Consider the following 57,671-nt stretch of genomic DNA (forward strand, 5'->3'; position numbering starts at 1 on the left):
AGCTGGAGCTGAATTTGACTGGACTGTATGGACTTCGTCAGTGACGGATGGTTCTAATATAGTTACAGTTGATTTTGATGATGGAGATATAAATTTAAACGAAGATGGTACTTTTTACATTTATTTATGGACTAGATCTACATCATATGGTATCTATACGGATGGCCTTATTGGAACAATATCAGCGGGTTCTGGTAATTTAACTGTTGGCAATCAAGTTGTTGCATCTGTTAGTAGTTCAGGTTCCTCTTCAACAGAAATTAATACAACAAGTGGAGATACAAGTGTGGTTTCCTCTGAGGGGGTTTTAACAATTAGTGCAAGTTCAACAACTGGCGCAATGGCTGATTATACAGCCGATACTATTACTTCTACAGAGTGGTATCAGAATAAGGATTCGATAACATCAATTGTGGTTTCTGAAGGGGTAACTAATATTGGTGCTTATGCCTTTAAAGATTTTTCTAATGTAACAAGTATTTCGCTTCCATCTACTTTAACAGCAATAGAAGAATCTGCTTTTGAAGGTTGCAGTTCTCTTACAAGTATTACAATTCCTTCAAGCGTTACGACTATTGAAGATAATGCTTTTAGTGCTTGTAGCTCCTTAACTAGTATTACTGTACCTGAAAATGTAACAACTATCGGAGCTGGTGCATTTTCACAGGCAAGCTCAGTAACGAATCTAGTTTTTAATGGGGTTCCAACAAGTATTTCAGATACAGCCTTTACTGGAATTGGTAGTTCTAGCCCTGCTAATTTAACATATCCATCTAGCTGGACTTTAACTGACTGGGAAAATAATACAACTAGTTGGTATGGTGGATACTTTAATAGCGAATCTAATAGTTCTTCAAGCTCAAGTTCTTCAAGCTCAAGTTCTTCAAGCTCAAGTTCTTCAAGTTCAAACAGTTCAACTACAGATTCATCAACAACTACAACAAATGTTAATTATGAAGATGTTGAGTCAGAAGTTGGTGTAGTTAATGATATTACCGGTAGCGAGGCAGCAACTGCTGAGACAAATACATTTGAAACAAAGATTGAAAACAATACCGATTTATCTACACTTCTTAGTTTATCTGAGGAGGAGGTAAGCGAAGGCGTTAATGTTTGGCTTGATGTGACTGATATTAGCGAGGCTGTACCAGAAGAAGATAAGAATTTAATTGATAGTTTAGTAGGAACTGTGGATAGTGAAGATGATTCAACAAACTTCCAAATTGGCATGTATATTGATGTTAGTTTGTTTAAAAAAGTGGGCTCAAATGAAGCAACAAAGGTAACGACAACTAATGGAATGCTTGTTGCAAGTGTTATAATTCCGGAATCTATTAGGGCTGATAATAGAGAATATGAGATTATTCGTGTTCATGATGGTGAAGTTAGCATAATTGAGGGAAGCTATGATACAGCTACTAATGTGTTTACATTTGAAACAGACAGATTCTCTACATATGCAATTGCTTATAAGGAATTAAATACATCAGATACTACAGAAAGCTTACCAGATACAGGAGATAATTCAAATGTAGTATTTATGGTTATTTTAATGTTATTTGCCTTAACTAGTCTATCATTAATTAAAGTTGATAAAAAGAATTATTAGTTTTTAAAGATATATTTAGTTTAAGTAACCAAGAGATTTTCAAGCCTAGAGGATAATTCCTCTGGGCTTTCTTTGCATCCATGGATTAGCCAGAGTAGGAAAATGTTGTAAACTCCTCCAGCTAAGAAATAGGACTTATATTCGTCATACTCCTCCTTGTGAAGTTCTAAAAAGACGCGGTCAAACTCATCCTTAATAAGATAGATAAGGCCAGCTTTATAGATTAATTGGCAGATGTTGGCATATTTTTTAAAATGTGAAAAAAGTTTTTGAAAATATTCTTCACTGCTATCTCCTTTGTAACTAATCTTAGTTTCCTCAAGAAATGAGTTTGTAATAGCTTTAATCCAGCTTTTTAAAACATCTTCCTTTGAGGAATAATTTCTATAAAAAGACATTCTTGTAACCCCGGCTTTCTCACATATTTTTGTAATAGAAATGTCCTTGTAGTCCATTTTTTTCATAAGAATTATTAAGGCATCACTTAGATATTCGACCGCTAATTTTTCTCGTGCAATTTTCATGTTACAAAACCCCCTTCACTGTCACATTTAGCATAAAATATATTTTAAAGGTAATTGTTTATGTTACAATTTTAGTAATAATTGTTTTAATTGTTATTTTACTTGTGAAGGCTGCATTTACACCAATGGTGCCAAGTAACTACACTGAAACTGTTGAAACAGGAGGGGAGTTAGAAAGTTACTATTTAAAAAATGGAGAACATGAAGTGGCATATTTTGAAAAGGACATAGATGAGGATTTTAAGAAGTATGAAGTATATTATCCTAAGGATTTGATAAAGGAAGATACAACACTTCCTGTTATTGTGACGGTGAATGGAACAGGGGTTAAGGCCTCTAAGTATAAGACGCAGTTTAAGCATTTTGCCTCTTGGGGATTTATTGTTATTGGAACTGAAGAAGAGGAATCCTGGGACGGGGTGGCAGCAGAGAGCTCTCTTGCCTTTCTTTTAGAGGAAAATGAGAATAGTGAAAGCATTTTCTATGGAAAAATTGATGTAAACAATATAGGAATTATCGGACATTCTCAAGGCGGAGCAGGCGTATTTAATGCAATTACTAATATGGAACATAGCAATTTATATAAGACTGCAATTTCTCTTTCACCAACTAATGAGGAGATGGCTGTTTCTTTAAAATGGTCTTATGACGTAACTAAGATTAATTGCCCAATTATGCTTCTTGCAGGAACTAAGGGCGATTTTGAGATGAATATGGTAATCCCAACAGAGGCTATGTATGAACTTTATAATAAAATTTCAGCGCCAAAGCTAATGGCAAGACGAAAGGGCATGGAGCATGGCCAGATGCTTTATAGCGCTGACGGTTACAATACTGCTTGGTTTATGTGGCATTTGCAAGAAGATGAAAATGCAGCAAAAGCCTTTAAGGATAATGGTGAAATTTATACAAATGAGCTTTATCAGGAGCAAAAATCAGATTCTTTATGATATCATAGATAAGTAGAGGATTGAAGAGATACATTTTACATAATTAAGTAATTATAAAGGAAGGTTCTAAGGGGCTTTCCTTTTTTGTTAAATTAAATAATAAAAATATAGAATTAATCTAGTTAATAATACAAATGTGTGCTATAATTATATTAAATATAGATTTTATTGGTATAATAGACTTTGGTTTTAGGGGCAGAGGGTACACCGATGAAAAGAGTGAAAAATTTTATAAAAAATAATATTTTGCTTGTAACAAATATTATTATCATTGTGATTGGCGCAATATTTGCAATTGTTCTTTCAGTTAATAGCTTGAAATCTATTATAAAGAAAGACATGGAAAATACCACTAGTGCGCTTTTTGATGGGGTTTACACATCAATTAGTGATGTTTTAGAGTATACAGTTAATTATACTAATGGTATGTGTAATGACTATTTTTTACAAGAAATGCTTGATTTAGAAGATGAAATGGATGAGGCCGAGTTTGAGGATATGATGGCCCAATATCTAGAGAGAAATCGAGCAGCAAATAACTGGGAGGGCGCTTATTTAATATCGTGTAAAACAAATAAATATTATACACCAGATGGCGTGGGTAAGATTGTAGATCCTGAAAATAACGAGTATGACGTTTGGTATAAAAACTTCATAGAATCGGGCATGGAGTACGGTTCTGACTTAACTTATGATGAGTTTAATGATCAGGAATACGTTATATTTACAGATAGAGTTATGAGAATAAATGGTGAAGTGCGCGCTGTTCTTGGCTGCGCAATTTATCTTACAGATATAACTGATGATATGAAGCATTGCGCTGATGAGTACAATGTCGATGTATGTTTAACAGATGTTGATGGAAATACAACTCTAGACATTAATGGTATCAACCTAGTAGAGTCTTATTATTGTAGATACTACACTAATGACATGGTGGAAATAGACCAGATATATACGGATGATGGTTACATTATAAGAAGATATATTCCTGATTTGGGAATGTATTTAGTAGTTAGAAATAATCACTACAGTTTATCTGAAAAATTCATAAAGATTTATAGAGGTGCAGTTATTTATGCCTGTGTTATGATTTTGATTTTGACATGCTTAAACTTCTATAGATTTAGAGGTGAAAAGGCTGTACTTAAAAGCAATATCTACACGGATTTCCTAACACAAATTTCTAATGTTAAGGGCTTACAAACCAACATAAAGACCTTTATTAGCGGCGGTAATAGTAAGGAAATTGGCGGGTCTATGTTCATTTTAGATATTGATAATTTCAAACAGATAAATGATAACTTTGGACATAGAAAAGGTGATGAGGTGCTTCATATGTTTGCCAATGAGCTTTCAAAAGCTTTTAGAGCTGGTGATATTGTGGGCCGACTTGGGGGCGATGAATTTATGGTGTTTTCTCCAACTCTTAACGATTATAAGCACATTGAAAAAAAGGCACAAGAGCTTAAAGAACTGTTTCAGTGGACAATTTCAGAATCTGGAAAAGCTGTTAATATATCAGTAAGTATTGGAGTTGCAATCTATCCAAAGGATGGGGCAACTTATGAAGAACTTTATAAGACTGCAGATAAAGCCCTATATTATGTAAAAAAACATAAAAAGGATGGATATTGCATATATGGAAAAATTAGCTGATTACTTTTAATACGTTATGTTCACATATTCATAGTATATTTGCTTTTATATAATTTTTATGCTAGTCTTTTTTTGCTTTATTATTTGGTAGAAAAAATTTTATATTAGGAGCTTTATTATGAAATTGACAATGCTTGGAACAGGTAATGCATTAGTATCAGATTGCTATAATACTTGTTTTATTTTAGAAGATAACAATGAATTGTTTATGGTTGATGCAGGTGGCGGAAACCAGGTACTTAGTCAGATTAAAAAGGCTGGATATGACTGGAAAAATATTCGTCACATTTTCTTAACTCATAAGCATATAGATCACCTTCTTGGCGCTGTTTGGATGACTAGAATGATTTGTCAGAATATTAGACAGGGTCAATATGAAGGAGATGCATATATTTATTCACATAAGGAAGTTTTAGACTTACTTAGAGATATGGCTAATAAGCTTATTCAGAAAAAAGATACTGCTTTTATTGATAAGAGATTACATTTCGTAGAAGTTAAGGATGGGGAAAGTCTTGAAATAATCGGACATAAGGTTGAATTCTTTGACATTTTATCAACTAAGGCTAAACAGTTTGGTTTCTGTCTTGAAATGGCTGATGGAAAGAAGTTTACATGTTGTGGTGACGAACCATTAAATGAGCAACTAGAAAGTTATGCTAAAGATGCTAAATGGTTATTACACGAGGCATTTTGTCTTTATTCACAGGCAGATATTTTTAAACCATACGAAAAACATCATTCAACAGTAAAGGATGCTAGCGAATTAGCAGCAAAGCTTTCAGTTGAAAATGTATTGCTATATCATACTGAAGAAAAGAACCTTGCAAATAGAAAAGAGTTATACACTAAGGAAGCTAGAGAATACTACAATGGTAATATCTTTGTGCCAGATGATTTAGAAGTTATAGAGTTATAGAGATTTAAAGCCTAGTGAATTATTTTACTAGGCTTTTTGCTATATGTAGGAAATATAAATGGGACTTATGTTATATTAGTATGACATAAGTCCCCTACACAAACAGCTTGTGGAATTGGAAAAAATAGTGATAATAAGCAAGTTACACAAGATAGCCTTGCATCTAATTAAAATCTTAAATCGACACATTTTCAAATCTGTGTTTTATCACCACTTTTTTTGGGCTCGTATATTTGTTCGATTAGCTATTGAAATTTTTATTAGGTCTTGTTATAATCATAATAGAACAGGTGTTCTATAACTGTGAAATGGTGATTATAATTTTAGAAGGTGGATGACATGTATAAGAGAAAGCCTGTAGATGTAATATTGCAGAACAATATAGATGGTACAATTATCCCTTTAAAGCTTAGAATTAAGGGAGAAGATGGAGAACAATACGAGTGTAAGGTAATAGGTTATATAGACCTATCAGGCCAGGGAGCAAGGACCTTTGCCGATGGAGTCTATGTCTCTAATAGAAATTTAGTTTATAAGTGTAAGCTACAAGTGGAGGATAAGGAGAAGGTGGTGAATTTATATCATATACCAAGTATAAGTGCTTGGTTTATAACGGTTTGATTTTATTTGACAAAGAAAGTTTATTAATATTGGTTCTTTTAATTATTTTTGTAAAAAAAGAAAAGAAAAAGAACTAATCCAATGCTTAAAATCTATACTTCATTCCCTAAAATTTCTTTCTTTACAAGATTATAATTTCTATGCTATCATTAATTTTAAATAAGGGAATGAAGTTCTCCCTAAGTATTTTTACTTAAACCGCTATTATAAGCTGATGACTTCTGCGATTAAATTTTACGCAGAAGCTGTCGGCTTTTTTGCGTATATAGGAGGAATTTATGTTATTAAGTATTTCTTTAATTTTCATTATGGGAATGTGTCTAGGCTTCATATGTAAGAAGTTACATTTGCCAAGCCTAATAGGCATGCTAATTACAGGCATTGTGCTTGGACCTTTCGTATTTGACTTAATTGATCCAAGTATTCTTAACATTTCATCTGAGTTAAGAAAAATTGCCCTAATCATTATTCTTACAAGAGCAGGCCTAGGTCTTGATATTTCAGGCCTTAAAAAGATTGGTAGACCGGCGATTTTAATGTGCTTTCTACCAGCGACTTGTGAACTTCTTGCCATGTTTATATTTGGACCAAAGCTATTAGGTCTTAGTCTACTTGAGGCAGCTATTACAGGTGCTGTACTTGCAGCAGTTTCTCCTGCTGTAGTTGTGCCAAGAATGGTAAAGCTTATGGATGAAGGCTATGGGGTTAAGGAAGGTGTGCCACAGTTAATTCTAGCCGGAGCATCTGTTGATGATGTCTATGTAATCGTGTTATTTACTACTTTTGTTAACATGATGCAAGGCGAAGGGGTATCAGTTATTAGTTTTGTAAATATACCTATCTCCATACTTTTAGGAGTTGTAATTGGACTTTTAATCGGATTTTTAATGTCCATTTATTTCAAAAAAATCCACATTAGAGATACCAGCAAGGTAATCATTATTCTTTGCGTTTCTTTCTTACTTGTGGCTTTAGAAGATAGCTTAAAGACTAGCATTACATTTTCAGCATTAATCGCCATCATGTTTATAGGTGTTGGCCTTCAAAAGAATAGAAAAGAAGTGGCAGTCAGACTTTCAAAGAAATATGAGAAGTTGTGGGTGGCAGCAGAGGTTCTACTCTTTGTATTAGTGGGTGCTGCAATCAACATCGACTACATCACAAAGGTGGGAGTTAAGGCAGTAATCTTAATATTTGCAGCCTTAATCTTTAGAATGCTTGGTGTCTTCTTATGTCTCATTTTTTCAAAATTAAACAAGAAGGAAAGACTCTTTACAATGATGGCCTACACTCCAAAAGCTACAGTTCAGGCGGCCATTGGAGGTATGCCACTAGCTCTAGGCTTTGCTTGTGGCGACACAGTTTTAACAGTGGCAGTTCTTGCAATCGTAATAACTGCGCCTATTGGAGCCTTTGCTATTGATAGTAGCTATAAGCATTTGCTAAAGAAAAGTTGATAATAAAGAAAATGATACAAATCCAATGGGGAGCCAAAAGGAGAGCAAGTTACTGCTTTCCATGGCTCTACCCATTGTAATTTCCATGCTTGTAATATAGGAATCTGTCCGGGGAATTTAATCCCTATAGTGCAAAAAGCTTTCATAAGGATTATCTTTTTTCGGGATTTACATCAACAATTTTGGATAACACCACCGAGAGTGATAAAGCAAGTTGGGAATTTAATCCCTATAGTGCGAAAAAATCGATTTAGTCCTACAATTTCCACTTTTAAAAAGAGCCATTTTTGAAATCTTGACCTAATCCCGAAAAAATCTTCTATAAGGATTATAAAAGCAAGTTAAAAGTTGCTTTAAAATTAGGGTTTAGGACTAACGGGAAAAAATATCTTAATTAGGATTAAAACTAGAAGTGTGATTCCAGGAAATCATTGACCCAACAGGGGGAAAACAAAGCTCCTGGGTCAACGATTCAAAAAAGAAGCGACCAAGAAGCTTCTAAGAGCCTCCCGGCAGCTCCAAACCACCGTTAGACCCACACTCCCCGGCAGCTCCAAGCCACCGTTAGTCCCACACTCCCCGGCAGCCTTCCCACCCCTTAATCCCCGAAAATTTTAAAGTGTTCTTTTTCCACAATTTATGCTAAATTAAAACTCGAGGAAAATACCTAGATTCTTCGTTGTATTGTAAAGTCACACTGAGAAAGATCTTGCAATGCCGTAAAGCGGACATTCGGAATCCGCTTCGCTACTTCCTCATGAACGCAGTGGCACTTTGTGCCACCTGTCAGAAGGGGCTTTAACCCCTTCTGACACTAGTAAGCTTTATACCCCCGCTTAAAGCTTACGCTTTTGAAGCGGGGGATTGCTTACACTGCGTTCAAAACACAGACAAAGAATCTAGTAAAAAGTAGGAAGAAGGAAAAGATATGGAATTTAATAATATTACTTTGATTGGTATGCCAACTTCGGGTAAGAGTACAATTGGTGTAATTGTGGCTAAGATACTTGGTATGGATTTTGTGGATGCAGATATTGTTATTCAGAATCGTGAGGGCAAGAAGCTAAGCGAAATCATAGAAGAGAAGGGGATTGATGGTTTTGTAAAGTGTGAAGGAGATGCAATCCTTTCAATAGAAGTTAACAACACAGTTATTGCCACAGGTGGTAGTGCAGTTTATAGCGCCAATGCTATGGAGAAGCTAGCTAAGAATTCTTTGATAGTGTATTTGAAACTAGAAAAGGAAGAACTATTTAGAAGACTTAAAAATGCTAAGGAGCGTGGAGTTGTGCTTCGTGAAGGTGAAAGCCTAGAAGATATGTATAATGCAAGGGCTAAACTTTATGAAAAATATGCTCATTTAACAGTTGAAGAAAAGAATTGCACAATGGAAGAAACAGTTGCTAAGCTTGTGGAATTAATTAGAAACGAACAAGCAGTAAGGGAATAATAATGATTAACGAAGAATTAATAATTGAAGTATGTAAATTTGACCAGGGAGATCCTAAAAGAATTCAGCATTTTATAAAGGTTTACGAATATGCTCATTTAATAGGCTTAAAGGAAAATCTTAATAGTGAAAGCTTAAGGATTCTTGATATTGCTGCTATTTTACATGATATTGGTATCCATCCTGCCATTGAAAAGTATGGAAGCTGTAATGGTAAATTGCAGGAAAAAGAAGGTCCGATTTATGCAAAAAAACTAATGGATAAATTTGAAGAAATAAGACAAGATGAAAAGGATAGAGTTTGTTATTTAATAGCTCATCATCACACATATAATAATGTGGATGGCCTTGATTTACGTATTCTTTTAGAAGCGGATTTTTTAGTAAATGCATACGAAGATCAATTATCTAAAAAGGCTATAAAAGAGTTTAGAGATAAGGTTTTTAGAACAAAAACAGGAATAGAATTAATAAATATAATTTATGACCTATAAAGGTTATAAAAAAGGAGTATATGCAAGTTAAAGGAAAAAATAAATTGTTGATAGCCTGGGCTATTTATTCTTCTTATATTGTTTTAGGATTTAGTTTAGTAGCTATTATTTATATGAATGATTTAGCCTTAAGAGATTGGCTTAAAGACTTTATGACAATTCTTTTAGTTGGAGGATTCTTTTTACTAGTTCTTGCAAGTTTAATAAAGGCAAGAAAGAAATTAAAAATCTATGTAGTAGCTATTTTAGGTCTTGTACTTACATTTTCTTTTGTAATTACGGTGCTTGTTTTGCTTTTTATTAGAGCTTTATTTTACACACCAGAGCATACTACTGTTTTAAATAATAAAAAATATACTGTTGAGGTTGATAATTTTTTAGAATTAAGAGTGGATTATTATGATTACATGGGCCCTTTTATAAGAGGAAATAAGAGAAAGGTTATTGCTGAATTTAATAATGGAGGGCCAGATCCATTTGAAAAATCCTATGAAGGAGAAGTGACTTACAGATTTTTTGACGATAATGGTAATGAAAATAGTAAGGAAAAAGCTTATTTTAAGGCAGATTAGAAGTAACTTTTAAAAGATTTCAATTAGGTAAAATACGCAAAAAAGCCGGCTTTATGCTGGCTTTTTATTATCTTTTATAAATAATTTTGTCACCAAGTGAAATTATTGTAAAAAAAATAGGAAAATGTTATAATATCGTAGTCAGTTTTATAAAGGAGGTTTTGTCATGAAACATATTAAGACAATTACAAACCGTGTATTAAAGGACACAATGAAAAACGGTGGATGTGGCGAATGCCAGACATCATGTCAGTCAGCTTGCAAGACATCTTGTACAGTTGGAAATCAGAGCTGCGAGAACAAGAATAATTAATTATTTTTGAAAGAGAGTGTTAAAGCATTTCGACACTCTCTTATTTTTGCGGATTTCTTTTGGTTAATAAAAATGAAAAAGTAAGTTTGGAAGTGTATTAATAGGATGCACAAGTTAGAAGAGGTAATTTAATAATGGTACATCAGTATAAGAATAATGGATATAACATCGTATTAGATGTTAACAGTGGTTCTGTTCATGTAGTTGATGATATGGTATACGATATTATAGCTGCTTATGAAGGACACACAGTAGAAGAAGTAGTCTGTCAGTTTGATGGCAAATATTCTAAGGAAGACGTAGAAGAATGCTATGCTGAAATAACAGAACTAAAGGAAGCAGGACAGTTATTTACAGAGGATATTTATGAGCCATATATTGACTCATTTGCAGATAGACCTACAGTTGTAAAGGCACTTTGTCTTCACATTGCACATGATTGTAACTTAGGTTGTAAGTATTGCTTCGCCGATGAAGGTGAATATCATGGTAGAAGAGCTATGATGAGCTTTGAAGTTGGTAAGAAGGCACTTGATTTCTTAGTTGCTAACTCAGGCAGCAGAAGAAACTTAGAGGTTGACTTTTTTGGTGGCGAACCTACAATGAATTTTGAAGTAGTTAAGCAGCTTGTTGCTTATGGCCGTTCTCTTGAAGAGGCTAACAACAAGAAGTTTAGATTTACATTAACAACTAATGGTATCTTACTTAACGACGAGATTATGGAATTTGCTAATAAGGAAATGAGTAATGTCGTATTAAGTTGTGATGGACGTAAGGAAATCAACGATATGATGAGACCTGTTCGTTCAAGCGGAAGAAGCTCATACGATATCATTATGCCTAAGTTTAAGAAGCTTGCAGAAAGCAGAAATCAGATGAATTACTACATTCGTGGTACATTTACTCATTTCAATCTTGACTTCTCAAAGGATGTTTTACATTTTGCAGATGAAGGATTCGAGCAGATTTCTGTTGAGCCAGTAGTTGCTCAGCCAACAGATGACTATGCAATTAGAGAAGAGGATCTTGATACTCTTAAAGAACAATATGATATTTTAGCTGCAGAGATCGTTAAGAGAAAGAAGGCAGGAAAAGGCTTTAACTTCTTCCACTTCATGATCGATTTACAGGGCGGTCCTTGTGTAGCTAAGAGACTTTCTGGATGTGGTTCAGGATGTGAATATTTAGCAGTAACACCTTGGGGTGATTTATATCCTTGTCATCAGTTCGTAGGTAATGAAGATTTCATTATGGGTAACGTTGACGAAGGTATTACAAAGCCTGAAATTAGAAAGATGTTTAAGGCTAGCAACGTTTACACTAAGGAAAAGTGTAAGAATTGTTTCGCTAGATTCTATTGCAGTGGCGGTTGTGCTGCCAATTCATATAACTTCCACGGTAACATCAATGATGCTTACGATGTTGGATGTGAACTCGAAAGAAAGAGAGTTGAGTGCGCGATTATGATTCGTGCAGCAATGGCAGATGAGAACAATTAATCATCACCATTTTGGCTAGAGATTTTAATCTTTAGCATATTTCACTTTATTTCTTATAAATGTTTCACCGCGAATTTGGGACATTTTTTGTAATAAGAAATTATTTATGTTGAAGGGAGAGAATGTAACATGAAATACGGATTAGCTAAAAAGATATGTTACAGTGCTATCGTACTAGTATTGCTTGTAGGTTTAATTTTAACAGCAATATTTGGTATGAACGGAAAAGGCTACGGAAGCGTAGAAGATATCAGTCTAGGTCTTGACCTTGCTGGTGGTGTTAGTATCACATACGAGATACAGGATGAGGATTATACAACTCAGGATGTAGAAGATACTATTTATAAGTTACAGCAGAGAGCAGAAAGCTACTCTACAGAATCTAATGTTTATCGTGAAGGCGATGACAGAGTAACAGTTGAAATTCCAACAGGTGAGAACTCTGAAGAGGATGCAAATGAAATTCTTGCAGCACTTGGTACTCCAGGTTCATTGGAATTCTTAGACTCAGATAACTACTCATTATTTACACAGGGTAGTGAATATGAGACATTACTTACAGGTAATGATGTTGAGAATGCTCAGGCATACACAGATACAACAGATACAGATTCATCTACACCTTATGGTGTTCAGTTAACATTTACAGATGAAGGTGCTGAAAAGTTCTATAATGCAACTTCTGAAAATGTTGGCAGCTACATTTACATCTTATTCGATGGCGAAGTTGTTTCAGCTCCAACAGTTAGCTCAGCAATCTCAGGTGGAACTGCAGTAATTAATGGTATTGAAAGCTATGATACAGCAGAAAACTTAGCAACTTATATTAGAGTTGGTTCAGTTCCTGTAACTCTTGAAGAAGTTTCATCTTCAATTGTTAGCCCACAGCTTGGTGCAAGTGCAATTAAGTCAAGTATGGTAGCAGCAGTAATCGGTTTAGTTATACTTTGTATCTTCATGATCGTAATCTATAGATTACCAGGTGTTGTTGCAACACTTACACTTTCAATTTATACAACATTAGTATTATTCTTATTAAGCGTTTACGACTTAACACTTACATTACCAGGTATTGCCGGTATCATCTTAGGTATTGGTATGGCCGTTGATGGTAACGTAATTATTTATACACGTATTAGAGAAGAAATCGCAGCAGGTAAGTCTGTTGAGAATTCAATTCTTTCAGGTTATAGCAAGGCTGCTTCAGCTATCATTGATGGTAACGTTACAACATTAATTGCTGGTATCGTTCTTTACATCTTTGGTACAGGTTCAGTTAAGGGCTTCGCTACAACACTTATGATTTCTAATATCGTTTCAGTATTTACATCACTTGTAATTACTAAGGTTATTATGAAGCTTCTTTACAACTTCGGTTGCAAGAGCCCAGTATTATATGGTAAGACAGTTCATAAGAAGACAGTTAACTTCTTAGGCTTTAGAGTTAAGGCTTTCATCATTGCTATAGTAGTAATCGTTGCAGGCTTTGTATGCATGGGTGTTCGTTCAGGAATGGGCGATGGTGCTTTCAACTACTCATTAGAGTTCGTTGGTGGTACTACAACAACATTTGAATTTGCACAGGAATACGACACAGAAACAATTGAGTCAGATATTATTCCAGTAATTAAGGATGCAACAGGAGTTACAGAAGTTCAGCAGCAGAAGACACAGGATTCTACAGCAGTTGCCTTCAAGACAACAGCTCTTACTCAGGAACAGAGAGAAGCTATGGAAGAAGCAGTAGTTGCTAGCTTCCCAATTGAAGATGGTTCAACAGTTGAATCTAATTCAATTACAGGTTCAGTAAGTTCTACAATGAGAAGAAATGCTATTCTTTCAGTTGTACTTGCTACAGTATTTATGTTAATTTACATTTTCATCAGATTTAAGGATCTTAAGTTTGCTCTTGCAGCTGTTATTGCCTTAGTTCATGATGTATTAGTAGTTTTAGCATTCTATGCATTCACAAGAATTACAGTAGGTACAACATTTATTGCTTGTATGCTTACAATCGTTGGTTACTCAATCAACGGTACTATCATTATCTTTGATAGAATTAGAGAACAATTAAAGACAGCTAATTCAAAGACAGATATTACAGAGCTTGTAAATTCATCAATTACATATACATTTACAAGAACATTAAATACAACAATTACAACACTTATTATGTTAGTTTGCTTAGCAATTTTAGGTGTTTCATCAGTTAAGGAATTCGCAATGCCACTTATCGCTGGTATCTTAGCTGGTACATTCTCATCTGTTCTTATCACATCAGCTCTTTGGTATATCATGGGTGGTAAGAAGAGAGGCGTTGTTAACGAAGTTAAGAAAGAAGACAAGAAGAAGGTCTTTGAAGACGGCGCTCAGGTTTAACTTAGATAGAGCAAATCATTAAATTAAACAACAATGAGATATAAATAAAATAAAGGCTTATGAAAATCTTAGATTTTCATAAGCCTTTTAAATTTCTTACTTTACGCATTCGCTAATTACACATGCGAAATTAATAATCTATTTTAATAATCTATTTCATTTACAATAAACTGTAAACTCTTATTTCCTCTAAATTCATTGATATCCGGGTAGTAAATAATCTTAATAACACTTCCGATGGCAGGAAGTTCATCTTCTTCCACCTTAAATTTAATAGCTTCAATGATTTTTCCGTAGGCAGACTGAAGCTGCATCTTAAGTACATTTTTATTCTTACCAATAAGATTAGCTCTAATTACCTTTAGGTTTCTGTCTGCAAATACAGGCTTTTCATTGCCTTTACCAAAGGGCTCTAGAATCTCAAATTCTTTTACAAGCTCCATAGTTACATAGTCCACAGGCATGGCAACATCAATCCAAATCTTAGGAGTTAAATCATCCTGGGTTAGTGTCTGTTCTCTATTTAAGGCAGCTCTAAATTCCTCTAGATTTTCCTCTTTTAAGGAAAGACCTGCAGCCATTGGATGACCACCAAATTTAGTAAGAAGTGACTTTACCTTAGATATCTCTTCAAACATGTTATAGCCCTCAATTGAGCGGCCAGAACCCTTTAAGCCGTCTTCTGATTTAGTGATGACGATAGATGGCTTATAGTAGCGCTCACGCACTCTACCGGCAATAATACCTGCAATGGATTCGTGGCAATTTTCAAGATAAACGACTAAAACCTTATCGTCCTTTAAACTTGTATTATCCACCATCTCAAAGGCCTTAGAAGCCTCTGAATCAGTTAAATCCTTACGTTCATCATTAAGAGACTTAAGCTCTTTTGCAAGTTCCTTAGCTTCGTTTTCGCTTGTGGAGAGTAACATTTTTATAGCAAGCTCTGCACTCTCTAAGCGGCCGGAAGCGTTAAGACAAGGGCCAATAACAAAGCCTATGTGATAAGAACTAATGTGAGACTTATCTAGCTCGCAAAGCTCTATAAGGGCAGATAAGCCAAGATTTGGCGTATTTGCTATGTGGGCAAGGCCGTATTTAACTATAACTCTGTTCTCGTTAATTAAATCCATAACATCCCCCACGGTTGCAATAGCAGCAAACTCTAGGAAATCGTCCAAATCACGGCTATAAAGGGCTTTATATTTACCTTTATCTATTGCGTTAATTTTAGCGTAAAGCACCTGTATGAGCTTATATGCCACTACAGCGCCGCACAAACCCTTAAAGGGATAAGGACAATCTGCCTGCTTTGGATTAACGCAGGCATCCGCCTCAGGAATTGTATAGATTTTCTCTTCACCCTGCATCTCAAAAGGAATGTCGTGGTGATCTGTAATAATTATTGTCATACCAAGGCTTTTAGCGTGCTTAACTTGCTCGAGGGCAGCAATACCGTTATCACAAGTAATGATAGTGTCAATGCCATCTTCGTAAGCCTCATCAATAAGCCTCTCATTAATTCCGTAACCATCATGAATTCTATGAGGCACTACGTAATCCACAATCGCCCCTGCTCTTTTAAGACCCTTATAAAGAATAGTAATAGAGCAGATGCCGTCGATATCGTAGTCGCCAATGATTCGAATAGACTTTTTATTATCAATTTTATCCAAAAGGATATCGCAAGCCTTAGTTATATCCTTCATGGAAAATGGATCGTGTAATCTAGATAAATCAGGACGTAGATACATGTTAAAATCCTCGTCACTAATCATGTTTCGATTCCTGATAATTCTAGCGGTAACCTGATCAATGCTATATTTATTAGCTATTTCATTAAAGTTGGCTTTCTTTCCAAAAACCCTCCAAATGCTCATATTTTAACCTCGATTTCTGAAGTTTGTTCAACTTAATTCGACAAAATTTAATTTAGTTAGTGTGTATTCTTATTTACAAACTCAGTTTTATACTTTGAATACATAATCTTCTGTGTGCTATAAAGACTGTAATAGCCTGAAAGCAAGTAGCTAAAGGCAATACAAAGAATACAATACTTCATAGAGCCAGCACCAAACATCTCGATTGCAAGAATAAGAGATGTAATAGGGCAGTTAGTTACACCACAGAATACTGAAACCATGCCACAAGCTGCGCAAAGTGCCACTGGAAGCCCAAAGAGTGGAGCAAGGAAACTACCAAGAGTAGCACCAACAAATAAAGTAGGCACGATTTCACCACCCTTAAAGCCACCGCCAAGAGTTACGGCTGTGAAAAGAATTTTCAAAAGGAAAACGTACCAAGCGGCCGAATCTACAAAGCTGTTAGCAATAACGTCTGCGCCAGCGCCAAGAAAGCTAGTTGTATTGAAAATGTATCTAAGGGCGATAACAAGTAAACCTGCCACAAAGACACGAATATACTGGTTTGGAATGTATTTGCTATAAAGTTTATTAGCCCCGTGTAAGCACAAGCATAAAAGAATACTTGCTAGAGCAAAGCATATAGCTAAAATAACGAATTTAGTGCCGTTTAAGGCATTAAAAGAAACAAGCTCATCTACGGTAAAGGCAGTACCTGCAATTTTAAATAGTGAGGCAATTTTTTGAGCAATAAGTGCTGCAACTACGCATGGCACAAGGGCTGCATAGTACATAATACCTACACTAATAACTTCCATGGAAAATATTGCAGAGGCAATAGGTGTACCAAAAAGAGCTGAGAAACATGCGCTCATGCCACACATAATCATGATACGTCTATCTTTATCATCAAATTTAAAAGCCTTTCCAAGGAAATTTCCAAGAGAAGCGCCGACCTGAAGGGCAGCCCCCTCTCTACCTGCAGAACCACCAAATAGGTGAGTGATTAAAGTTGAAATAATAATTAGGGGAGCAACCTTTGCAGGCACCTCCTCGTTTGACTGAATGGCAGTAATAACAAGGTTTGTACCCTTATTTCCGCCCTCGCCAACGATTCTATATAAGAAAATGATAACTAAACCACCAATTGGTAGCAAAAATAAAAGATTAGGATTTGCTATTCTAATATTAGTGACCTTTCCTAAAAGAAGGTTGAAAACCGATCCAATAAAACCAATGGTTATACCGCTAAAGCTGGCACAAAGTAGCCATTTAATAAGCGTAAGTGTTGCATTTTTAAACCTTTGCATGGTCTCTTGAATTGATTCTCGTGATAAGTCCATTTTACTCTCCCTTATAAACTAACATTAATTAATTTCTTAATATCTTTTTCTGTCATAACACTCATGCGGCTGTTATGATAGTTCTTATCATTAGTGACGTCTTTAATAAACCAATCTGGAGCAGTATAGGAGTTGCATTCCTCTAAATTAGGAAATTCCACTTCTGCTAAAACTACGCCGTCAAATTTACCCTCAAATATATCAAGCTCAATAGTATAACCCTTTCCATCAGGGATTTCATAGCGCTTCTTAGTAATAATGTTACCATCAGCCTTCTTAATTAGATTCTTATAAGCTTCTTCATTTAAGGGAAGGTTATATTCTTCTCTATTCATCTTACCCTTGCCCTTGTAGGTTAGGTAAAATTCATCATTATCCTGTCGTACACGAACAACGGGGTTAGTATTTAAATAGCCCTGTTCAATCTGTCGACACTTGTATTTAGTTAGATTCTCAGGAATTCCTGATACTAAAAATTTACGTTCAATTTCTACACCCATATTACACCTCGAATTTTTGTATACAATACATCTTAATTTAACATATATACAGGGATTTTTCAAATTTAGGGCAAAAAAAGAAGAACCCGTCGGGGTTCTACTTTTTACATTTATAAAAAAATTTAATGAGGGAGGGGATCACACATTAGGGAAATGTAATCCGCCAGACTAACCTCGTAATGGGAGGAAGGTTAGCCGTTAATTTATGAAAAAGATTTTGAGTTAAGTTATGCATAAGAAGTTAATGTATTAGGGAGAGTTATTAACTTCTTCCTTAACTCTGAAAATATAATATCGTGATTTTGTGAACGTGATTTGACAAAGAGCTGAAGAAAGTATGAAAGAGTATAAACTAAATATAAATTCTAGAAAGAAAATGGAAACTAAAAAGTACTAAAAAATAGCAAAAAAAAGACTACATTCGCAATGAATGTAGTCTTTTCCTTACATTGTTCGTAAACAATTAGTGTCTGCAAAAGGTGAATTACTTCTTCTTCTTGCCAGCGTTAACTGTTTCCTTTAAGCCCTTACCAGCCTTGAACTTAGGTGCCTTAGAAGCAGGAATCTTAATAGACTTACCTGTCTGAGGATTCTTACCTGTTCTAGCAGCTCTTTCAACAACTTCGAAAGTACCGAAACCAACTAACTGGATCTTCTCACCCTTCTTAAGTTCTTCAGATACTGTTTCAACAAAAGCCTTAAGAGCCTTCTCTGAATCCTTCTTTGAAAGTTCAGCCTTTTCTGCGATAGCAGCAACTAATTCTGTCTTGTTCATAAAAACTATTTCCTCCTTAAGATTATTAAGTTTTAATAATTATAAATCATTTATACTACGATTTTTTTATCTTGTCAACATTTTTAACTTGAAAAATGCCGATTTTATGGGATTTATTGAGAATTATATACTCTCAGAAAGGGTTTCCCACTTTTCATAGAGGTCGTTCAAATCCGCTTCAACACTGGATTTCTCCTTATGTATCTCCATCAATCTAGCAGTGTTACTTGCAATGCTAGGATCTGCGTACTCTTCGTCTAATTTTTTTATTTTTTCCTCTAATTCTTCGATTTTTGCCTCCACTTTTTTGAGCTCATTCTTAGCTTTTTTAAGACGATTTTGCTCTTCTCTTGAAAGTTTCCATTCTTCCTTAGAATTAGTGTTTGAATTACTAGTGGATGCAGTAACTGTCGCTTGTTTAGGGCTATCTAGAAGACTAGGGTCATTTTTTAAGGCCTCATCCACTGCGGCAGCTGTTAAAATGTCCTTCTTTTCTAGGTAATAATCGTAATTACCAATGTAATTAACGGTAGTTTTATTAGTAAGTTCCACGATTCTTGTAGCAGTAGTATTTATAAAATATCTATCATGAGAAACGTAGAGGACTGTTCCAGTGTAGCTATTTAGGGCATTTTCAAGGATCTCCTTAGATACAATGTCCAAATGGTTAGTAGGCTCATCAAGGATAAGTAGGTTAGCATTTGAAAGCATAAGCTTTGCAAGGGAAACTCGTCCTCTCTCACCACCAGATAAGTCACGAATATACTTAAATACGTCGTCTCCTGTAAAGAGGAAAGCAGCAAGGGTGTTACGAATCTTAGTGTTATTAAGGTCCGGATAAGCATCACTAATTTCTTCAAAAAGTGTCTTATCAGGGTCAAGGACGTGGTGTTCCTGATCGTAATAACCAATTTCTACCTTTGAACCAAGCATGATTGTGCCTGAATCTGCCGGTATAAGGCCATTTATAAGACGAAGAATAGTAGTCTTACCAGTACCGTTGTTACCAATAAGTGCCACGCGCTCGCCTCTCTTAATCTCTAAGTTAAGGTCTTTAAATAAAGTTACATCATCAAAAGACTTAGTTAGGCCTTCAATTGTAAGTACGTCATTACCACTAATAACCTCAGGCTCTAGCTTAATCTTCATCTTGTCATCGATTTCTGTTGGTTTATCGATGACCTCCATTTTATCAAGCATTTTCTCACGAGATTCCGCTCTCTTAATGGATTTCTCACGGTTAAACTGCTTAAGCTTAGTAATAACCGCCTCTTGATGCTTGATGTCACGCTGCTGATTTAGGTATTCCTTTAACTTCATGTTACGAAGGACCGCCTTTTTTGCTGCGTAATCTGTATAGTTTCCTGAAAATGTAGTCACATTTCCCTGGTCTATCTCAATAACCTTAGATACAATCTTATCAAGGAAATATCTATCATGAGAAACTAAAACTACAGCACCATTGTAGTTAAGTAGGTAATTTTCAAGCCATGCAATAGACTCCATATCCAAGTGGTTAGTAGGCTCATCAAGTAAGATAATATCTGGACTTGAAAGAAGAATTTTACCAAGGGCAACTCTAGTTTTTTGACCACCGGATAGAGTATTTACATTTAAACTAAAGTCTTCTTCACTAAAACCTAAACCCTTTAAAACACCCACGATTTCTGACTTGTAGGCATAACCATTGGCCATTTCAAACTTCTGATTTAAGCTATTATATTTATTAAGTAGGGCGTCAAGTTCCTCGCCCTTAGTGCTTCCCATTCTTGATTCAATGTCACGAAGCTCAGTTTCCATATCAATGACATACTGCTTAACCTCAAGTAATTCATCATATATACTTTTACCCGAATTAAGTTCCTGCTGCTGAGCAAGGTAAGCAAGTGTCTTGCCCTTTGATAGAGTAACTAAACCACTATCAAGAGGCTCCTCGCCAACGATCATCTTAAGTAAAGTAGACTTACCAGCACCATTAATACCAATGATGGCAGCCTTCTCATGATCCTCTATATTAAAAGTACAGTCCTTTATAATCACATCTGTAGCAAAAGACTTGCTTAGATTGTTCACTGAAAGTATCATCAAAACCTCCAAAATATCCTAATAAAAAATTCTTATAATCGTTTATATTTACTTGACGATTATAAATAGAAAAAAGTAAAATTGCAATTGGTGTTGTAATCGCACGGCGATTACAATGTAGCCGCGCGCTGATTCGCGAAGCGAATTCTAATGCGCGACGGTTCCCCAAGTGTGCGCAATCTATGATTGCGTTTCAACTTTAAACATATTCGCAAAGCGAATACTACTTACAATTTCGTAAAGAAATTATCTAAACAAATTATGAGGATAAACTATGAAAAACATAATCTTAGATAAAATCGACAAATCCGAAGCCCTCCGCTACCTTGGCTACCGTAACACCAAGATAGACGACACGCTTCTTGCTATGATTGATGAGTGCGAGGAAGAGGTTAGAAAGCTAGCAAGTCCCAGATATATCTATAAAGTCTTTGACTTTAGTGAAACTAGCGAGGGCATTACATTTTCAAATACAAACCTTACCCTAAAGGGTAATTCTATAAAAAATCACCTTGCAAACTGCGAAAAGGCTGTAGCCATGGCAGTTACCATAGGTGAGGGCATTGATAGAAACATAAGAATTCTATCCCACACAAATCTGGCTAAATCAGTGGTTTTTGACGCATTTTCAAGCGCCGCCATTGAGCAGGTTTGTAATAAGGTTGAGGATATTATTAGGGAAGAATTTAAGGAATATAAGATGACCTTTAGATTTGGCATAGGTTATGGCGACTTGCCTCTAAGTCATCAAAAAGATTTCGTGAAGGTTCTTGATGCCACAAAAAAGATAGGAATAACTGTTGGGAATTCCCACATGATGATTCCTACAAAGTCAGTAACCGCAATTATTGGCCTTAGCAAAGAGGAAATTAAAAAGGCTAATAGAAACTGCGCAGATTGCAATTTGATGGGAAATTGTAACATTTTAAAATCAGGAAATCACTGCTATTAGGCAGTATTCTTAAAACAAGTAATAAAGTAAATGTGTATTGTAAAAAATGAGGAGTAAAAAATGACTAAGAAGGAAAAGTTTAAGGAACTCTTAAAAAAGGACTATGTGCTACTTGATGGCGCCATGGGAACTATGCTTCAGGCAGCAGGCATGAAGGTGGGGGAAACACCGGAAATGCTTAATATCACTAATCCTGAATTAATAGAGTCAATTCATGAAAAATATTTTTTTGCCGGTTCAGATATTGTCTATGCCAATACATTTGGTGGAAATGAATATAAGCTCGAGGAGTGCGGCCATTCCGTGGAAGAGCTTGTAACTGCAGGTATTAAGCTTGCAATTAAGGCAAGAGATAAGGTAAAACCAGAGGGTTTAGTTGCCCTTGATTTAGGCCCAATAGGAATCCTGCTTGAGCCAACAGGGGTGCTTTCCTTTGAGGCAGCTTATGACATGTATGCTAGATGCGTAAAGGCAGGGGCTGCAGCAGGGGCAGATTTGGTGGTATTTGAGACCATGACAGATTTGCTTGACCTTAAGGCAGCGGTGCTTGCAGCAAGGGAAAACTCAGATTTGCCAATTCTTACAACCATGACTTTTGAACAAAATTTACGTACCTTTACAGGTTGTAGCATTTCAGCTTTTGGCCTTACAATTTCAGGCCTTGATGTGGATGCCCTTGGAATTAACTGCTCCCTTGGTCCAAAGGAATTAGAGCCAGTTATTAAGGAACTTAGAAAATGGACTAACGCTCCGCTAGTTTTAAAGCCTAATGCAGGCCTTCCAGACCCAAAGACAAACCTTTATAATGTTACAGCTAAGGATTTTGCCCTTCTTATGAAAGATTTAAGAAAGTATGGCATTAAGATTTATGGAGGCTGTTGCGGAACTAATCCTGAATTTATAGAAGAACTTAGTAAGATGCTTAAGGAAAATGGCAACATTAAGGCAGAGCCTGTTGAGGTTCCTGCAGCTATTTGTTCAGCCACTAAGACTTGCGTGGTAAATGAGCCAAGAGCCGTAGGTGAGCGAATTAACCCTACAGGTAAGAAGAAGTTCCAGCAGGCCCTTAAAGATAGAGATATGGACTACATTTTAGGTCAAGCTCTAGAGCAAACTAGCGCCGGTGCTGACATTTTAGATGTAAATGTTGGCGTGCCAGGTATTGATGAAGTGGAGATGATGGTGGACACAATTAAAGCTCTACAGTCAGTGGTTGATGTGCCTCTCCAGATTGATTCCACAGATCCTTTAGTTTTAGAGGCTGCCCTTCGAGTTTACAACGGTAGAGCCCTAGTAAACTCTGTCAATGGTGAAGAGGAGTCCTTAAAAAATATATTGCCAATCTGTAAGAAATACGGTGCCGCAGTAATTGGTCTAGCCCTTGATGAAGATGGAATTCCAAAGAAGGGCGAGGATAGAGTAAAGATTGCAAAAAAGATTTTAGATAGAGCTACAAGCATTGGAATTGATAAGAAGGATATTTACATTGATTGCCTTACTTTAACAGTTTCAGCAGAACAGGAAGGGGCAAGAGAAACTCTTAAAGCCCTACAAACAGTTAAGAATGAGCTAGGACTTAAGACAATTCTTGGTGTTTCTAATATTTCCTTTGGTTTGCCAAATCGTGTATTAGTTAATCACATTTTCTTAACCATGGCTCTTCAGGCAGGTCTAGATTTATGTATTATTAATCCAAACCTTCCTGAGATGATGGGAGCAATTAGAGCCTTTAAGGTACTTGCTTGCTTTGATGAGAACTCAGTAGATTATGTGGCAGCCTATGCAAATATGCCTCAAACCAAGATAGTTCCTGTATCAGAAGCAAAGACAGCAGGAAATAATCCAAGCGCAAGCACTAATATTAACCTTCAGGAAAAGAAGGGAAATTACGAGCTTTCAGATTTAGCTTATGCTGTAAAGAAGGGTCTTAAAAGTGAAGGCGCCGCAGTAACAAGAGAGTTACTAACTAAGATGGATTCCATGGACATTGTAAATAAGTCCTTAATACCAGCCCTTGATGAGATTGGTGTGGAATTTGAAAAAGGAACTCTTTTCCTTCCACAGTTAATTATGGCAGCTTCAGTAGCATCTGAGGCCTTTGATGTAATTAAGGAAACCCTTAATAAAGATAGTGATGAGACAGTTTCAAAGGGAAAGATTGTCATTGCTACAGTTAAGGGCGATGTTCATGATATTGGAAAAAATATTGTTAAGGTCTTACTTGAAAACTATGGCTACGAGGTTATTGATTTAGGTAAGGATGTGCCATACGAGGATGTTGTTAACGCCATTAGAGATAATGATGTTCACCTTTGCGGTCTATCAGCGCTTATGACTACAACCCTTGTTTCTATGAAGGAAACAATTCAGCTTATTCGTGAAAATAATCTTGATTGTAAGGTCATGGTAGGTGGTGCTGTATTGACCTCAGAATATGCAAAAGAAATAGATGCAGATTTTTATGCAGCCGATGCTAAGGAGTCTGTGGATATTGCTAAAAGAGTGCTCGGTTAAATTGTGATAAATGTATTTTGACATTTTTTTAACATTAGTATATAATGCAAGGAGCACAAATACATCGCAAGTTTAGTACTTGATGATTTATATAGAAGTAAGAATGGAGTAAGGATATGGAAGAGAAAGAAGAAAAGAAGATATCGGCGGTTGTTATTAGAAGACTGCCAAGGTATTATAGATATCTTGGTGAGCTGGTTGAGAATGATGTACAGCGCATTTCTTCTAAAGAATTAAGTGAGAAGATGAAGGTAACAGCTTCTCAGATTCGACAAGATCTTAATAATTTTGGTGGCTTTGGCCAGCAGGGATACGGTTATAATGTTAAGTATCTTTATGACAAGATTGGTAAGATTTTAGGCGTAGACGAACCACATAACATGATTGTAGTTGGTGCTGGTAATATTGGTCGCGCTATTTGTAATTATTCAGACTTTTCTAAGCGTGGATTTGTAATCAAGGGCTTATTTGATAATAACCCTGAAGTTGCTGGAAAAGAAGTTGCAGGAGTTAAGGTTTATAACTCTGAGGGAATTGCCCAGTTTATTAAGGACAACAATATTGAAATCGTAGCTCTTACACTACCTAAGGTAGCTGCTAAGGAAGTTGCTAATATCGTTGTTGAGGCGGGAATTAAGGCAATTTGGAACTTTGCACCAGTGGATTTAAATCTTCCAAAGGACGTTATTGTTGAGAACGTTCATTTATCAGAAAGTTTAATGAGACTTTCTTATGCAATAGCTAATCAAGAGAAACACTAAGAGCTATTAATTAAAGAGAAACTATTAAGAACCTAGAGCTAGGACAGGCTTTTAAAAGCCAAAACTATAATCTAGGTTCTTTTTATTTTATATTAATTTCCTTGTTTTCTTTTTTAGAATGTAAGATAATTAAAATATAAATAATCTTAGTTATTTTTGGGGGGATATGAATGACAAATTTTTCGTATGAGAAGATCAAGGATTTAGAGGGAATTGCAGGAGTTCCCATCCTTACTTTAGATGAGAGATGGTACAAATTAATACCTGCAAAATATAAAACAGACGAGATTAATTACTGGGAAAAAGAAGTTAATGAATTATTAAAGCAACAAGGACAAGCTCACAATGATATAAAAGAGGTCAAAAAGATTAAAAATCAGCTAATCCAGGAAGTGGTTGAGGCCATGGAGGATGATGATAATAGTGAGGCCAAGAAAAAGAAGATGGAGCAAAATCAGCGTCTAATTCAAGAGGCAAAGGATAAGATTGCTAAGCTTGAAGATGAGACCCTAGATTTTCCAAAGGAGCTTGCCAATGCTAACAAGCACTTAATTGCGGAAACGCTAAAGGTGGTCTATGAAAGGCTTAATAACAACGCAGAGGATATTGAGCTTTTGTCTAAACTAATAGATCAAACAAGAATCAAGTTAAAGAAAAACATCGTTATAAGACAGGATAAGGAAGAGGCTAATGAGAAAATGTATACCTATATGCACGATATCTTTGGCCCGGACTTTAGTAACGAACTAGATAAGTTAAATGGCGACTTTAAAATAATGGGAGACAGGAAAAATGAAGATTGAACTAATTGATAGTAATCAGGCAGCAGCTATCGATAAATATACGATAGATATTTTAAAGGTCCCTTCTCTTTTGCTTATGGAAGAGGCAGCAAAAACAGCCTTTAATGAAATAATAAAGGACTTTAAGGAAAAGGATAAATTCTTTATTACTGCCGCTGCAGGAAATAACGGGGCAGATGCCCTAGCAGTAGCTAGAATGCTTTATTTGGCAGGTTACACGAATTTAGATATCCTTTTGCTTGGCAGCAAATTTACTAAGCAAAATGAGACACAGCAGGAAATGTTAAAGGCCCTAGGCCTTACAATCTATAAAGATTTAGAGGAAATCAAGAACTTAAATAAGAATTATGACTGTATTATTGATGGCCTCTTTGGAGTGGGCTTAAAAAGAGATATTGAGGGCAAATATAAGGAATTAATTGACTATATCAATTCATTATCTGAGCCTAAGCCATATGTCATAGCCCTTGACCTTCCATCTGGCCTTGATGCCTCAACTTCCAAAATTTATGGCACTTGCATAAAAGCAGATAAGACCATTTGCTTTGGCTATGAGAAAATCGGTCTTTATTGTGGCAAGGGCCCAAGTTATGCAGGAGAGATAGTTTCCACACCTATTGGCCTTAATGATAGCCAGAAACTAAAGAGAATTGGTGGGGCAAAAGAGGGCCAAAGCTTGGAAAACGCCAAAACACCGGCAATCAACGAATTTAGCTGTCTTCAGACAATCGGCAATATCAAAGCGGTTTTTGGAAATATTCTTAAAGATAGGGATTCTGAATCAGAGGAAATTAGAAAGACACTAGATAGTAGAGTGAAAGCTGGCAATAAGGGCAGCTATGGCAAGGCCACAATTATTGCAGGCTCTAGTGGAATTGGTGGGGCGGTTATTCTTTCAGCTAAGACAGCGGCTAGAATGGGACTTGGTATGGTAAAGGCTTTGACACATTTTTCCAATCGCGAAGCCCTACTTACAAGCCTTCCAGAGTGCCTAATTGATGTTTATGAAAATGAATGCCCTATAGATACTTTAAAAGCTGCCCTAGACTTTGCAGATATAGTGGTTTTAGGACCAGGTTTATCTATGAATGAGGCAGCAACAAAGCTTTGCAAGGACACCCTAGAGCTAATTAATAAGCCAATAATAATTGATGCAGATGCGCTAAATATTATTGCTAGGGATAATTTATTTGATTGCTTAAGGGCAGCAGCTGACAGGCTAGAGGGCAGAATAGTCCTAACTCCACATTTAAAAGAGATGGAGAGACTAACAGGAATAGCTGTTAAAGACATTAAGGCTGACCCTGTTGGAGTGGCTATGGAATTTAGTAGCAAATATCATGTGATTTGTTGCCTAAAGGATGCAAAAACTGTAGTAACTGATGCTAAAAGAGCCTATATTAATCAGGCAGGTAATGATGGCATGGCAACAGCGGGTTCAGGAGATGTGTTAACAGGCGTTCTTGCTGGCATTTTCTCTTATAAATTTAGGGACCCCCTACTTGCTGTAATTACAGGGGTAAATATTCACGCTGTGGCAGGAGATATGGCAGCTAAAAATTTATCTGAAGAAATGATGCTATCTGGTGATATAATTAAATATGTAGACGAGGCCTTAAAGGAAAGATAGCTAGAGTTTGCTTTACATTGGATTGGAATGTATGGTATATTTTAATTTATATATATAATATATAAAAATTTAGCTATATGCTAAGCACAATGAAAGGAATATGAGAATATGAATGATGTACACCCCTCGGATGTAAACGAAGGTTTTTTGATGGGTTTATTAAGAAAAATTACTAGAAAAGACAGACAAGAAGATATTTCAGAAGAAATTATGGATATGGTTAATGAAAGCCATGAACAAGGTGTAATTAAGGAAAGCGAAGCTGAGATGATTGGCAACATCTTCGAATTTGGGGAAAAAGAAGCAGAAGATGTAATGATCCACAGAAAGAATATAGTTGCAATTGATGGCAGCTTTACAGTGGAGCAAGCTTTCAACTTTGTTATGGAGGAAAATTTTTCAAGATATCCAGTTTATGATGAAGATATAGATAATGTAATTGGTATTCTGCATATTAGAGATTTATTAAAAGCGTATGTCTTAGAAGAGAATAAGGGGAAGACATTACATGAACTTGGAGATGACTTAATGTTTGAAGCTTATTGTATCCCTGAGACACGTAATATTAGCGCACTTTTTAAAGAGATGAAAGCTAAGAAGTCACACATGGCTATAGTCGTTGATGAGTATGGCCAGACAACAGGTATTATCACAATGGAGGATATACTAGAGGAAATTGTTGGTAATATTTTTGATGAATATGACGACGAAGAAGAACAGATAGTCCTTAAGGAAGATGGCTCCTTTATAATGGATGGTCAGACAACCTTAGAGGATGTAGAAGATAAACTTGAAATTGAGTTTTTATGTGAAGATGTAGATACACTAAACGGTTTTTTAATTCTTGAACTTGGTAAGATTCCAACTAAGGAAGATGAAGGCTTTAGTGCAAAATGCGGGAATTACAATTTCACAATACACAATGTCAATAACAAGATGGTTGACAAGGTGCTAGTAACTCAAGTAAAAGACGAGGAAGATTAAACAAGAAACTAGAAAAAGAAGCTAAATTTAAGTTTAATTGCCGCAATATAAACTCGAGTTAGTTTTTCGGGGAAATTAGGGATTTTTGGTTGGGAGTTTTATTATGAGACCAGAGGAAGAGAATATTGTAGAGAAAAGTGATTACAATGTAGTCGCAGAGGCAGAATTTACTCTAGATGGATTGAATTACATCATTACTGGAGATGAAAGATTTTATCGAATGATAGGAGAATTTTCATTCTTTAGCTTTGATAAGATAGTTCATGACGATGATAGGGCAAATTTTCTAGAATTTGTTAAGCATGATAATGAAGAGAAAGACATTTTTATAAGATGTAAGATAAGAGATAGGGGCTATCGTTTACTCCATCTAATTAAGTTAGAAACTAGAAGAGTTGGCGATGACACCCTTAACTGTTTTAGATTACAAGACGTTATATTAGTATGTCAGAAATATAGAAAGTACTTCGATATTGTAAAGAAATATAGAAGCTTTATGGATATACTACCTAATAAGTTCTTTGATTTAAATCTAAAGACAGGAATTTTTACACTTTATTATTATAATAACCACAAGGCTCAGCCTATTGTTAGAACACATTTTGATGAATGGAAGAAGTATGTTGTAGAGAAAAAGCAGATAGATGAGAAGAGTATGAAGAATTTCAATATGCTTTGTGAGTGTATTGAAAATGAAATGGAAAATTTTAGTATTACTCTTAACTGCTCTATTTTGACTAATGGAGTTAGAATGGAGCATATATCTATTAAGGGCCAGACTTTAAAGGAATCTGTAGAAGATCCTTTAGTGCTTGGAGTTATAACACAGGAAAGAGCTAATAATAACAACAGCTTTATTATTAGTCAGACGGATAATCCAGAGGCAGGAAGAGATTCAGGCACAGGCTTGCTTAATAAGAAAACTGTTACAGATAAGATTATAGAAAGATTTAACCAGCTAAAGGAAGAGAAGATAGGACAGGGAAGAAATGTTTACTTGCTTGTTTTAGATATTGATAACTTTAAGCAGGTCAATGATAATTACGGTCACTATTTTGGAGACGAGGTTATTAAGCATTTTGCAAAGCGCCTTAGTTATATGGCAGAGGGTAAGGGCTTAGTAGGTCGTATTGGTGGCGATGAATTTATAGTATATCTTGATAATATTAAGGATGAAGAAGAACTTCGAATCATGTTAAAGAGCATGAGACTTAGATTAAAACTAGAGTTAAAGGAAAAGAATCCTGATTACCTTTTCTCAACATCTATTGGTATTTCAAGATATGGCGTAGATGGCACAGATTTTGAGACATTATTTAAGATAAGTGATGCCTGTCTTTATATTGCTAAGGATAAGGGCAAGGATAGATTTATTATTTATGATATTGCAAAACATGGCAATTTACTTAAAAATGACACAATAAAGGTGGCAAGAGGCAATGACTTCTTAAAGCCAATAGATAAATACGAATTAGCTACAAAGCTTGTTATGAAGGCCTGTAAAGAAGGCACAAGTTGCATGGTGGATATTATAAAGGAGCTTGGAGATAAGCTTAATCTACACGGAATCAGAGTCTTTGTAGGAGATGACTTAAAGAGGGTTTACTCTTCAGGTCACTATATTAAAGATTTAGATGAAGCAAGCTATATTAATAGCCCTGAGTATAGTGTACATTTTGATGAGCACGATATGTATGTGGTTAATAATGTAGCGGCTATTTATATGATTCATCCAGAATTAGCAAGCAAGTTTAAAGATGATAACATTTGCTCCTTTATTCAGGCTAAGGTAAGAGATGATAAGGGAAAATGTGTTGCTATGATGCAGTTTGATATCTTTGGCGAGAATAGAAGAAAATGGAGTAATGCAGATATTTGCACATTACGAATGTTAGTCCTTGGACTAACTAATATTGCAGGGGAATATGACTGCAAGAAATAAGCATGTAATTGACAACAATTATTGTGATTGTTACAATTATTTATAAATTTATAATAATAGGAGATGTGCGTTATGAGGAAAGCAGTAATTTCTATTTTAGTTGGTAACTCTGCAGGTGTACTTAGTCGTGTGGCTGGACTATTTAGCCGTAGAGGTTACAATATTGATAGTTTGACAGTAGGAGAAACTCTTAACCCAGAGCTTTCAAGAATGACTATTGTTGCAACTGGTGATGATGATGTTTTAGAGCAGATCGAAAAGCAGTTAACTAAGATAGTAGATGTTAAGAAAATCACAGTTCTTCCACTTGATGATTCAGTTTGCAGAGAACTTGTATTAATCAAGGTTTTAGTTTCACCTGAAAAGCGTCAGGAAATCGCTACTATAGCTGATATCTATAGAGCTAATATTGTTGATGTTTCTAAGGAATCGGTAATCGTTTCCCTTACAGGTAGTCAAAGTAAGATAAATGCATTTATAGAATTGTTAGATGGCTTTACAATTGTAGAAATTGCAAGAACTGGTATTACAGGCCTTGAAAGAGGTCCAAAAGGCTTATAATTAGTATGTTTAAGGAGAAGGAGAAGGAGAAATCCTTCTCTTTTTTATTCTATATTGATATTTTATAAGAATTATTATATAATTATCCATATACGAAACGTGGAAACTAAATATGAAATGAAAGCGAGGAATTTATTTATGGCTAATGATAGTGGGAGAAAGGATTCAAAAATTCCTTTTCTAAAAACGGTTGCTGGTATGAGTTTGATTAGTTACGTAATACTCTTATGTGTATTTGTGTTTACCATTACGTCTGTAGTTAATAAAACTCAGAAAATTTCGAATTCAGCAAGATCAGTAACTGAGGATTTAGAATCTTTATTAACAGATTTAAGAGTATTTGAGGTTGATATGAGAATCCTTGATAATGATGGATTTGCGCTTGCTGCAATGTATGATACTCTTTTAAATTTAAAGAATGATAGTGGACAATCTCAGGTAGAAACTAAAATAGATGAAATGAATACTTGCCTTACAGAAATGTCTGATGCAGTTTCTGGTTTGGAAACTGTAATTAATGATTATAAAGGTAGTGCAGAAACAGTTGCAACGGCTAAAGAAGCAACGAAAGTATTAAAGGATGCTTATGCAGATTATAAAAAAGAATATGAAAGCGTAGTTTCTGCTGCTAAGACAGGAGATACATTAACTATTGTAGGTGTTGTATACGGAGATGCTTCTACATTACTTGCAACTATGAAAGGACAGCTTGAGATTTTAAATGAAGAAAGCGGTAAGCTTGCAGATAAGATGAAAGAACATATTGAAAGAACTTCTGATTCTGCTTTTGTTATTATAAATACTATGATGGTTGTTTATCTTATTGTAATAATTCTTTGCTTAATCTTTAATCATAATATGATTGGTAAGAAAGTTAAAGAAATAAGTAATGAGATTAATGATATTATCCAGAATATTAAGAAGAATAAGGGTGACCTTACAGCTAGAGTTCAAACAAAGACAAGCTCAGAACTTATTCATATTAAGGATGGCTTCAACGATTTTATTGAAACTCTTCAGGTTATTCTTGGTGAAGTTAAAAATGGTACAGAGTCCCTTAAAGATTCTTCTGAGAATATGACAAATCAGATTGCCCTTGCAAGAGACAATATTACCAATACTAGTGCAGCCCTTGAAGAGCTTTCAGCTAGTATGGAAACTGTATCACAGACAGCTTCTATTATTGATAACAGATTATCTGATGTTAATAGAGCAACAGGCAATATTAATAGTCAGATTGAAAGTGGTACTAGCAAGACTAAAGAAATTCAGTCAGAAGCTAATAATATTAAGAATGATGCTCAGCAAAAGAAGAATAACACAGGCAATAAGATGAAGACTCTTTCTAGTGTCCTTGAAGAATCAGTTAAGGATAGTGAGAAGGTTAAGCAGATTAATGAATTGACAAATGTTATCTTAGATATTGCAAGTCAGACTAACTTACTTGCTCTTAATGCTTCTATTGAAGCTGCTAGAGCTGGTGAAGCAGGACGAGGCTTTGCAGTAGTTGCTGAAGAAATCAGTACACTTGCTGATAATTCAAGAGAGACAGCTGGTAATATCCAGAATATCAGTAACGAAGTAACAACAGCCGTTAATTCCCTCGCAGATAATGCTATGCAGGTACTTGATTTCATTAATACAACAGTACTTGCAGATTATGATGGATACGTTGGTATTGGTGAGAAATACGAAGAGACAGCTAGCTATATTAATGAGATGCTATCTGACATCGATGGTCAGGTACAAGACCTTAATACAGCAATGCATGAAATGTCTAGCTCTGTTGAAAATATTACAAAATCCGTTCAGGAATCATCAGAGGCAATTTCTCAGTCTGCTGAGAACTCACAGGATATTGTTTACGAAATCAACGATATCAGCTCAGCAATGGATACTAACAATGAGGTTACAAGAACTCTCGATAAGACAACTCAAAAGTTTGAGAAGTATTAAAATGTGCTACTAAGGTAAAATTTAAATATAAATACCGAAGAATTGAAAATACCAAGGAAAAGAGGGCAGGATGAAAATCCTGCCCTTAGTTTTGTCCTTAATTTTATTATTATTTTTATTTTATGTCGTTTTCTTTTTTATATTTTAAAACTCTTCTATCATATTCTTTCTTATGTCTTTTTGCCTGTCCCATAATAACAAGTAAAATGATTATAAGAGCCACTAATGTAACAACTAACTGCTTTACTGAAATGCTAGGACTAGTTTTATATTCCTTTAATTCCTCTTTAAAGCTCTTAACACTTTCTACAATAGAGTTTGAGTATTCATTTGCATTATTGATAGCCGCCTCGTCTGCAGCTACCTTCTCCTCGTAGGCAATAGTTTCATAGGTCTTTACATTTTCTAAAATATCATTGCCAGTATCTGTGCCCACTAAAGTTCTGTAAAGTCCAAATCTTGATGGGCTATATTCATATTCATCATCCACATAAAACCACCAGCCTTGCTGGGAAACATGTCTTGTATAGGCAGTCTTTAGGGCATCTAGGGCAGTTCTATTATTAAGAGTTTCAAGCTCTTCCCTTAAATTAAGAGTAATAGTGTTCTCACCATACAAATGAATATAGGTCTTAGGAACATCATAGCTGCCGTATTTACTAGCAGATTCTGGATGGTAGTTGGCATCGTTTGAGTTATTAACTGAGTCTGCCACTGCATTTGCCAAAAGAATATGGGCGCCGTGGCCGTATTCTCCATTAAAATCTTGTGTTACCACAATTAGTGGCTGGAAACGTCTGATGCATTCAGTGGTGTAGGCACAAACACTGTCGTAGTCGTAGTTTTGAAGGGCGGCATCATAGTCACCGCAGTAGTAGTCATAAAATTCTCCCTTTACAGGATAGATATTAAGACCAAGTTCCCACAAACCATCTAATTCTTCGTGTTCTCTATAAGGTTCTGACTTGTAAAAGTCACACATATAGGCAACTTGAACAGATACGTCATCTCTTGAACCGTAAAGGGCTAAGATGCCACCAAGGAAGAGAATCTCATCATCTGCATGTGTTGAAAATACAAGTATGTCAGGTCTAGTAGCTGTTGGATTCCAAACTTGAACACTATCTGGTAAATCACCTTTAGATAAAACTGCTATTTCACAGATTCGCATATCTTCAGTTAAGTTGATATTTAGTGACTTTGTAGCTATATCAAGTGGAATATATTCATGTAAAAATCCATCTTCCCCGCAAGTTAGTGTCACATCCCCATAGCTAATAGTGTAGCTAGTTTGTGGATTGTGATACCATTTTATATAAAGACCATACATGTCTTCTTCACAGTCTATGGAAATACTAGTGTTAGCACTATATTTTACGGAACTTTTGTAGGTATCATCTCGCACAAGAGAAGTGTCCGCCGAAGATTTATTAAGTGTGAAATCTAGGAAACTAGCAGTTTGGGATTCTGCATTTGTTTCTTCTGCCTTGCAAGGCTTTGAATTAAAGATAAGTAAGCCTGTGATAATAAGAATTAGGCTTAGAAAAAATTTAGAAAATTTAAGTCTCATTTTATAAGTCCTCCCCCTTAAATCGTGTATTATAAAAATAACATTTTTATATTTTAAGCACAAGTGATATGATATAAATATAGACAGAAATATAAGAGTAGAAGTTAGAAAAGTAAAAGAGTAGGGAAAAAGAGGGATTTATTATGAGGAGAGATTTTGCTTACATTAGGGTAGGAGTGTATGCAAGTACACTTTCTATCAGACTTGGAGAACAGGTAGTTAAAAAACTACAAAGAGTTAACAGGGATAAATATATTGAACTTGTTAGAATCAAGCCAGTGACTCGTAAAAAAGGCGAGGAATTTGAGCTTTTAGCAAATGCCCTACAGGGCGATAAAATTGATATGGCAGCCATTTTCTTAGACAAGCTCTATCAAAGCGAGGACGACAAAATAGAGAGGATTCTTAAAAAAAGAGGCTTGAGTTTAGCCACTGTAATGCCTAGAGAATCTGAGGAGACAGTGCTTGTAAAGAAGAGGTTTCAAAGCCAGAAGGAGGACAAATTAAGCATTTGCACTGATAGCAGCGAGCGATTAATCCAGATTGAGGATAGATTTCCTGAAAGCAGTACAGAAGTTTTTGAAGGAGTTAATAGCTGCCTTAGAGAGCTTTCAAGAGGAAATGTATCTTGTGCTATACTTCCAATGTATGCCATAAAGGTTATGAGCAAGGATAAGTATAGAGGCTTTGAATATTTAAATTACGATAGAAAAAGATTTATACCAAGCATGGGCCAGGGAATTCCTTTGCTTATAGAGCGAGACGGGGAAGGCCTTGAATTATCTAGTAAGAGATTACTTGATGGGGACGCGGCTTATGAAGTATTTATGGAAAGAGAAATTTATGATAAAATAAAGGAGCTTGATAAGGAAAACAGGCTAGATTATTTAACTATTAATGCAAAGGCTAGTTTGAATAAGCTAGACATTAATGTATTTTTAGATATCGAAGGATGTGCCTTTAGAATAAACAAGAAAGGCGATAAATTAGACAAGAATGTAATTACATCTAAGATTTTAGAGGAAGTTAATGACATGCTTATAGGTTTGTAATAAATGGAAGTTAGGAAGGAATATTTATGGAGTTTAGAAAAATTGATGATACTAAGTTTCAGTGCAGATTGTTAGAGGAAGATTTAGAGAATAACAACATCTCACTAGACGACTTTTTTAGAAATGACACAGTCAAGATTCATGGCTTACTTGACGCTGTAATGGAAGAAGCTAAGGAAAGTATTGGTGTTGATTTAGATGGTGGAGTTATGTCACTACAGCTTGCACCACAGCCAGATCACTCAATCTTACTTACAATTTCAACAGGTAAGGAAGATTTTAACTCAATGCTTAAGCAGGCCGGTTCTGATTTATCTCAGAGCTTTGCTAAGGATTTGCAAAAAAATGTATTCAAGAACGTAACGGATGCTAAAAACCCAGACTTTAAGAGCTTTGATAAGATTTCAGAGATCTTTAAGAACATGGAAGAAGACTCAGAAGAAAAGGAAGATGAGGCTTCTAAGATTGAAAAGCTTGAGGGTGAAATAGGAAAGCCAGATCAGACAACAGCAAGTAAGGAAGATGCCCTTACAGAAGAGAAGGCTAAGAAGACTAGAAAGCCTAAGGATAATACTAGATTCCTTGTAGGTGTGTTCGTATTTAACAGCTTAGAGGAATTTGAAGAGATGTGTAGTAAGGCTGCTAAGACATGGCGCGTTACTAACAGCTTATGGAAGAATGATGATAAATACTATCTTGTAATTAATAGAGGTAGTTGCAGTAAGGAGAAATATATCCAGTTACTTAATACTGTAGTTGAGTATGGTAAGTTTGACTGGGCAGGTGAAGAGAGAGTTTCTTATGTTAAGGAACACTTCACACCAGTAATTAAGAATAATGCAATTAATACTGTAAAGAGGTACTTATAATGCGCTATCCACAATTTTTAAAAAATAACGGGACTATAGGTTTTGTTGCACCATCCTTTGGATGTGCAACAGAGCCTTATTTTACTGCCTTTAAAATGGCACAGGATAAGTTTAAAGACATGGGCTACAAGCTAGACCTAGGCCCTAATGTATATAAGGCAGAGGGTATTGGAATAAGCAATAAACCTGAACTTTGCGCCAAGGAATTAATGGATATGTATCAGTCAAAGGATAATGATGTGTTAATTTCTTGTGGCGGTGGTGAGCTTATGTGTGAAATCCTAGATTTTATAGATTGGGACTTATTAAAAGGGTCAGATCCTAAGTTTTATCTAGGATATTCAGATAATACTAATTTTACCTTCCTTTCAAATATCCTTATGGATACAGCAAGTATTTATGGCCCTTGTGCTGCAAGCTTTGCTATGCCAAAATGGCACAAGGCCCTAGAGGATACCTTTGAGGTCTTAACAGGAAAAGACTACGAAAATGAGGGCCAATACATTTTCAAAAAGATTAGTTCTTACGACAGCTTTGAAATAGAGTCTTTAAAGACAGAAACTAATCCAGCACCAGAATATAACCTTACTATGAAAAAGGAGCTTAAACTCTTTAAGGGTGATAAGTTAGTAAGTGATGGCGCTAACCTTGAGGGGGTGGCAGTTAATGAGGCTGGCCTTGAGTTTGAGGGACGTTTAATTGGTGGTTGCCTTGATTGCCTTGCCAATATTCTTGGCACTAAGTTTGATAAGGTAGAGGAATTTGTTGAGAAATATAAGGACGATAAGATTGTATGGTTTTTGGAGAGCTGTGACTTAAATGTATTTGATATAAGAAGGGCTCTTTGGAGAATGGATAATGCCGGCTGGTTTAAGAATGCCGCTGGTTTTATCATAGGTAGACCAATGCATTATAATGAGCCAATTATGAATTTGGACCAGTATAGTGCAGTTACGGGGATAGTTGGGAAGTATAATCTACCAATAATTATGGATGCTGATTTTGGACATCTTCCACCTAGCATGCCAATAATTTCCGGTAGTTATGCAAGGCTTAAAGCTAAAGAGAATAATATTGATATTTTCTATTATTTACGATAGAATAAGACAATACATGTCAGACAAATTTATGGCATTGTCTGACATATGGATTTCGTAGTGGCTTTCGAAATTAGATTCTATTTAGCTTAATGAGGATTAAGCCTAGAAAAAGAAAATTGGAGGAATGATTTTATGGGAATGACTATGACACAAAAAATTCTTGCCGCTCATGCAGGACTTCCTGAAGTTAAGGCAGGACAGTTAATTGAAGCTGATCTTGACTTAGTTCTTGGTAATGATATTACATCTCCTGTAGCTATTCATGAGATGGATAAGATGAAGTTAAAGAGCGTGTTTAATAAGGATAAGATTGCACTTGTACCTGACCACTTTGTTCCTAATAAGGATATTAAGTCAGCAGAACATTGCAAATGTGTTCGCGAGTTTGCAGCTAGACATGAGATTACAAACTATTTCGAAGTAGGTGAGATGGGTATTGAACATGCACTTCTTCCTGAATCAGGTTTAACTGTAGCAGGTGATGTTATTATTGGTGCAGATTCACATACATGTACTTACGGAGCCCTAGGTGCCTTTTCAACAGGTGTTGGCTCAACAGATATGGCAGCAGGTATGGCAACTGGTAAGGCTTGGTTTAAGGTGCCATCAGCAATTAAGTTTAACTTAACAGGAAAGCTTAAGCCTTGGGTATCAGGTAAGGATGTTATCTTACATATCATTGGTATGATTGGTGTTGATGGAGCTCTTTATAGATCTATGGAATTTAGCGGAGAAGGCGTTTCTTCTTTAACTATGGATGATAGATTTACAATCGCTAATATGGCTATTGAAGCAGGTGGAAAGAATGGTATCTTCCCTGTGGATGATTTAGCTAGAGCATATATGAAGGAGCATTCAAAGAGAGATTTTGTGGAATATAGCGCAGACCCTGATGCTGAGTATGATGAGGTTATTGATATTGACCTTTCAAGCTTAGAGTCAACTGTAAGTTTCCCACATCTTCCTGAGAATACTCACGTAGTTGGTACATTTGATGATATTGCAATTGACCAGGTTGTAATTGGCTCATGTACTAATGGTAGAATTGATGACCTTAGATGTGCTGCTAAGATTTTAGAAGGCAGACATGTTAAGAAGGGAATTAGAGTTATTATTATTCCAGCTACTCAAAAGATTTACATGCAGGCTATTAAGGAAGGCTTAATTGAGACCTTTATTAAGGCTGGTGCAGTTGTATCTACACCAACTTGTGGCCCATGTCTTGGTGGTTATATGGGAATTTTAGCATCTGGTGAAAAATGTGTCTCAACAACAAACCGTAACTTCGTTGGACGTATGGGTGCTATCGATTCTGAGATTTATCTTGCAAGTCCTGCAGTTGCTGCAAGTTCAGCAATCACAGGTAAGATAAGCAAGCCAAGTGATTTAGGATTATAAGAAAGGGAGTGGCAGTGATATGAAGGCAGAAGGAAAAGTTTTTAAATTCGGTGATAATGTAGATACAGACGTAATTATTCCAGCAAGATACTTAAACTCATCTGATCCAGCTGAGCTTGCTAAGCATTGTATGGAAGATATTGATAAGGACTTTGTTTCAAAGGTTTCAAAGGGAGATATTATTGTGGCTAATAAAAACTTTGGTTGTGGTTCTTCAAGAGAACATGCACCAATAGCTATTAAGGCAGCAGGTGTATCTTGTGTTATTGCAGAAACCTTTGCAAGAATTTTTTATAGAAATTCTATTAATATTGGTTTACCAATCATTGAGTGTCCAGCTGCTGCAAAGGAAATTAATGCAGGAGATGACATTGAAGTAGATTTTAATACAGGTATTATCTTAGATAAGACAACAGGTAAATCCTATGAAGGACAGGCCTTCCCAGAGTTTATGCAGAAGCTTATTAACGCTGGTGGACTTATCAATTATATAAATGAAAAGTAAAGATTTCGTAATATTTGTATTGCATTTGTAACAAAATTATAGTATTATTGGAAGCATCTGATAAGTTAGGCACATATTTTTACTATTTAGGAGAATTTAAAATGAAAACAATTTTAAAGTCTCTTGCAGGCTTCATGGCTTTTGTGTTCATCTTTAGTTTACTTTCAGTTAAAAGTTTTGCTTCTACTAAGGAAGTGGATTTGTATTCCGAATACTATAATTCCGGCAATATATTTGCACAGATAGGCTATTATGGTCAGTGTACTTGGTATGCCTATGGTAGAGCTTGTGAAGTAAACGGATGCTACTATCCTTTTAAGTGGGATGCAGCAAAGTGGTACTATTACGCAAAAGACAGTGGCGAATTTGAAGTCGGTGACGAAGCAAGAGCAAACTCAATCGCTGTATGGTCTTACTATGGTAGCGGCCATGTGGCATATGTGGAAAGCGTTAGTGGTGACGAGGTAACTATAACTGAGGCTAACAATGATCACTCAATTAGTTATAAAAGCTATAGTCTTTCTACAGGAATTAAGCAGTATGATGGTTACAAGACTTATTCAAGCCAAGGGATGAAGACAAGATATTCTAAGGGCGTTTTACTTGGATATATCTATTTATCCTCTGAATCAGAGCTTGTATTATCTGATTCCTCAGAAGTTCTAACAGACATTACTGGAGCAAACGCTGGCATAGAGGCAGCTAGTGAAGCTCTAGCACAGCAAAAGAACGCTAATTCCAATTCTCTAGTGCTTTATAATAACAACGGTTATTATAGTAACTATAAGCTAGAGGAAGAATTAATTGATTATGACAAGGCAGTCATAATGAGAAATGAAAACTAAATATCTAATACATTCCAATTTAGAGACTACAGTTTTTCAACGTAGTCTCTAAAATTTTTTTTCAGACGAATTGAATTATAAATCGCAGCGTATTCTACATTTGAAAGCCCTTCGATATAATTCTTACTGTAATTTTTATCCAATTTATTTTCTAATAAACTAACGGCCTTATTATAGGCAAGGGCAGCCTCCGCCTCAGTATTATATATCCCTACAATAAAGTCCCCATTAATATGAATCTTAGTTTTATAAAAAATGCGTCCATTTTTTTCAAACTGACTTACCCCATTATATTTATTAATCACCTGAAGATTTTCATATCTAAAGTCTAGTTCGTCTCCATTTTTGAAAATGTAGTCTTTACCTTTAATAGAGTGCCCCTTAACCCCATATCTTGAAAGTATGCTAGTTTGAAGGCCGTAATCCGCTACAAAAAAGTAGCCCCCTCTTGCCTGAATAGTGTGATTGCTATAGTAAAATAGGTCATCAATGGAAAAGGTTAGAATTACATTTTCAGATAAAAAATAAATAAAGGAGTTCTTGGCTAGATAAATTGGGGTTTTTATATAGATGCCATTATCTCTAAAATTCGCCAAACTAATATACTTTGCAAGAGAAATGTGCATAAGCTTATAACCAGATGTTTTCTTATCTGGGTTTACAAAATATTTCTTTGGATATCTTAGAATTCTTGTGGCTTCTTTATAGATGGCTTTTGCAGTCTCTAAATCCTCAGAGCTTCCAAGACTTATATGCTTATTTTTGTAAGTAATAGACACTCTGTAGTAGGGACTTTTATCCTTCTTAAAAGCCTTATAAATTCCCGTTGCCATAGGACCTCCTATTATTTTTACATTTTTTAATTGTCACGACATATATTAATAATATTGTATCATTTTTAATACAAGTTATCAAATATTTATATATTATGTCCATGAGCTAGAAACAAATGTGCACCACAGAAAAACTTTTTGTTGTAATTACTATATTAGATGTTGTATAATATTACCTAACTTATCTTGATTTATGAAGGAAGGAAAAAGATAAGAGCTTTAGGAAAATGGTAGACTAAGAGGTCTACAATGGAGGTAGTTATGAGTATTTTATACAGCAGCACAAGAGATGCTTCAGTTAAGGTTAAAGCATCCGAGGCAATTTTAAAGGGATTAGCAGCAGATGGTGGCTTATTTGTTCCTGATTCTCTTCCAAAGTTTGATAAGACATTAGAAGAATTCTCTAAGATGTCTTACAGAGAAGTTGCTTACGAAGTAATGAAGTTATTATTAGATGATTTTACTGAGGATGAGTTAAAGCATTGTATTAACAGCGCTTACGATTCTAAGTTTGATACAGACAAGATGGCTCCACTTGTTAAGGCAGATGGCGCATATTTCCTTGAGTTATTCCATGGTAAGACAATCGCATTTAAGGATATGGCCCTTTCAATCTTACCTCACCTTTTAACAACTGCAGCAAAGAAGAACAATGTTAAGAATGATATCGTAATCCTTACAGCTACATCAGGTGATACAGGAAAGGCTGCTCTTGCAGGTTTTGCTGATGTACCAGGTACTAAGATTATTGTATTCTATCCTAAGGATGGTGTTTCACCAATTCAGGAAAAGCAGATGGTTACACAAAAGGGTAACAACACATATGTAGTTGCTATTAAGGGTAACTTTGATGATGCACAGACTGGTGTTAAGAAGATTTTTGCAGATAAGGAATTAGAAAAAAGAATGGATGCAGCTGGTTTCCAATTCTCATCAGCTAACTCAATTAATATTGGTAGATTAGTTCCACAGATCGTTTACTATGTATATGCTTACGCTCAGTTATTAGCTAATGGAGAAATTAAGGCCGGGAGTAAGATCAATGCCGTTGTTCCAACTGGTAACTTTGGTAACATTTTAGCAGCTTACTATGCTAAGAACATGGGTCTTCCAATTAACAAGCTTATTTGTGCTTCTAATGAGAACAAGGTATTATTCGACTTCTTTAAGACAGGCGAATATGACAAGAATAGAGATTTCATTCTTACAACATCTCCATCTATGGATATCTTAATTTCAAGTAACCTTGAAAGACTTATCTATAGAATCGCTGGTAATGATGCAGCTAAGAATGCTAACCTTATGAAGGAATTAAGAGAGACTGGTAAGTATACAATTACTGAAGATATGAAAAATGAGCTTAAGGACTTCTATGGCAACTATGCTTCTGAGAATGAAGATGCAGCTACTATTAAAAAGATTTATGAAGAAACTGGATATGTAATTGATACTCATACAGCAGTTGCAGCAACAGTTTATGAGAAGTATAAGAAGGAAACAGGGGATGAAACTAAGTCTGTTATTGCTTCAACAGCTTCTCCATATAAGTTCACAAGATCAGTAATGAATGCTATTGATAAGAAGTATGATGCTTTATCAGATTTCGAATTAGTAGATGAATTAGAAAAGATTAGTAAGGTAAAGGTTCCACAGGCTATTGAAGAAATTAGAACTGCACCAGTAGTTCATGACACAGTATGTGAAGTTAATGAAATGAGCGCTACTGTTCAGAATATCCTTTCATTAAACTAATTTTTTAAAGAAAAATTTTAGGAATCCTTTTAGAAAAAAATGGACATCTATTTGCCTAAGAAATATTTGTTCATTTATATAGTTTTATAATAATTTGCTATTGCATTGGTATAATTGTCGTGTTACAATATTTTTAGATATTTCAGTAACAATTAAACCATGCAATAGCAATTTTGTATTCTGGGGTGAGATATGGGCGTAGATACAATAACAGGGTTATATGATTTTAATGAGTTTTTAAACAGAGCGAAAGCTCATATATCAAAATATGCTAGCCAATACGCTATTATTATTAATGATGTCAGCAACTTTAAATACATCAATAAGTTTTACAGCAAACAAACAGGTGATGTCTTCATTGATGATATGGCTAGATATTATTTAGTGGGAAATCCAAGAAGCGTTTGTGCTTGTAGAATAGATGCAGAACAATTTGCAACAGTTTTAGATTTAGGGGATATTCATATTGATAATGAATTAAAGCGAATTGTTTGGATGAATGAAGAATTTGAGAAGGTAATGAACAATAAGTTCCCAGATATTTACATTCACGTATATACAGGAATTTATTTCTTCTCAGATACTAAGGTAGATTTAAGAGAAGCCTTTGATAAAGCTAAGATGGCAAAGGCAAGCATTAAGGGTAAGCTAGATATTCCTTATAAGGTTTATGACCCTAATGAATTTATTAATAAAGAAAATGAGATGGAGGCCTCTAATTTATTTAGAAAGGCACATCAAGAAGATAGAGTCGTTGCATTTTTACAGCCACAGTTTTCTTTTAAGGATAAGAAGGTAGTGGGTGCAGAATTACTTTCTCGAATCATTGATGAAGAGGGAGATATAGTGGAGCCAAGATATTATATTTCTACTCTTGAACAGACAGGTATTATTAGTGCACTAGATAAGTTAATGACAGAGAAAGCATTTGCAATACTAAGAAGATGGGAAGATGAGGGCAGAGACCTTATGCCTATCTCTGTAAATGTAGCAAGACAAGAATATGTTAAACCTGACTTTGTAAAGCGAATGAAGGACTTACAGAGAATGTTTAATGTAGCACCAAAATATATTGAGTTTGAGATTTTAGAATCTAGCTTTTTGGAAAATAGTGACTTGATTTTAAAGACTACAAATGAATTAAGAGAATTTGGTTTCCAGGTCAGCGTAGATGATTTTGGCTCTGGTTATTCTTCTTTAAATCAGATTGCTACAATTCCAGCAGATACAATTAAGCTTGATAAGAAGTTTGCTAGCAAGTCCCTAAAGACAGAGAAGGGCAAGGTAGTTGTAAAGTCTCTTATTAGAATGCTTAAGGATATCGACTATAAGATTGTATTTGAGGGTATTGAAACTGAGGTGCAATATGAACTTGCAAGAGACTATGAATGTGATTTAATTCAAGGATATATTATAGACAAACCTATTCCAGTTAGTAAGTTTGAGGAACGCTATAATAAACAACATAGACAAAGAGATTAGATATAATTTTCCTTTTAATATATTCCTTTCTTATAAGAGAAGGACTATGCGATTGCATAGTCCTTCTTTTATTTGTATTTGCATGTTAATTTGTAGGCTTTGTTTTACATAGACTTCATAAGGCTTTTCTTTTTATAGTAGATCACACAGATTATAAGTAGGGCCCATATAAAAAGTATTAAAGAAACAACAAGGTAAATGTTTAGACTAGCCCTTAAATATCTAGCAAGCATTTTACTAAAATAGACAGGTCTTACATTTAATTGCTGATATTTTTTTGAAATTAAAAGACCTAATGGCAGGATGCTTGTCATAATAGTTGCAGCTAGTAGGGAGTAGGAAACAAATCTTAAACTCCTATGTAACCATTTATTAGATCTTAGAATTACAAGTAGGCAGGCAATGGATAAAAGTGCTAGGGCAGGTAGCCCATAAACAATTAACTGTCTAAATATGGCCTTTAGAGAGTTGTAATAATAAAGAAAAGACACTGAAAGGTTTTTTGAATAAATCAGACATATATGGTCTATTAAATTATTAATGCCTTCCCTATCAATATTCTCCTCAGGAATGTTATTAGACTGAATATAAGTTTCAATATTACTTGTTAGAGTATCTCTTACATAGTCTGTGTTAATGCTATAGCTATCACCATTTAAAACTGCAAGGAGGTAATTCTTTCCCTGATTGTAGGTATTTTTAATAGTGAATACATTTTCTAAAACAGATTCATCTAAATTAGAAGGGTAGAGATAATCAAGGGCTTCTGTGTAACAGTACTTATTAACCGATTCATAATAAGTAGACTTATTCATGGCATCAATTACCAAGGTCTTATTAAAAAGTCCAAAGTAGGTGCCAATTAAATAGCCCATAACCGTAAGAAGAATAGACAGTATAAAAGAAGCTATTCCTGGAACTATATATTCTTTTATTTTCTTTTTCCTAGTTGCCTCCATATAATCTCCCCTTTAGTGCTTAACTTAAGCCTCGATTAATAAATAATATCTGCGCCAGAAATCTTGTTGGCATAGACAAATAATCTGTTGACCTTATGACCAATTAGATTAAAAGGATAGCAGGTGTAAAGGATTAGCTGTTCTTCATCTTTGGATAAATCAAAAGCCGAACCATCTGTCATATGATGGACCTCCACGGCGCTAACCTGATATTCATAAAGACCATAGTTTGTACTTATGCTAATTATGTCCCCCTCAGTAATATACTGTAATGGCAGACAGTAGGTGGTGTTGTGACCACAAGCAAGGATAGGCTTTCCAAAACCCGGCATGCTACTACCTAGGTATTGTCCAATGCCTTTGCGTAAAATGTTGGCATCATCACCAAGATAGAGCGGAGCAGAAAGGCCTATGCGCTCACAGCTTATATAGCCATATTGTGTTGAGTTTGCAGGCACTGTAACATCCGCTAGTGGGATTTCTTCTATATTATCGGCTTCAAGAACAGCCTCTGCTTCACTTGCAACATTTTCATCATAAATAACAGAACTAATCTCTGTAGCATTATTATTGGGGCTTGTAACAACGCTTCCTATAGTAAAGATAGTTCTTAGAACTGGAAAGCTAATTAAAATGATTAAGCCCACACCAAGTAAACTAAAAAATAATGGCATAGTTACATATGCCATTATTATCTTAAATGATTTTGATTTCATATTTATTGCCTTTCAGTTGGGTCTTTTTTAAAGGTAAAGTAAGAACAAACAGCAAGGACAATAACTAAAACAAATATGACTGAATATGTAATAGTAAGATCTATACCGGTTTGTTTAATAACTGCTGACTGACTTGTGCTTCCTGAAGAAGAGGAGCTAGAGCCTGTAGTTGTGTAGTTGTTAGTAGTGTTACCTGAGTTGTCGCTTGAGTTGTTGTAATTATTTGTGGTGTAATAATTATTAACATTAGTAGTTGCTAGTGTGCCATCTGAATAATCAGCAACTGCAACTGTGTTTCCACTGCTATCTGTAATAACGATAATATCGCTTGTGGAATCTACTGAAACGCTAAGGCCTAAAACACTACAAGCGGCAGTTAAATCATCAAGTAATGCAGACTTTTGTGCGCTTGTTAGTTCTGAAACCTTTGTGGCACTGCCAGCTACCGAAACCGCGTTATTGATATAATTAATTACAGTAGTTGCATCACTTGAACTTACATCCACATCATCTCTTAGAAAATAATTTGTTACCTGAGTTGTATAACCTGCCGAAATGCTATTATTTGCAAGGGCACTAATAATGGCCTGTTCATCTGCTGTTAAGCTTGCTGCCTTTACGCTTACTATTAAACTTAAGCTAAATATGGCAGTGGCCAAAATAGCTCCTAATTTCTTTAGAAACATAGTATATCCTCCTTAAGATATTTGGTTGTTAATTCACGAATTATTTACTTTAATAATATCATATTATTAGAAAATGTCAATAATTTAAGTATCATTAAAGCCCCATAGTGAGCAATTTTCTTAATATTTAGTTTATAAATTGTTTATGGAAAAAAACGGTAGAAATGTTGACATTAAGTTTCTAGAGTGATATTTTAATTATGTTGATATTAGCACTCCAATCAAATGAGTGCTAACAAGTAGAATAGACTAGTAGAAAGGGGTGTGGCCATGGATTTAGATGAACGTAAGGTAAAGATACTTAAGGCTATTATTAAGAATTATCTTGAGACTGGTGAGCCAGTTGGTTCAAGAACAATTTCTAAGCTTGAAGGTGTTAATTTAAGTTCAGCAACAATTCGTAATGAAATGGCTGACCTTGAAGAATTAGGCTATATAGTTCAGCCTCATACATCAGCTGGTAGAATTCCTTCAGATAAGGGATACAGATTCTATGTTGATGACATGATGAAGCAGAGAGAATCAAGCGTTTCAAAGAGAGAAGCAAAAGTTTCTATTAAAGAAGCAGAGCTTGATAACATGAAGGAAAGCCTAGACGAACAGGTTGATAAAGTAGAAGAACTTTTACAGAATGTTGCTAAGGTATTAGCAAATCAAACTAATTACGCAACAATGGTTTCAACACCAAAGTTTAAGGGTAATAAGTTAAAGTTCATTCAGCTATCAAGTCTTGAGTCTAACAAGATTTTAGCAGTCTTAGTAATGGAAGGTAACCTAATTAGAAATAAGGTTATTAAGATAAGCGAAGATATCTCACAAGAGAATCTATTAAAGCTTAACATTTTACTAAATACTAGCTTAACAGGCTTAACCTTAGAAGAGATGAATCTTAGTATTATCTCTAAGATGGAATCTCAAGCAGCTGAACATTATAACCTGATTAAAGAAGTGCTTGCAGCAATCGTAGAGACAATTAGTAAAGCAGATAGTCTTAAGATTTACACTTCTGGTGCGACTAACATTTTCAAATATCCAGAGTTAAGCGATTCAGAGAAGGCAAGCGAACTAATATATGCCCTTGAAGAGAAGAATGATTTATCAAGTTTAGTACTTGATTCGGTAGAGGTTGTCGGAGATGAGAATCATGAAGATACAGGAATTCAGGTATATATTGGTGATGAAACCCCAGTACAATCTATGAAGGATTGCAGCGTTGTTACAGCAACCTACGAACTTTCAGATGGTTTAAAGGGTACCATAGGAATTATTGGTCCAAAGCGAATGGATTATGAGAAGGTGGTTGAGAATCTTCAGAACATAAGAAGTCAGCTGGACAATGTATTTAAAAAGACGTGATGAAAGGTTGGTTAATAAATGTCTAAGAAGGAAATAAAGTCTAAGGCAGAAGAGGTAAAGAAGACAGAAGAAACTAGTGAGGCTAGCACAGATACAGCAGCTAAGACAGAGGAAGCAGTCGAGGAAACAAAAGAAGCTAGTAAGGCTGAGGAAACAAAGACTGAGGAAGCTAGTGATTCTAAGGAAGCTAAGAAAGATCCTAAGGATTTAAAGATTGCTGAGCTTACAGATAGAGTTCAAAGACAGATGGCTGAATTTGATAATTTCAGAAAGCGTACTGAGAAAGAAAAGTCAGCAATGTTTGAGATGGGAGCTTCAGATATTATTAAGAAGTTACTTCCTGTTATAGATAATTTTGAAAGAGGTTTTAAGTCAGTTTCTGATGAGGAACTTGAAACACCATTCGCGAAGGGAATGGACATGGTTTACAAGCAGTTTTTAAAGCTACTTGAAGATGCAGATGTTAAGCCAATTGAAGCTGTTGGTAATGAATTCAATCCTGATTTACACAACGCAGTAATGCATGTAGATGATGAATCAGTAGGTGAGAACATTATCGTAGAGGAGTTTGAAAAGGGCTATACATATAGAGATTCAGTAATTAGACACAGCATGGTTAAGGTGGCTAACTAAGAGTCTTAAGATATAAGTTTATAAGTAATATTTGAATATGAAATTTTTAGGCTAAGGCCGGAAAGGAATTATATCATGGGTAAAATTATTGGTATTGATTTAGGAACAACTAATTCATGTGTTGCAGTTATGGAAGGTGGTAAGCCAGTTGTTATCACAAACCAGGAAGGTGTTAGAACAACTCCATCTATCGTTGCATTCACAAAGACAGGTGAAAGATTAGTAGGTGATCCTGCTAAGCGTCAGGCAGTAACTAATGCTGACAAGACAATTTCATCTATTAAGAGACATATGGGTACAGACTATAAGGCTACAATTGATGATAAGAAGTATACACCACAGGAAATTTCAGCAATGATCTTACAGAAGTTAAAGGCAGATGCTGAAAACTACTTAGGTGAGAAGGTTACAGAAGCTGTTATTACAGTTCCTGCTTACTTCAACGATGCTCAGCGTCAGGCTACAAAGGATGCTGGTAAGATTGCTGGTCTTGATGTTAAGAGAATCATCAACGAACCAACAGCTGCTGCATTAGCTTACGGTCTTGATAACGAGAACGAGCAGAAGATCATGGTTTACGATTTAGGTGGTGGTACATTTGATGTATCTATTATCGAAATCGGTGATGGTGTTATTGAAGTACTTGCTACAGCTGGTAACAACAGACTTGGTGGTGATGATTTCGATAACGCAATTACACAGTATATGTTAGATGACTTCAAGGCTAAGGAAGGCGTTGATTTATCATCAGATACAATGGCACTTCAGAGATTAAAGGTTGCTGCTGAGCAGGCTAAGAAGGAATTATCTTCAGCTACAACAACTAACATCAACCTTCCATATATTACAGCTACAGCTGAAGGCCCTAAGCATTTCGATATGACTCTTACAAGAGCTAAGTTCGATGAATTAACACACGACTTAGTTGAGAAGACAGCAGAGCCAGTTAGAAACGCATTATCAGATGCTGGTTTAACAGCTTCTGAATTATCAAAGGTATTATTAGTTGGTGGTTCTACAAGAATTCCAGCTGTTCAGGATAAGGTAAAGCAGTTAACAGGACATGAACCAAACAAGTCACTTAACCCAGATGAGTGTGTAGCTATTGGTGCTTCTATTCAGGGTGGTAAGCTTGCTGGTGATGCAGGTGCTGGTGAAATCCTTCTTCTTGATGTAACTCCACTTTCACTTTCTATCGAAACAATGGGTGGTATTGCTACAAGACTTATCGAGAGAAATACAACTATTCCTACAAAGAAGAGCCAGGTATTCTCTACAGCTGCTGATAATCAGACAGCCGTCGATATTAACGTAGTACAGGGTGAAAGACAGTTCGCTAGAGATAACAAGTCTCTTGGTCAGTTCCGTCTTGATGGTATCCCTCCAGCAAAGAGAGGTGTTCCACAGATCGAAGTTACATTCGATATCGATGCTAATGGTATTGTAAATGTATCTGCTAAGGACCTAGGAACAGGTAAGGAACAGCACATCACAATTACAGCTGGTTCTAACATGTCTGATGAAGATATCGATAAGGCTGTTAAGGAAGCTGCTGAATTCGAAGCTCAGGATAAGAAGAGAAAGGAAGCTATCGATACAAGAAACGAAGCTGACTCAATCGTATTCCAGACACAGAAGGCTATTGATGAAGCTGGTGACAAGGTTGATGCTAATGAGAAGGCTACAGTTCAGGCTGACTTAGATGCATTAAAGAAGCTTGTTGAAGAATCAGATCCAGAGAATATGACAGATGCTCAGGTTGATGAAATTAAGGCTGCTAAGGAAAAGTTAATGACAAGTGCTCAGAATCTTTTCGCTAAGCTTTATGAATCACAGCAGGCAGGTGCAGCTGGTGCAGGCGCTGGTGCAGAAGGATTTGGAGCTAATGCAGGTGCAGATGCTAATGCAGGTTCTTCAAACTATGGCGATGATGTAGTTGATGGAGATTACAAGGAAGTCTAGGAAAATTAATCTAGGAACTGCATAGCAGTTGTTACACTAGATAGCATAAATTATTTTGGGAGCCGATTTATCGGCTCCCTTAAGTGCTAAATAACATGTGCACAATAAACGAGTATAGATTATAAGTTTGAGGAAATTTAAATGGCAGATAAACGAGATTATTATGAAGTCCTTGGCGTTTCTAGAGACGCTAGCGAGGCAGAATTAAAAAAAGCATATAGACAGCTTGCTAAGAAATATCATCCAGATATGCATCCAGGTGATGCCGAAGCAGAAGCTAAATTTAAAGAAGCCTCAGAGGCTTACGGCGTATTATCTGATGCTGACAAGAGAAGACAATATGATCAATTTGGTCATGCTGCCTTTGAAAATGGCGGCGCTGGTGCAGCAGGCGGATTTGATTTCGACTTTAGCGACTTCGGTGACATTTTCGGAGATATCTTTGGCGGCATGTTTGGCGGCGGCGGTGGAAGTAGACGTAACAGCAATGGTCCACGTCGTGGCGCAGATGTAAGAATGGGAACAAGAATTACATTTGCAGAAGCAGTTAAAGGAACTAAGAAGCAGATTGAAGTTAATATTAAAGAGACATGTAGCTCATGTAACGGAACTGGTGCTAAGAAGGGTACAAGTCCTGAGACATGTAAGAAGTGTAACGGCCGTGGTCAGGTAACATACCAGCAGCAGTCACTCTTTGGTATGGTTCAGTCAGTAAGACCTTGTCCAGATTGTGGTGGAACAGGTAAGGTTATTAAGGAAAAGTGTCCAGACTGTAAGGGTACTGGTTACATTAATACTAAGAAGACTATCGAAGTTACAATTCCAGCAGGTATTGATGACGGACAGGCTATTAGAATTTCTGGAAAGGGCGAGCCAGGTGTTAACGGCGGCCCAAGAGGAGATTTATTAGTTGTTGTTTCAGTATCTAAGGATCCTAACTTCATTAGAGATGGCTACGATGTTTTATCAGAAGTTAAGATTAGCTATCCTACAGCTGTTCTTGGTGGTGAAATCAAGGTTAAGACAGTTGATGGTGAAGTTCTATATGAGGTTAAGCCAGGAACTGCATCAGGCACTAGAGTTAGACTTCGTGGTAAGGGTATGCCAACTCTTCGTAATGAAAATGTACGTGGTGACGCATATATCGACCTAGTAGTTAATATCCCTACTCATTTAACTAAGGAGCAAAAAGATGCCCTTCTTGAATATGACAAGGCATTGACTGGCGAAGAACGTCCAACAAAGAAGAAAGGCTTATTTAAGTAAGCTTTATAATTTATATATGAAATCTATTAATCTCTCTAGCTAAATTTAGCTAGAGAGATTTTTTTATGTGTATTTTATTTGTATAGTAAGAGAAAAGATTATATAATAATTTTAGATGAAAATAAAATTGTTTGAACGCAGTGCCACTGCGTTCATGAGGAAGTAGCGAAGCGGATTCCGAATGTCCGCTTTACTTATGTGAGGACTCAAACTTAAATAAAATATTAGGGGGTTACTAACTATGTGGGCTTATGAAAGTGTATTTTATCAGATTTTCCCCATAGGAATGCTTGGTGCACCAAGGGAAAATGATGATGTAGAAGCAGATTTTAAGGTAACTAATAGATTAGCAAAGATCGATGAGGATTGGCTTGATCATTTTGAAAAACTAGGGATCAATGCTATTTATTTTTCACCAATTTTTGAATCCGATTCACATGGCTATAATACAAGGGATTATCGCCTTATAGACAGAAGACTAGGTACTAATAAGGATTTTACCGACTTAGTTAAAAGACTTCATGATAGAGGAATTAAGGTGGTTATAGACGGGGTCTTTAATCATGTAGGCAGAGGTTTCTTTGCCTTCCGTGATGTCATAAAAAATAGGGAGAATTCTAAATACAAGGATTGGTTTAACATAAATTTTGGAGGAAATTCAGAGTTTAACGACGGTTTGTGGTATGAAGGCTGGGAAGGTTGTTATGACTTGGTAAAGCTTAATCTCTCAAACGAAGAGGTTATAAACTATCTTCTAGAATCGGTAAAAATCTGGGTGGAGGATTTTGATATTGATGGAATTAGACTTGACGTGGCTTATTTACTTGATAGAAATTTTTTAAAGAGACTTAGAAGTTATACAGATGGTTTAAAGGCTGATTTCTTCTTATTAGGGGAGATTTTAGGTGGAGACTATAAAACTATAATGGCAGATGATATGTGCCACTCTGCAACTAATTACGAGTGTTATAAGGGTATTCATTCAAGTTTAAATAGCATGAATCTCTTTGAAATCATGCATTCCCTAAAAAGACAGTTTGGTCCGGAGGATTGGACTCTTTATAAGGGAAGACATTTGCTAAGCTTTATAGACAATCACGATGTTACAAGGGCGGCCTCAATTATTCAAAGACCAGAGCATTTAAAGCTTATGTTTGCCTTTATCTTTACAATGCCTGGCATTCCTTGTATCTACTATGGAAGCGAGTGGGGCGCTAAGGGAGAGAAAAACTACGGGGATTACGAATTAAGAGCGGCCTTTGATAAGCCGGAATTTAATGAGCTTACAGAATATATAGCAGAACTTGCTAAGTTTAAAACTAAGAGCAAAGCCCTAAACTACGGGGATTTCACTGATTTAATGATTACAAATAGGCAGTGTGCCTTTAAGAGAAGCTATGAAGGGGAGAGCGTTTTCATTTTCATAAATGCAGATGAAAATCCATACGAGTTTAACGTAGCGGGTGAGCACTTTACCCTAGAGCCTTTTGGCCTAAGGATACTTACATAATTTACTTAAAAGAGAAAGTAGAAATTGATTGGGGGGATTTATGTGAAGGAGAAGAATAAGAAAAACAATAAGAAAAGTAATAAGAAATTTTTACATCTAGGAACTGCTATAATATCTATTGGGCTTGTGTCATTACTAGCCCTAGTTTTAACTATTGGAGCCTTTGCCATTGAAGAGTCTAATGCTAGCAAGCATATAAAGGCTGGGGTTGTGGAAAATGTAGAGCTTGAGACGGAACAGGCTGTACCTCGCCTATTTTCACTAAAGGGGGAGGCTAGCCTAAACATTTCCCTGGGAGAAACATATATAGACCCAGGAGTTAAGGCATGGGACGAGTATTTAGGGGATATTTCTGAAAATGTATCTATTAGCTCTAATGTAGACAGCAGCCAGCTAGGTAGCTATGAGGTAAGCTATAGCCTTGAAGATGTAGACGGAAACACTTTAGAGCTTAGCCGCGTGGTAAATGTGGTGGATTTAGATGCTCCCGTAATTAGCCTTGCAGGAGATAGCATGGTTTATTTAAAGCTTGGGGAGAGCTACACAGATCCAGGTTTTAGTGCAAGTGATAACTGCGATGGGGATTTAACTGCAAATGTGACTAGTACTAACAACCTAGATACAAGTAAAATAGGCGTTTATAACATCAATTATTCTGTTACAGATTCCTCTAATAATACGGGCACTGCCACAAGAAAAATATTTGTTTATCAGCAGCAAACTCTAGAACAGACAAGGAATCCGGGAGATAAGGTGGTTTATCTAACCTTTGATGATGGACCTTATAAGTATACTTCTAGGCTTCTTGATATTTTAGATAAGTACAATGTAAAGGTAACATTTTTTGTAACCAATCAATATCCGTCTTATCAGTATTTAATAGGGGAAGAGGCAAGACGAGGTCACACTGTTGCAATCCATTCCTACTCCCATAAATACTCTGAAATATACTCAAGCGAGGAAGCCTACATTAATGACCTAAATGCTATGCGAGAGATTATCATTAATCAAACAGGCGTTGCACCAGCCATTATTCGCTTTCCAGGAGGTACGGATAATACTGTAAGTAGGCATTATAATATAGGCATCATGTCTAGACTTACAAGCGTAGTTACCAATATGGGCTATAGATATTGCGACTGGAGCGTTTCTTCAGGAGATGCCTGTGGCGAACAGTCAAGGGATGCGGTTTATAATAATGTTACAACAGGAATTGCCGATAGAAATGTGTCAGTGGTTTTACAGCATGATATTAAGAGCTTTAGCGTAGATGCTGTGGAAGATATAATTGTTTGGGGCTTGGCAAATGGCTACACCTTCCTTCCACTTGATACGAGCTCGCCTATGGTTCATGCAAGCCCAGCTAATTAACTCCTCATTGATTTAATGTTAAAGTTTTTGTAAAATACTTATGTATATAAAATTTTACATTAAAGAGGGAGTTACAAATGTTATTTAAGAAACTATTAAAGCAAGTGACTGCCATTAGTTTAATGGCAGTCCTTTTTTGTTTGTCACTAACAGCATGCGCAGACAAAACAAAGGAAGAAACTAATGAAACAAGCCTTGAGACAGAGGCTACAACAGAAGAAACAACTGAGGCAGAGCCTAGTGAAATCAGTTTAATCATGGTGGGGGATATTTTACTTCACGATAGGATTGAAGAATATAGCCTTCAGGAAAACGGTCAATATGATTATTCTGCAATTTTTGAAAATGAAAAAGAGTCCATTCAGGCAGCTGACCTAAGCCTAGTTAATCAAGAGGTTATTATTGGCGGCGAGGATCTTGGAGTTTCAGGCTACCCTGCCTTTAACTGCTCTTATAATTTGGCTACAAACCTAGTAAATTCAGGTTTTAATGTTATCCTACATGCAACAAATCATGCCCTTGATAAGGGTAAGACAGGACTTTTAAATTGCCTTCACAATTGGCAGACAAATTATCCGGATGTGGCTGTTCTTGGTATTAATGAAAGTCAGGAAGAAAGAGATAACATCTATGTTTACGAGCAGGATGGCATGAAGATAGCTATTCTTAATTATACTTACGGAACTAATGGCATTTCCCTTCCATCAGACATGCCTTATGCAGTAAATATGCTTGAGGAAGATGCAGTGGTTTCAGATATAAAGAAGGCTAAGGAGCTAGCTGACTTTGTAATTGTTTGCCCCCACTGGGGAACAGAATATTTGCTTGAAACAGATAGCTTACAAAAGAAGTGGACTAAGATTTTCCTTGAAAATGATGTCGACCTCGTAATTGGAACACATCCACATGTTATTGAGCCAATTGAAATGTTAACTAATGAAACTACAGGTCATCAAATGCTTGTATATTACTCACTAGGTAACTTTGTAAACTGGACTTCATCAAGTGGAACTGGCATTGCCAATAGAATGCTTGGGGGCATGGCAGAGGTAACCCTTGCAAGGGATGATAATGGTGATGTAGTAATTAAGGATTATGGAGTTAAAGCAGTGGTATCCCACGTTACATCTAAGCTTAACGGAATTACGGTTTATGACCTAGCAGATTACACAGAGGAACTTGCTAGTGAAAATGAAATCGTAAAACAGGATGCAACATTTTCAAAGGAATATATCACAAGCTTGGCAAATCAGGTTTGGGGCGATTTGTGGCATTAAAAAAATCTTTTTTAAGGAGCATTTAATGGCAGGTTTAATTAATGAAAATTTTGAAGAAGAAAAAGCTATTAATAAACTAATTGTACTTAATTATAAAAATATAAAATCTCTAGATATAGCAGAACGTAGAAAACTACTTGAAAAATATTTTTTTAATGAAACAGGAAAAAGTTGGAATGTTCCAGATGATATATCAGAAAAACTCATACAATTACGTTTAGAAGAATTAAAAAAGTAAAAGAAGATAAAAAATCTCTTCTAACTGGATTATCCAGTAGAAGAGATTTTATTTTTTATAAAATTTATGTCAAATGCTCTTTAAAATAAGTTTTTTCATTCATATCAAAGCTGGAATTATGGCTATTTGCCTTTGAATCTTCTTTAAAACTAATCTTCTTATAAGAATGAATAAAGTAAGCAATTTCAGCCACTCCCGTAATTACAAAGGAGAATGGGTAGAGTAGGTAAAGGGATGGGATTGTACCAATAATGGCAAATACTGTCTTTACCCATAAAACTCTAAATACACAAGCACCCATGATTACAATAAATGTAGGCACTGCAGTTTTATGAATTGCTCTTGAAGCAGCAATAGTACAGTCCATAAGGGCTGATAGGAAATAACAAAGAGCCATGATGTTTAGTCTCTTTAGACCTGCATCAATAACGGCTGGCTCTGATGAGAAGAAGGATAAAAACTCTCTACCAAAGGTAAGTAAGAGGCTTCCCATTAGTAGGCCAAGTCCCATGGATAAAAAGAGACTTGTTAAGTAACTTGTTCTCATTCTTTTCTTATCTCTTGCACCGAAGTTCTGACCTATAAAGGTTGCACCTGCGGTATTAAAAGCTGCCATACTTTCAAAAATAATGCTATCGGCATTAGTGGCAGCAGAATTACCTGCAACTAAAGTTGCATCAAAGCTATTAACACCGGCCTGTACAAAGAGGTTTGCAAAATGGAAAACCGCACTTTGAAAGCCTGATAAAATTCCTAACTTAGTAATAGTAGGAACCTTTGATTTTGTAATTCTTATCTTCTTAATTTCCAACTTAAAATCCTGCTTTTCTTTAAGCATTGTAATAATGATCATAACTGCAAGTAGATACTGTGAAATAACACTTGCAAGGGCAACACCTGCCACACTTAAATGGCAAATAATTACAAAAAATAAATTTAGAATTATATTTACCACACCACTAATAGTTAAGAAATAAAGTGGCTTCTTTGTGTTACCTGCTGCGGATAGGATTGCATTTCCCCAATTATAAATACCAAGGGCTGGCATACCTATGGAACAGATTCGTGCATAAATAATGGCACCTTCAATTAATTCATCCTTAGTTCCTAAAAGTTTTAAGATAATTGGTGAAAAGAAAATTCCTATAAGTAGGATAATTACACCTTCTAAAAAACT

General features: G+C 35.7%; 49 protein-coding genes and 1 riboswitch (2 of these 50 cut by a window edge). Of the genes, 37 read left to right on the top strand and 12 right to left on the bottom strand.

Annotation, left to right across the window (positions count from 1 at the left end; translation table 11 throughout):
• Nucleotides 1-1,609, top strand: the 3' portion of a protein-coding gene (locus tag BLQ66_RS08510) for a leucine-rich repeat protein (protein WP_074521782.1). The gene continues 368 nt to the left of window position 1, outside the view; the window shows 1,609 of its 1,977 coding nt (coding positions 369-1,977); its start codon lies beyond the left edge, outside the window; it ends in the stop codon at nucleotides 1,607-1,609.
• A gap of 20 nt (nucleotides 1,610-1,629) precedes the next feature.
• Here BLQ66_RS08510 and BLQ66_RS08515 read toward each other — a convergent pair whose 3' ends face one another.
• Nucleotides 1,630-2,133, bottom strand: coding sequence for a TetR/AcrR family transcriptional regulator (locus tag BLQ66_RS08515; RefSeq protein ID WP_074521783.1), 504 nt, complete (start codon nucleotides 2,131-2,133; stop codon nucleotides 1,630-1,632).
• Nucleotides 2,134-2,237: 104 nt separating this feature from the next.
• Between BLQ66_RS08515 and BLQ66_RS08520 the strand changes: the two genes are divergently transcribed.
• From BLQ66_RS08520 to BLQ66_RS08570, 11 genes are all read left to right on the top strand, one after another.
• Nucleotides 2,238-3,083, top strand: a complete 846-nt coding sequence (locus BLQ66_RS08520) for an alpha/beta hydrolase family protein (protein ID WP_180364711.1) — start codon at nucleotides 2,238-2,240, stop codon at nucleotides 3,081-3,083.
• A 210-nt stretch (nucleotides 3,084-3,293) separates the two neighbouring features.
• Nucleotides 3,294-4,742: a diguanylate cyclase domain-containing protein gene (locus BLQ66_RS08525; RefSeq protein ID WP_074521784.1), complete on the top strand. Its 1,449-nt coding sequence runs from the start codon at nucleotides 3,294-3,296 to the stop codon at nucleotides 4,740-4,742.
• A 118-nt stretch (nucleotides 4,743-4,860) separates the two neighbouring features.
• Nucleotides 4,861-5,661 (top strand): MBL fold metallo-hydrolase, encoded by an 801-nt coding sequence (locus BLQ66_RS08530; protein ID WP_074521785.1) that lies wholly within the window; start codon nucleotides 4,861-4,863, stop codon nucleotides 5,659-5,661.
• Nucleotides 5,662-6,000: 339 nt separating this feature from the next.
• Nucleotides 6,001-6,282 carry a hypothetical protein gene (locus BLQ66_RS08535; protein WP_074521786.1) on the top strand — a complete coding sequence of 94 codons (282 nt, stop codon included), beginning with the start codon at nucleotides 6,001-6,003 and terminating at the stop codon, nucleotides 6,280-6,282.
• A 154-nt stretch (nucleotides 6,283-6,436) separates the two neighbouring features.
• A riboswitch (Fluoride riboswitch) is annotated at nucleotides 6,437-6,513 on the top strand.
• A 47-nt stretch (nucleotides 6,514-6,560) separates the two neighbouring features.
• Nucleotides 6,561-7,739, top strand: coding sequence for a cation:proton antiporter (locus BLQ66_RS08540; protein ID WP_074521787.1), 1,179 nt, complete (start codon nucleotides 6,561-6,563; stop codon nucleotides 7,737-7,739).
• A gap of 928 nt (nucleotides 7,740-8,667) precedes the next feature.
• A complete protein-coding gene (locus BLQ66_RS08545) occupies nucleotides 8,668-9,189 on the top strand; it encodes a shikimate kinase (RefSeq protein WP_074521788.1) in 522 nt (173 codons plus the stop codon).
• Nucleotides 9,190-9,191: 2 nt separating this feature from the next.
• Complete coding sequence (locus tag BLQ66_RS08550) at nucleotides 9,192-9,683, top strand: HD domain-containing protein (protein WP_074521789.1); 492 nt, start codon at nucleotides 9,192-9,194, stop codon at nucleotides 9,681-9,683.
• A gap of 20 nt (nucleotides 9,684-9,703) precedes the next feature.
• Complete coding sequence (locus BLQ66_RS08555) at nucleotides 9,704-10,255, top strand: hypothetical protein (protein ID WP_074521790.1); 552 nt, start codon at nucleotides 9,704-9,706, stop codon at nucleotides 10,253-10,255.
• Nucleotides 10,256-10,421: 166 nt separating this feature from the next.
• The gene (scfA, locus tag BLQ66_RS08560; protein WP_034245790.1) at nucleotides 10,422-10,568 is read left to right on the top strand and encodes a six-cysteine ranthipeptide SCIFF; all 147 of its coding nucleotides are present in this window, start codon (nucleotides 10,422-10,424) and stop codon (nucleotides 10,566-10,568) included.
• A 134-nt stretch (nucleotides 10,569-10,702) separates the two neighbouring features.
• Entirely contained in the window at nucleotides 10,703-12,067 is a 1,365-nt protein-coding gene (gene scfB / locus BLQ66_RS08565) for a thioether cross-link-forming SCIFF peptide maturase (protein WP_074521791.1), read from the top strand.
• 129 nt (nucleotides 12,068-12,196) lie between these two features.
• Complete coding sequence (locus tag BLQ66_RS08570; protein ID WP_074521792.1) at nucleotides 12,197-14,446, top strand: protein translocase subunit SecDF; 2,250 nt, start codon at nucleotides 12,197-12,199, stop codon at nucleotides 14,444-14,446.
• A 143-nt stretch (nucleotides 14,447-14,589) separates the two neighbouring features.
• Here BLQ66_RS08570 and recJ read toward each other — a convergent pair whose 3' ends face one another.
• The 5 genes from recJ to BLQ66_RS08595 all read right to left on the bottom strand — a co-directional run bounded on the left by recJ (nucleotide 14,590) and on the right by BLQ66_RS08595 (nucleotide 21,011).
• Nucleotides 14,590-16,326 (bottom strand): single-stranded-DNA-specific exonuclease RecJ, encoded by a 1,737-nt coding sequence (gene recJ / locus BLQ66_RS08575; RefSeq protein ID WP_074521793.1) that lies wholly within the window; start codon nucleotides 16,324-16,326, stop codon nucleotides 14,590-14,592.
• Between the two features lie 56 nt (nucleotides 16,327-16,382).
• Entirely contained in the window at nucleotides 16,383-17,651 is a 1,269-nt protein-coding gene (locus BLQ66_RS08580; protein ID WP_074521794.1) for a chloride channel protein, read from the bottom strand.
• 11 nt (nucleotides 17,652-17,662) lie between these two features.
• On the bottom strand, nucleotides 17,663-18,151 hold the full coding sequence (locus BLQ66_RS08585) for a CYTH domain-containing protein (RefSeq protein WP_074521795.1): 489 nt from the start codon (nucleotides 18,149-18,151) through the stop codon (nucleotides 17,663-17,665).
• A gap of 484 nt (nucleotides 18,152-18,635) precedes the next feature.
• Nucleotides 18,636-18,926, bottom strand: coding sequence for an HU family DNA-binding protein (locus tag BLQ66_RS08590; protein ID WP_027431204.1), 291 nt, complete (start codon nucleotides 18,924-18,926; stop codon nucleotides 18,636-18,638).
• Nucleotides 18,927-19,049: 123 nt separating this feature from the next.
• A complete protein-coding gene (locus tag BLQ66_RS08595) occupies nucleotides 19,050-21,011 on the bottom strand; it encodes an ABC-F family ATP-binding cassette domain-containing protein (protein ID WP_074521796.1) in 1,962 nt (653 codons plus the stop codon).
• A 274-nt stretch (nucleotides 21,012-21,285) separates the two neighbouring features.
• Between BLQ66_RS08595 and BLQ66_RS08600 the strand changes: the two genes are divergently transcribed.
• The 9 genes from BLQ66_RS08600 (at nucleotide 21,286) to BLQ66_RS08640 (ending at nucleotide 33,114) form a co-directional block, all read left to right on the top strand.
• Complete coding sequence (locus BLQ66_RS08600) at nucleotides 21,286-21,963, top strand: vitamin B12 dependent-methionine synthase activation domain-containing protein (protein WP_074521797.1); 678 nt, start codon at nucleotides 21,286-21,288, stop codon at nucleotides 21,961-21,963.
• Nucleotides 21,964-22,023: 60 nt separating this feature from the next.
• Complete coding sequence (locus BLQ66_RS08605) at nucleotides 22,024-24,477, top strand: homocysteine S-methyltransferase family protein (RefSeq protein ID WP_074521798.1); 2,454 nt, start codon at nucleotides 22,024-22,026, stop codon at nucleotides 24,475-24,477.
• A gap of 116 nt (nucleotides 24,478-24,593) precedes the next feature.
• Complete coding sequence (locus tag BLQ66_RS08610; RefSeq protein WP_027431200.1) at nucleotides 24,594-25,238, top strand: redox-sensing transcriptional repressor Rex; 645 nt, start codon at nucleotides 24,594-24,596, stop codon at nucleotides 25,236-25,238.
• A gap of 170 nt (nucleotides 25,239-25,408) precedes the next feature.
• A complete protein-coding gene (locus BLQ66_RS08615; protein ID WP_074521799.1) occupies nucleotides 25,409-26,041 on the top strand; it encodes a hypothetical protein in 633 nt (210 codons plus the stop codon).
• Nucleotides 26,031-27,671: a bifunctional ADP-dependent NAD(P)H-hydrate dehydratase/NAD(P)H-hydrate epimerase gene (locus BLQ66_RS08620; RefSeq protein ID WP_074521800.1), complete on the top strand. Its 1,641-nt coding sequence runs from the start codon at nucleotides 26,031-26,033 to the stop codon at nucleotides 27,669-27,671. Before BLQ66_RS08615 ends, BLQ66_RS08620 begins: the two co-directional genes overlap by 11 nt.
• Nucleotides 27,672-27,779: 108 nt before the next feature.
• A complete protein-coding gene (locus tag BLQ66_RS08625; protein ID WP_074521801.1) occupies nucleotides 27,780-28,655 on the top strand; it encodes a hemolysin family protein in 876 nt (291 codons plus the stop codon).
• A gap of 103 nt (nucleotides 28,656-28,758) precedes the next feature.
• Nucleotides 28,759-30,597, top strand: coding sequence for a GGDEF domain-containing protein (locus BLQ66_RS08630; RefSeq protein WP_074521802.1), 1,839 nt, complete (start codon nucleotides 28,759-28,761; stop codon nucleotides 30,595-30,597).
• Nucleotides 30,598-30,669: 72 nt separating this feature from the next.
• Nucleotides 30,670-31,158, top strand: a complete 489-nt coding sequence (ilvN, locus tag BLQ66_RS08635) for an acetolactate synthase small subunit (protein ID WP_074521803.1) — start codon at nucleotides 30,670-30,672, stop codon at nucleotides 31,156-31,158.
• 138 nt (nucleotides 31,159-31,296) lie between these two features.
• Entirely contained in the window at nucleotides 31,297-33,114 is a 1,818-nt protein-coding gene (locus tag BLQ66_RS08640; RefSeq protein WP_074521804.1) for a methyl-accepting chemotaxis protein, read from the top strand.
• A 115-nt stretch (nucleotides 33,115-33,229) separates the two neighbouring features.
• Here BLQ66_RS08640 and BLQ66_RS08645 read toward each other — a convergent pair whose 3' ends face one another.
• Entirely contained in the window at nucleotides 33,230-34,684 is a 1,455-nt protein-coding gene (locus BLQ66_RS08645; RefSeq protein ID WP_074521805.1) for a PIG-L deacetylase family protein, read from the bottom strand.
• A 143-nt stretch (nucleotides 34,685-34,827) separates the two neighbouring features.
• Between BLQ66_RS08645 and BLQ66_RS08650 the strand changes: the two genes are divergently transcribed.
• From BLQ66_RS08650 to BLQ66_RS08675, 6 genes are all read left to right on the top strand, one after another.
• Nucleotides 34,828-35,736, top strand: a complete 909-nt coding sequence (locus BLQ66_RS08650; protein ID WP_074521806.1) for a hypothetical protein — start codon at nucleotides 34,828-34,830, stop codon at nucleotides 35,734-35,736.
• Between the two features lie 26 nt (nucleotides 35,737-35,762).
• On the top strand, nucleotides 35,763-36,605 hold the full coding sequence (locus BLQ66_RS08655) for an adaptor protein MecA (RefSeq protein WP_074521807.1): 843 nt from the start codon (nucleotides 35,763-35,765) through the stop codon (nucleotides 36,603-36,605).
• Nucleotides 36,605-37,705: a S66 family peptidase gene (locus BLQ66_RS08660; RefSeq protein WP_074521808.1), complete on the top strand. Its 1,101-nt coding sequence runs from the start codon at nucleotides 36,605-36,607 to the stop codon at nucleotides 37,703-37,705. The genes BLQ66_RS08655 and BLQ66_RS08660 overlap by 1 nt, the downstream gene beginning before the upstream one ends.
• A 132-nt stretch (nucleotides 37,706-37,837) precedes the next feature.
• Nucleotides 37,838-39,103, top strand: coding sequence for a 3-isopropylmalate dehydratase large subunit (gene leuC / locus BLQ66_RS08665; protein WP_074521809.1), 1,266 nt, complete (start codon nucleotides 37,838-37,840; stop codon nucleotides 39,101-39,103).
• Nucleotides 39,104-39,122: 19 nt separating this feature from the next.
• Nucleotides 39,123-39,608 (top strand): 3-isopropylmalate dehydratase small subunit, encoded by a 486-nt coding sequence (gene leuD, locus BLQ66_RS08670; protein ID WP_074521810.1) that lies wholly within the window; start codon nucleotides 39,123-39,125, stop codon nucleotides 39,606-39,608.
• 101 nt (nucleotides 39,609-39,709) lie between these two features.
• Complete coding sequence (locus BLQ66_RS08675; RefSeq protein WP_074521811.1) at nucleotides 39,710-40,453, top strand: CHAP domain-containing protein; 744 nt, start codon at nucleotides 39,710-39,712, stop codon at nucleotides 40,451-40,453.
• A 26-nt stretch (nucleotides 40,454-40,479) separates the two neighbouring features.
• On the opposite strand, the gene BLQ66_RS08680 is transcribed toward BLQ66_RS08675, so the two are convergent.
• Nucleotides 40,480-41,286, bottom strand: coding sequence for a hypothetical protein (locus BLQ66_RS08680; RefSeq protein ID WP_074521812.1), 807 nt, complete (start codon nucleotides 41,284-41,286; stop codon nucleotides 40,480-40,482).
• Between the two features lie 261 nt (nucleotides 41,287-41,547).
• On the opposite strand from BLQ66_RS08680, the gene thrC reads away from it, so the two are divergent.
• Complete coding sequence (gene thrC / locus BLQ66_RS08685) at nucleotides 41,548-43,038, top strand: threonine synthase (RefSeq protein WP_074521884.1); 1,491 nt, start codon at nucleotides 41,548-41,550, stop codon at nucleotides 43,036-43,038.
• A 192-nt stretch (nucleotides 43,039-43,230) separates the two neighbouring features.
• Nucleotides 43,231-44,520, top strand: coding sequence for an EAL domain-containing protein (locus tag BLQ66_RS08690; RefSeq protein WP_074521813.1), 1,290 nt, complete (start codon nucleotides 43,231-43,233; stop codon nucleotides 44,518-44,520).
• A 104-nt stretch (nucleotides 44,521-44,624) separates the two neighbouring features.
• Here the strand turns inward: BLQ66_RS08690 and BLQ66_RS08695 are convergent, their stop codons facing one another.
• From BLQ66_RS08695 to BLQ66_RS08705, 3 genes are read right to left on the bottom strand one after another with little or no spacing between them, the layout of a single operon-like run.
• Nucleotides 44,625-45,479, bottom strand: a complete 855-nt coding sequence (locus BLQ66_RS08695) for a hypothetical protein (protein WP_074521814.1) — start codon at nucleotides 45,477-45,479, stop codon at nucleotides 44,625-44,627.
• A gap of 35 nt (nucleotides 45,480-45,514) precedes the next feature.
• Nucleotides 45,515-46,195: a class D sortase gene (locus tag BLQ66_RS08700; protein WP_074521815.1), complete on the bottom strand. Its 681-nt coding sequence runs from the start codon at nucleotides 46,193-46,195 to the stop codon at nucleotides 45,515-45,517.
• Between the two features lie 2 nt (nucleotides 46,196-46,197).
• Nucleotides 46,198-46,881: a hypothetical protein gene (locus BLQ66_RS08705; RefSeq protein ID WP_074521816.1), complete on the bottom strand. Its 684-nt coding sequence runs from the start codon at nucleotides 46,879-46,881 to the stop codon at nucleotides 46,198-46,200.
• A 270-nt stretch (nucleotides 46,882-47,151) separates the two neighbouring features.
• On the opposite strand from BLQ66_RS08705, the gene hrcA reads away from it, so the two are divergent.
• From hrcA to BLQ66_RS08745, 8 genes are all read left to right on the top strand, one after another.
• Complete coding sequence (gene hrcA, locus BLQ66_RS08710; protein ID WP_074521817.1) at nucleotides 47,152-48,237, top strand: heat-inducible transcriptional repressor HrcA; 1,086 nt, start codon at nucleotides 47,152-47,154, stop codon at nucleotides 48,235-48,237.
• 18 nt (nucleotides 48,238-48,255) lie between these two features.
• The gene (grpE, locus tag BLQ66_RS08715) at nucleotides 48,256-48,870 is read left to right on the top strand and encodes a nucleotide exchange factor GrpE (protein WP_074521818.1); all 615 of its coding nucleotides are present in this window, start codon (nucleotides 48,256-48,258) and stop codon (nucleotides 48,868-48,870) included.
• 75 nt (nucleotides 48,871-48,945) lie between these two features.
• Nucleotides 48,946-50,832, top strand: coding sequence for a molecular chaperone DnaK (gene dnaK / locus BLQ66_RS08720; RefSeq protein ID WP_074521819.1), 1,887 nt, complete (start codon nucleotides 48,946-48,948; stop codon nucleotides 50,830-50,832).
• 141 nt (nucleotides 50,833-50,973) lie between these two features.
• A complete protein-coding gene (gene dnaJ / locus BLQ66_RS08725; RefSeq protein WP_074521820.1) occupies nucleotides 50,974-52,098 on the top strand; it encodes a molecular chaperone DnaJ in 1,125 nt (374 codons plus the stop codon).
• A gap of 241 nt (nucleotides 52,099-52,339) precedes the next feature.
• Nucleotides 52,340-53,608 carry an alpha-amylase family glycosyl hydrolase gene (locus BLQ66_RS08730; RefSeq protein WP_074521821.1) on the top strand — a complete coding sequence of 423 codons (1,269 nt, stop codon included), beginning with the start codon at nucleotides 52,340-52,342 and terminating at the stop codon, nucleotides 53,606-53,608.
• Between the two features lie 42 nt (nucleotides 53,609-53,650).
• A complete protein-coding gene (locus BLQ66_RS08735) occupies nucleotides 53,651-54,979 on the top strand; it encodes a polysaccharide deacetylase family protein (RefSeq protein ID WP_074521822.1) in 1,329 nt (442 codons plus the stop codon).
• 77 nt (nucleotides 54,980-55,056) lie between these two features.
• Nucleotides 55,057-56,256, top strand: coding sequence for a CapA family protein (locus tag BLQ66_RS08740; RefSeq protein WP_074521823.1), 1,200 nt, complete (start codon nucleotides 55,057-55,059; stop codon nucleotides 56,254-56,256).
• A 25-nt stretch (nucleotides 56,257-56,281) separates the two neighbouring features.
• Nucleotides 56,282-56,494 (top strand): hypothetical protein, encoded by a 213-nt coding sequence (locus tag BLQ66_RS08745; RefSeq protein ID WP_074521824.1) that lies wholly within the window; start codon nucleotides 56,282-56,284, stop codon nucleotides 56,492-56,494.
• A gap of 64 nt (nucleotides 56,495-56,558) precedes the next feature.
• On the opposite strand, the gene BLQ66_RS08750 is transcribed toward BLQ66_RS08745, so the two are convergent.
• Nucleotides 56,559-57,671, bottom strand: the 3' portion of a protein-coding gene (locus BLQ66_RS08750; protein ID WP_083330326.1) for an MATE family efflux transporter. The gene runs 291 nt beyond the window's last position; only the last 1,113 of its 1,404 coding nucleotides appear in the window; its start codon lies off the right edge, out of view; the stop codon is at nucleotides 56,559-56,561.

The sequence above is a fragment of the Lachnospira pectinoschiza genome (assembly GCF_900103815.1).
Classification (GTDB): domain Bacteria; phylum Bacillota; class Clostridia; order Lachnospirales; family Lachnospiraceae; genus Lachnospira; species Lachnospira pectinoschiza_B.

What these genes read in the sequence shown, in the direction of transcription:
- BLQ66_RS08515 (WP_074521783.1), bottom strand. Translation starts at nt 2,133, where the DNA reads ATGAAAATTGCACGAGAAAAATTAGCGGTCGAATATCTAAGTGATGCC.
- BLQ66_RS08525 (WP_074521784.1), top strand. Translation starts at nt 3,294, where the DNA reads ATGAAAAGAGTGAAAAATTTTATAAAAAATAATATTTTGCTTGTAACA.
- BLQ66_RS08530 (WP_074521785.1), top strand. Translation starts at nt 4,861, where the DNA reads ATGAAATTGACAATGCTTGGAACAGGTAATGCATTAGTATCAGATTGC.
- BLQ66_RS08535 (WP_074521786.1), top strand. Translation starts at nt 6,001, where the DNA reads ATGTATAAGAGAAAGCCTGTAGATGTAATATTGCAGAACAATATAGAT.
- BLQ66_RS08540 (WP_074521787.1), top strand. Translation starts at nt 6,561, where the DNA reads ATGTTATTAAGTATTTCTTTAATTTTCATTATGGGAATGTGTCTAGGC.
- BLQ66_RS08545 (WP_074521788.1), top strand. Translation starts at nt 8,668, where the DNA reads ATGGAATTTAATAATATTACTTTGATTGGTATGCCAACTTCGGGTAAG.
- BLQ66_RS08550 (WP_074521789.1), top strand. Translation starts at nt 9,192, where the DNA reads ATGATTAACGAAGAATTAATAATTGAAGTATGTAAATTTGACCAGGGA.
- BLQ66_RS08555 (WP_074521790.1), top strand. Translation starts at nt 9,704, where the DNA reads ATGCAAGTTAAAGGAAAAAATAAATTGTTGATAGCCTGGGCTATTTAT.
- scfA (WP_034245790.1), top strand. Translation starts at nt 10,422, where the DNA reads ATGAAACATATTAAGACAATTACAAACCGTGTATTAAAGGACACAATG.
- scfB (WP_074521791.1), top strand. Translation starts at nt 10,703, where the DNA reads ATGGTACATCAGTATAAGAATAATGGATATAACATCGTATTAGATGTT.
- BLQ66_RS08570 (WP_074521792.1), top strand. Translation starts at nt 12,197, where the DNA reads ATGAAATACGGATTAGCTAAAAAGATATGTTACAGTGCTATCGTACTA.
- recJ (WP_074521793.1), bottom strand. Translation starts at nt 16,326, where the DNA reads ATGAGCATTTGGAGGGTTTTTGGAAAGAAAGCCAACTTTAATGAAATA.
- BLQ66_RS08580 (WP_074521794.1), bottom strand. Translation starts at nt 17,651, where the DNA reads ATGGACTTATCACGAGAATCAATTCAAGAGACCATGCAAAGGTTTAAA.
- BLQ66_RS08585 (WP_074521795.1), bottom strand. Translation starts at nt 18,151, where the DNA reads ATGGGTGTAGAAATTGAACGTAAATTTTTAGTATCAGGAATTCCTGAG.
- BLQ66_RS08590 (WP_027431204.1), bottom strand. Translation starts at nt 18,926, where the DNA reads ATGAACAAGACAGAATTAGTTGCTGCTATCGCAGAAAAGGCTGAACTT.
- BLQ66_RS08595 (WP_074521796.1), bottom strand. Translation starts at nt 21,011, where the DNA reads ATGATACTTTCAGTGAACAATCTAAGCAAGTCTTTTGCTACAGATGTG.
- BLQ66_RS08600 (WP_074521797.1), top strand. Translation starts at nt 21,286, where the DNA reads ATGAAAAACATAATCTTAGATAAAATCGACAAATCCGAAGCCCTCCGC.
- BLQ66_RS08605 (WP_074521798.1), top strand. Translation starts at nt 22,024, where the DNA reads ATGACTAAGAAGGAAAAGTTTAAGGAACTCTTAAAAAAGGACTATGTG.
- BLQ66_RS08610 (WP_027431200.1), top strand. Translation starts at nt 24,594, where the DNA reads ATGGAAGAGAAAGAAGAAAAGAAGATATCGGCGGTTGTTATTAGAAGA.
- BLQ66_RS08615 (WP_074521799.1), top strand. Translation starts at nt 25,409, where the DNA reads ATGACAAATTTTTCGTATGAGAAGATCAAGGATTTAGAGGGAATTGCA.
- BLQ66_RS08620 (WP_074521800.1), top strand. Translation starts at nt 26,031, where the DNA reads ATGAAGATTGAACTAATTGATAGTAATCAGGCAGCAGCTATCGATAAA.
- BLQ66_RS08625 (WP_074521801.1), top strand. Translation starts at nt 27,780, where the DNA reads ATGAATGATGTACACCCCTCGGATGTAAACGAAGGTTTTTTGATGGGT.
- BLQ66_RS08630 (WP_074521802.1), top strand. Translation starts at nt 28,759, where the DNA reads ATGAGACCAGAGGAAGAGAATATTGTAGAGAAAAGTGATTACAATGTA.
- ilvN (WP_074521803.1), top strand. Translation starts at nt 30,670, where the DNA reads ATGAGGAAAGCAGTAATTTCTATTTTAGTTGGTAACTCTGCAGGTGTA.
- BLQ66_RS08640 (WP_074521804.1), top strand. Translation starts at nt 31,297, where the DNA reads ATGGCTAATGATAGTGGGAGAAAGGATTCAAAAATTCCTTTTCTAAAA.
- BLQ66_RS08645 (WP_074521805.1), bottom strand. Translation starts at nt 34,684, where the DNA reads ATGAGACTTAAATTTTCTAAATTTTTTCTAAGCCTAATTCTTATTATC.
- BLQ66_RS08650 (WP_074521806.1), top strand. Translation starts at nt 34,828, where the DNA reads ATGAGGAGAGATTTTGCTTACATTAGGGTAGGAGTGTATGCAAGTACA.
- BLQ66_RS08655 (WP_074521807.1), top strand. Translation starts at nt 35,763, where the DNA reads ATGGAGTTTAGAAAAATTGATGATACTAAGTTTCAGTGCAGATTGTTA.
- BLQ66_RS08660 (WP_074521808.1), top strand. Translation starts at nt 36,605, where the DNA reads ATGCGCTATCCACAATTTTTAAAAAATAACGGGACTATAGGTTTTGTT.
- leuC (WP_074521809.1), top strand. Translation starts at nt 37,838, where the DNA reads ATGGGAATGACTATGACACAAAAAATTCTTGCCGCTCATGCAGGACTT.
- leuD (WP_074521810.1), top strand. Translation starts at nt 39,123, where the DNA reads ATGAAGGCAGAAGGAAAAGTTTTTAAATTCGGTGATAATGTAGATACA.
- BLQ66_RS08675 (WP_074521811.1), top strand. Translation starts at nt 39,710, where the DNA reads ATGAAAACAATTTTAAAGTCTCTTGCAGGCTTCATGGCTTTTGTGTTC.
- BLQ66_RS08680 (WP_074521812.1), bottom strand. Translation starts at nt 41,286, where the DNA reads ATGGCAACGGGAATTTATAAGGCTTTTAAGAAGGATAAAAGTCCCTAC.
- thrC (WP_074521884.1), top strand. Translation starts at nt 41,548, where the DNA reads ATGAGTATTTTATACAGCAGCACAAGAGATGCTTCAGTTAAGGTTAAA.
- BLQ66_RS08690 (WP_074521813.1), top strand. Translation starts at nt 43,231, where the DNA reads ATGGGCGTAGATACAATAACAGGGTTATATGATTTTAATGAGTTTTTA.
- BLQ66_RS08695 (WP_074521814.1), bottom strand. Translation starts at nt 45,479, where the DNA reads ATGGAGGCAACTAGGAAAAAGAAAATAAAAGAATATATAGTTCCAGGA.
- BLQ66_RS08700 (WP_074521815.1), bottom strand. Translation starts at nt 46,195, where the DNA reads ATGAAATCAAAATCATTTAAGATAATAATGGCATATGTAACTATGCCA.
- BLQ66_RS08705 (WP_074521816.1), bottom strand. Translation starts at nt 46,881, where the DNA reads ATGTTTCTAAAGAAATTAGGAGCTATTTTGGCCACTGCCATATTTAGC.
- hrcA (WP_074521817.1), top strand. Translation starts at nt 47,152, where the DNA reads ATGGATTTAGATGAACGTAAGGTAAAGATACTTAAGGCTATTATTAAG.
- grpE (WP_074521818.1), top strand. Translation starts at nt 48,256, where the DNA reads ATGTCTAAGAAGGAAATAAAGTCTAAGGCAGAAGAGGTAAAGAAGACA.
- dnaK (WP_074521819.1), top strand. Translation starts at nt 48,946, where the DNA reads ATGGGTAAAATTATTGGTATTGATTTAGGAACAACTAATTCATGTGTT.
- dnaJ (WP_074521820.1), top strand. Translation starts at nt 50,974, where the DNA reads ATGGCAGATAAACGAGATTATTATGAAGTCCTTGGCGTTTCTAGAGAC.
- BLQ66_RS08730 (WP_074521821.1), top strand. Translation starts at nt 52,340, where the DNA reads ATGTGGGCTTATGAAAGTGTATTTTATCAGATTTTCCCCATAGGAATG.
- BLQ66_RS08740 (WP_074521823.1), top strand. Translation starts at nt 55,057, where the DNA reads ATGTTATTTAAGAAACTATTAAAGCAAGTGACTGCCATTAGTTTAATG.
- BLQ66_RS08745 (WP_074521824.1), top strand. Translation starts at nt 56,282, where the DNA reads ATGGCAGGTTTAATTAATGAAAATTTTGAAGAAGAAAAAGCTATTAAT.